We start from the raw sequence: 56,129 nt of genomic DNA, 5'->3' as shown, positions 1-56,129 counted from the left end.
GTTGCCCTTGGTCTTCTTCTCATCAATATCGATGAGCGCCAGGTGGTCCACGGTACCCTGGTTAACCAGCGAGTACGCGTAAGCCAGTCCGACGTCCCCAGCCCCGATCAGTACAACCTTGTTGCCAACACTCTTCTGCATAGCCCACACTCCAATATGATGTGCTTTCTGGCTTCGGCTGGGCTTGGCGATCCTTATTGTGCCGGCACCTCGGCCGCGCCAGGGTTGATTGATGTTCGCCTTTCATTATGCCCGCTTTTGTTCAGAAACGGGCAGATTCGGGCATGAAATGTGCGGAAGTACACACCGGGCAGTACGCGCGGTTTCGTTTGCGGCGCAGGGCTGGCGGGGTTGGAGCGCGGTGCTGGCGGGGTTGGAGCGCGGGGCTGGCGGGTGAGCCCCGGAGCGCGTAGAGCACATGGGGATGTGCACGTTTATCAGCTGGCGTTAATATCCCAGGTCGCGCGCCGGCCGCCAGGCGTACGTGACCTGGGATATTAAGGCTGGCCGGTAAGGCTAGCGTTTTCGGGGTGGAGGGTTGTCCTGGAATGGTTGTAGCCTGTAGTTGCCGGAATCTCACCGGGTGGGATGATCCGTGACACACGTGCGCGCCTTGTCCCGGTTCACGTGTTTTTTAGACGAAGCGCCGGGCCAGCTATCCTCTTCCGAGTCCCAGATTATCTGGCACATGACCAGAAAAGCGCAAGAGAAGCTTTGATGAGTGCCCTTGACACGGATCCCTGACTCACAAACCTGATACGCCAGGCCACGCTCGAAGCCAGAAATTTCGCGACCTGACATATACAAGACGCGCTACAAATATTCACGCTAAAGACACCATCAACACCGTCAGCTCCTCCGGCAACACACAATGTGGTAATTACGGATCCGGACAGATACGCAAAATCGCATATTTATCAGCTGTCGCTAATATCTCAGGTCACAGGCGCGTGGCGGGATGGACGCGACCTGAGATGTTAAGGCTGGGTGATAATTATTCACCTCTCAACCTCACACCAACCAAGAAGCGACAATCTAAACTTCACAACACCCACCGGAAGGGAGAATCCGTGGCGCGCTCGCGCGCCTCCTTCCGGTTCACGTGTTTTTGTGTAGGGGCGTGGGCAGAAAAGGACCGGCGCAAAAGCGCCGGGCAGACTATTGTCATCCGGCTTGGCAGCGTTGCACTTAAAGGTGCGGGTGAATATTTGGTGCACTTTCTTGATCGACACCCTTGGCTGACATCTTTAATACGCCAGGTCGCGGATACTCCGGAGATAATCACCACCTCGCGCATACAAGATGCGCACTAAATATTCATGAAACCTCACGCGACTCCGTCGACCATACCGACTGTGACGAGCGCGCGTATTCACAAAGTATATGCGAGCGAGAGGGTCAATTATGCTTCGTTTGTATCACTATCACGCTTGGATTGTATCGTTTAGAGTGATACATTTGAAGCAGAACTGCACCGGCCAACACTACACGTGAGAGGAGTTTGGTTCGAAGTGAATTCCACGGAGGCTCTTGAAACGTTAGAGCTAGCAGCGGCGCACCAATGGGGAATCATTTCCACTGCTCAAGCCGAGCAGGAGGGAATTTCTCGTTTACAGATAAGCAGACTCAGTAAGCGTGGGATTCTCCAACGAGCTCGGCACGGTATCTACTACCTACCGTCGATACGCAATGATCAAGCCACAGAAGTTAAAGCTGCGTGGATTGCGTTAGAGCCGGGGACTTTTGTTGACGACAGATGGGATTTAAACGAGACCATTGCAGTTTCGCACGAGTCGGCTGCACGTCTGCATAATATTGGAACGCTGATTCCAGCAAAACACTATTTTTCCGCCTCTCACAGGAAACAAACCACGCAACCCGACATTACGGTTTACTCCAACCACACATTACTGCCGGAAGAAATCGTAAATATGGATGGCCTGCCAGTGACTTCTATCGAAAGAACTATTTCAGACCTGGCAGCAACACATATTGAAAGAAACTACCTCGCCGATTTAGTCGCCGATGGGCTACGCAGAGAAGGCGTCAGCTTTGAGTCTGTCGCCCGGGCACTCAAACCCCACGCCCACGCCTACGGCTGCACAACTAGCGAAGAACTAGTCCAAGAACTCCAGGCAGAAGCAGTGCCATTAGAAGAACAACTCGACCAGATGCTGTCTGCCCTGCATTTTGCCGAAAACCTAGTGCGCAATCCCTCCCGTAGTTCAGAACACCAAAAAGTAGCCTCGGGCAAGGTCTTCGAGTTTAATGATGCTTTCGAGCGCGCTGTTTCACGCCACGTTGCTTTGGCGATGGAAGAAATCGGCAAGAAATTTCGCCAAAGTGTCGAAAAAAATATTTCCCTTCAAGAATGGCGCGTAGAACTCACTAAAGCTGTCGAGTATTCGCTTGAGCAGAAACACACGGACGAAACTAGGTAACCAACATGGCAGAGACCCCCAAGAAATCGAATGCAAGACGCAGAATCAACTCGCTAAACTCCCTCATCCGAAATGCAGCACGCCAAAACAGCAGGTCCGCCGACTCCGTCCGCTACCAGATAGTCTTCGAGGCTTTTCTTCGCCGCGTATTCCATAACGCGTCTACACCTTGGGTACTCACTGGAGGTGCTTCGTTATTACTACGCAACAGCCAGGGACGATTCACCATCGACTTAGACCTAGCGCGCGCCCAACAATGGAACTCTTTACAAAGCCTTGAAAAAGAGCTCGAGCATATTTGCCAAATCGACGATGGCGACGGTTTCAGTTTTGAAATCCGGAGGTTAGCACTGCTCCGAGATGAAGACGTCGAAGGATATATAGGCCCGAGTGTTGATGTCCAGATAATTGTTCGAATAGGGGCGCAGGAGTTTGCGAACTTCAAGATCGATATCACCACTCAGCGACATACTCAGGCTCCAATTGAACAAATAAAAGTTGCACCGCTGCTCAACTCCGTTGGGAAAACTATCATCTACGCGGACGATTTCTACATTTATTCCCCGCCAATTGGTAGCCAGTTAGCGGATAAAATCTGCGCCATGTATGAAGTCCACGGGAGTCAAAATAGACCCAGCACCCGCTATCACGATTTGATGGACATCGTGACAATGACCAGTACCCAAACCATTGATGGTCGCGTATTTATTAACGCTTTGCATCACGAATCCTCTAGGCGTGGTGTCGAACTTCCGGAGAAACTGGTATCCCCTAGTAAAGATTGGGATGCTCGCTATTATTCGCAAGCAACCAAACAGGCCCCATTCCCCAAAGAACTACATTCCTTGGAGGCATCTCTGGACTACGCCGGGCGGTGTATTAACCCCGCCCTTCGAGGACAAATCCAAGATGAAACGTGGAATCCAGAGAAGCAGTCTTGGCAATAAAGCCTTACTCAGGCAGGCCGCACGCGATGCCCGTCGAGTGGTGCGGGCAGTACCCATTAGGGACCTTGTGCAGATACTGCTGGTGCTCGTCCTCCGCGAGGTAATAGGTGCCCGCCGGCGTGTCGGCCAGGGGGCGAACTTCGGTGGTCACGCTGCCGAAGCCTTCGTCGGAAAGCTGGGTGGCATAGTGGTCGACAATTTCCTGCACCCGGCGCGCGTCGGCGGGGGTTGCGGTGTAGAAGGCGGAACGGTATTGCGTGCCGACGTCGTTACCCTGCCGGAAGCCCTGGGTCGGATCATGGGCCTCCAGCGCGATCTGCACAATCCTATCCAGGCTGATTACCGCGGGATCGAAGACGACTTCGACTACCTCCGTATGGTTCGTCCGCCCGGTGCATACCTCGCGGTACGTGGGGTTTTGCGTAACTCCCCCGGCGTAACCGACGGACGTGGACTCCACGCCGTCAGTCTCCCAATACATCTTTTCCGCGCCCCAGAAACAGCCAATCCCCACCCACAGGACAGACTGATTCTCCTTCCACGGCCCGGTAATCGGCGTACCTAACACGGCGTGCGGCTGCGGTTCCGGGAGCACCGGGTGACGGCCACCCTTGAGCGCTTCGCTTTCTGCTACGAGTTCAGGCTTCGGGCCAAATAGCCAGGCCATGGAAATCTCCTTTTCGTTGGGGGTGTGTACTGCTTTTAACGGTCAGGGTCGGCGAAAAATTCCGCGCCGACCGACCGCAACAAAACGACCGTCCCACTATCCGGTTTATTGAGTTAACTTATATTAACTTGCTATTTGATAGCGCTATTAAGCAGGTGTTTTGCAAATTTCTGCAACGTTAACCCTTGCAGAAATTGAAAAGCTACCTACCATGGGTGCCACGAATTAAACACTAAAGAAAGGACCTACAGCATGGCTGTTTACACCCTTCCAGAACTCGACTACGCATACGACGCACTCGAGCCACACATCTCCGCAGAGATCATGGAGATCCACCACACCAAGCACCACCAGACTTACGTCGACGGCGCTAACGCAACCCTCGAGGCACTCGAGAAGGCACGCGAAGAGGGCACCGACCAGAACCAGATTCGCGCACTCTCCAAGAACCTGGCATTCAACCTTGGTGGCCACACCAACCACTCCATCTTCTGGAAGAACCTTTCCCCAAACGGTGGCGGCGAACCAACCGGCGAACTTGCAGAAGCTATTAACCGCGACTTCGGCTCCTTCGAAAAGTTCAAGGACCACTTCTCCAACGCAGCACTGTCCCTGCAGGGCTCCGGTTGGGCAGTTCTCGGCTACGACCACGTCGCAGGCCGCCTCGTCATCGAGCAGATGACCGACCAGGCAGGCAACACCTCCATCAACCTGACCCCAATCCTCATGCTGGACATGTGGGAGCACGCTTTCTACCTCCAGTACAAGAACGTCAAGGCTGACTACGTCAAGGCAGTCTGGAACGTCTTCAACTGGGACGACGTCGCAGAGCGTTACGCAGCAGCAGCTAAGTAAAACGTTTTAGCGCTTCGACGCTTGGCGCTTAGCGCTTGATGCGCTTGGCGTGCGGCCGGCATCACTACGGTGATGCCGGCTTTCTGCATTTTCGGGGCCGGCGAACTGCGGCTTGAGCGCAAGGGAGCATCGGGGATGTGCATATTTATGAGCTGCACTTAATATCCCAGGTCGGCGGTTCGTTACCGGGAGTGCGCGACCTGGGCTGTTAAGGCTCGCTGATAATTATTCACCTCGCAACCTCACGCCAACCGCGAATCCGCGCTCCATATTTCAGGTGACCCACCGGATGGGGCAATCCGCGGCGCGCTTGCGCGCTACGTTCTGGCTCGCGCGCATCCTTGACTGACAAACCTGATACGCCAGGTCGCGCTCGAAGACCGAACTTTCACGACCTGGCGTATACAAGATGCGCACCAAATATTCACGCTAAAAACACCACCAGCACCACAGGCAACACACAATGGAGCAACCACGGATACGAACCCATGCGTACATCCGCATACTTACAAGCTGGCCTTAATAACCCAGGTCGCGCGCGCCACCCCACCGAAGCGTGACCTGGGATATTAAGTCTGGCTCATAAGGCCAGCTATTCCAGGCCCGCCAGGCCTTCCCAGTCCTGCAAAAACTCCAAAAACTGCGCCACCGCCGGCCCGACAGCCGGCCCCACCGCGCAACCCGCGCAACCCGCGCAACCCGAAACAGCGCCACCACCCGAACCATCCCCGCGCCAAGCAACGCCAAGTTCCCTGTACGCGGCAGGTTCGATGGGCCGGAGTTCGATGCCTAGGATCTGCAGGTTTGGGTCGCCAAGCGGTAGCAACGCGACGCCCAGGCCGGCAGCGACGAGTCCGGCGACTGTCGTGAGTTCCATCGATTCGAAGACCACGTCGGGGCGGAAACCGGCGGCCGCGGTGAGCGTGTCGAGGAGCGTGCGCGTCCCGTAGCCGGGCAGCATGCCGATCCACCGGGCGTCGGCAACGTCTTCCAAAGCGATCGGCCCGGAGCCTTCACCGGCCGGCACGGCGACGGCCAAACGCTGGCGCGCCAGTTGCTGCCACTGCATGTCGGGGTCCGGGCGTGGGCCTACGAGCGCCAGGTCAGAGGCGTCGGAGCGCACGCGGTCGAGGAGGTAGCTGGCCGCGCCTTGGTGGAGTTCGAAGTGGACGTCGGGGTGTTGGCGCCGGTATTCGCGCAGGATGTCCGGCACCATCCACGTGCCCAGCGAGTGCATGAAGTCCAGCCGGATAGTGCCGCGTTCGGGGTCCATGAGCCGGCGGACTTCGGCGCGCCCACCTTCGAGCGCGTCCAGTGCGGCGCGTGCGCGCACCACGAAGGCCCGCCCCCGGGTGTTGAGGACGAGCGAGCGCCCGGCGCGGTCGAAGAGGGTGGCTCCGGCGTACGTCTCAACGCGTGCTAATCGACGGCTCAGTGTCGGTTGGCCGATTCCTAGGGAGGAGGCGACGTCGATAAGCGGGTCCTGGCTGGTGGCCACGGCGAGGAAGCTACGCAGATCATCTATACCCATACCGCATACTTTAGGCCTATTATTCACATTTGACGCATATGAGAAGGTTGAGTCATGGCAATTTCACGTGGTACTCCCGGCTATACCAAAGCTGTTCTTGCGATGTTGTGTGCTGGCCTGGCCACTTTCAACGCCCTGTATTCCACGCAGGCGATTCTGCCGACCTTTGTCGCGGAGCTGGGCATGGACGTCTCGCATGCTTCGTTGCTCGTGTCCGCGGCGACGGGCGCGCTGGCTGTGTGCATCGTGCCGGCATCGATCCTGTCGGAACGATTTGGGCGCGGCACCGTGCTCATCACGAGCGCACTCGCGGCGACGGCCCTTGGCCTGGTCATCCCGCTGTTTACGGAACCGTGGCTGTTGATTGCGCTGCGTGGCCTGCAGGGCGTGCTCATCGCGGGCGTGCCGGCGGTGGCGATGACCTGGATTGCCGAGGAAATCCGCCCCCAGGACGTCGGGCATGCGATGGGTATCTATATTGCCGGGAACACGGTCGGGGGTTTGAGTGGGCGTATCATCCCGTCCGCGCTTCTGGAGGTGGTGAACTGGCAGGCCGCCATGTTCATTTCCGCGGGCGTGGCGCTGACCATGGCCGTCGCGCTGAGTGTCCTGCTGCCCCGCCAACAGAACTTCCGCCCGAAGCAGCTGCGCCTGGGCCGGGAGGTCCGCGCCATGGTCGGCCACTGGGCGAACCCGGGCCTGGCGTTGCTGTTCGCGTCCGCGTTCGTGGGCATGGGGTGCTTCGTGTCCATGTATAACTTGATTGGTTTCCGGTTGGTGGAAAAGTTCGGGATTTCCGAGGCCGCCGTGGGCGCTATCTTCTTTATGTATTTGGCGGGGACGTGGACGTCGGCACGCGCGGGCGCGATGGCCACGCGGTGGGGGCGCGGCCACGTCATGGGGATTGCCGCCGTGCTCTTCACGCTGGGTTTGCCGCTGATTGCGGCGCCGAACCTGTGGGTGGCCATCGTGGGGCTGTTTGTTTTCACGGCCTCATTCTTCGCGGTGCACTCCGTGGCGTCCGGATGGGTCGGCGTGACCGCTACCCGCGACCGCGCCGAGGCCTCGAGCATGTACTTGTTCTGCTATTACATGGGTTCTTCGATCATCGGCTGGCTGTCCGGCCTGATCTTCGCGCACTTCGGCTGGGTCGCCGTCATTGGTTGGTTGTGCGTTGGCGGGTGCGCGCTCATCGCGATTGCGCTGGCCAGCACGATGTACCGCCGCAGGGCTGTGCTAATCGACGACGCGCCGAACACCCGGGGCACCAGCGCTTAACCATGCACGCACGGCGCTGGTGGCGCGGCAGTCGTCTTCATTGTAGTCCAGCAGGCGCGCCCGGGCAGCCTCCGGGTCGCCGGGGTCAATCCCGCGGGCTTCGCGGTATGCGCTCACGGACTCTTCGCCCGCGAAACCGGACTCGCGCCAGTGAAACCCGGCGTGCGGGGCCACCACCTTCAGGCCCACGCCACCGGTCCCGATGAGCGAGGCCTTCACCGCCACGAACACGTCAATCCACTCGTCCGAGGCGATGAATTCCTCCACCTCCTCGAGGGTCGGCGCGCGCACACCCGCATACACCTGCCCGCCGAAGCGCCGCGCACTGCTGCGCAGCCAGTGGTTCTCCCCGCCCGCGGCGTAGCAATAAATGCCCACGGTCTGGCCGGCGGCCCGCGCACTTTCGACGGCGGCGCGCAACCACCCCCACATGCGCGCAAAGTTTTCACCTTCGGCCACCCCACCGAGCCCATCCCAGGTGGCGAAACCGTGGTAGGCGTGCCCGTCCCACAGTCCCCACAAGTAGGCGCCGTGATCCAGGTACGCCTCGACGTCGAGGTCGATTTCCACGTCGCGGCGCGGCACCGCCTGCACGCGGGCACGCGCCAGCACGTCCACGCCGTCGCGGTACGCCTGCGCCAGGGCGGACGCCTCCCCCAACTCCGCCGCCGCGAGTCCGGCAACCGTGCCTAAGCCCAATTCGCGGAACTGGCGAGCCTTATCGCCACGGAAGAGCAGCGAAATATCGTCACGCGCGCGCAGCTCCGGTTCGCACAGGTGCCAGAAGCGGCAGCCGTCGCATTCGCGCACGCGCAGCGGCCCCTCCGGGATCGGTTCGCGCATCGCCGTGACCGTGGCCTGCTCAAACCGGGCCAACTCCACCACGAACGTCCGCGTCCGATCCTGCCCGATAATCCCGGCCAGCCCACTATCCAGCCCGGCGGCGCGCAGCCCCCACGCCGCCAGCACGGCCTCATTGTGTTCGTGCGCGTACGCCTTGACCTTGTACTTTTCTTCCAGCGGCCGCCCGAGCCCCAGCCGTGCCGTCGCAATGACCTGCGCGCTCCCGCGCTCGGCACGCCGCCCAATCCGGTGGTTACTGATTACCACCGGCATATACGCCTCCCCCACGCGCACCAGCACCGGTACCTCCACGGACCAGGCCACGCCCTCAAACACGCCACTAAACGCCGCGCCCGTAATCAGGTGCGCCCCCGACGCCAGCGCGTCCAGGGTGGCCATTTCGCGCAACCACCGCGCACTTTCCTTGCTTATCGACGGCTCCTCCGGCGGGACGTCGTGACGTCGAAAAGCAACCCTGTCCCCGCGGGCAGCCCGCACCGGGAGCAGCTCCCACACCGCCTGCTCCGCCGACGCCATCCGCGCACGCCGCGCCAACGATTCCGGACCCGGCCCAATCTCCGGGTACGCGCGGCGCTGCGCCACCGCCCACTGGCAGCCGGATAAATCGCGAACCCCCATCGGCTGGGAAGCCGCCAACGCAATGCGCTGCGGGTCCGGTGCCACAAGTTCGGGGTTCGTCACAATTCCACTAGCTTAAAGGACTTTCCGGGTAATGTTGAAGTCTGTTAGAACAACCACCACAGACTAGGCTTAATACACATGGGACTTCTGGATAAAGCACTGAAAAAACGCGCACGCTACAAAGCAGAAATTAAGGCCGCCGAAAAGCGTGCCGCCGGCGAAGTAAAATCCGCCGCCAAAGCGGACCACCGTCGCGCGAAACTGCTCGCAAAACAGGAACGCGAATTACTTAAAGCAGAACGCAAAGGCCTGAAAGCTAAGCGCAAGCACGAAAAGCAGATGGCGGAGAAGAAACTCGCCCAGCTTAAAGCCGGCAAGTTCAACAAAGACAACGTGAAGCGGTGGACCGGCGCAGCCCGCCTCCTGGCTCCACTGGCAATTCCTGCCATCTATCGACTGGTTACCTCCGGTAAAGAAAAACTCAACGAACAGCGCGCACAAAAGTTTGGAATTACCCCCGACCAAATGGCCCAGTTTTCCGGCCACGGCGCACCATTAAAAGCCCGTATTGAAGGAATTCGTCGCAGCCTGAAGCGCGACGGCATCGCCCCTGGCCTGCGCCGGGACGTAGAGGACCGCCTCGACGAATTGTCCGCCGCCGTGGATAATGCCGAATACATGACCGATGAGCAGCGACGCCGCGCACATTCTTCGATTGAGCGTGATATCGACCAAGTCACTAATCAATTGCAGGAATCCATCCAGCGCTAAATCCCCTTTAAGCCCCGGTTATATTCTCCCGCAGAATATAACCGGGATTTTTATTCAATACATTTGCGCGCAATTATGTCATCGCAATTCATTTTCCGCTAAACTGCGCATTAAGCACTCAAATTTAAAAACTATACGAAAAGAGAAGGCTTATGGCGCGCAAAGAAATCACGCAATACTTTGACGATTTAGACGGAGCACCGCTTAACGACGACCAAGTGCACATCGTCCGGTTCTCCCTCGAAGGCACCAATTACGTCCTCGACCTCTCCGCGGAGAATGCCACGAAACTGCACGAGGCACTCCAGCCCTTTATCGACGTCGCCCGCAAGGAAACCGCCACCACCCGGCGCGCTACCGCACCACGCCGTAACAACCGCGCCAAGGAGATCCGCAAGTGGGCGCAGGACAACGGCTACGACGTCGCCGACCGCGGCAAGATCCCAACCGAGGTCATCGACGCCTACGACGCCGCGCATAAGTAAAACGGCGCACAACAGTAAAGGCCGCCGGAACGCACCAACGTTCCGGCGGCCTTTTCGCGCCCTTTTTAAATGACGCCCTGTTCGCGGGCGGCCGCGACGGCCGAGGTGCGGGAGCGCACACCCAGCTTGTCGTAGATGTGCACCAGGTGGGACTTCACGGTGGCCTCGGAGAGCATGAGGGTTTCGCCGATTTCGCGGTTCGAATTGCCGTCCGCCACCAGGCCCAAGACCTCGAGTTCGCGTGGGGTCAGGGAGGAGCGTGGGGTGCGGACGCGCGTCATCAACCGGTCCGCGACCACAGGCGACAGCGCGGAGTCACCCTCCGCCGCGGAGCGCACGGCCGCGAGCAGTTCTGCCGGTGGGGCATCCTTGAGCAGGTAGCCGACGGCACCGGATTCGATGGCGCCCAGGATGTCGGCGTCGGTGTCGTAGTTGGTGACCACCAGGATTTTCGGCGGGGTGGTCATCTGCTCCTTGATGGCCGCTGTGGCTTGCGCGCCGGTGGTCAGCTTGGTGCCTTCGACACCTGGGCCGAAGCGGAGGTCCATGAGGATAACATCAATGCCGCCGGCAAGCGCTGCGGAGATAGCGGCCTCGGCGGTTGCAACTTCGCCGATGACTTCGATGTCGTCTTCACCATCGAGGATTGCACGTAAGCCCATGCGGACGATCTCGTGGTCGTCGGCGAGCAGTACACGAATCTTTCGTCGGCCCATAGTGCAGGTCCTTCCTCATTGAGCGCCCAACTGCAGGCGCAGGTTAGTCTCCACAGATTGTACTCATATCCTCCACACTTTTCGCTACCCCTGGCCACCCCCGTCGCGGCGTACTGCAACACTGAGGGCCGTCCCCCTGCCCGGTGTGGATTCGATAGTCAGGGCGCTTCCAATCTCTTCGGCGCGGCGTCGTAAAGCAGAAAGTCCCACGTGGCCTAGTCCGGCTGGGCGCGCCTCGACGGCCGCGGGGTCGAAGCCGTCGCCGTTATCCACCACGTCCAGGCGGATCTCATCTTCCTCGTAGCTCAAGGTGATGCGTGCCTTCGATGCGTTCGCGTGCTTCATCACGTTGCCCACCGCGCCCTGCGCGATCCGCAGGAGGGCGGCCTCCACCTTCATGGGCAGCGGGTACGGCTCACCGACGACGTCCACGTCAATGACCGTCTGCGCACTCGCCCCATAACTGCGCGCCGCCCGGTTCAGCGCATCCTCCAGGGAATGCTCGCTTAACGACGCCGGCTGGAGCGCCGCAATCATGGCGCGGGCTTCCGCAAGATTGTCTGACGCCGTGGAACGTGCCTGCTCCAGCCGCTGTTCGATACGCTCCCGGTCGCCGGCGTCCATGTCCGCCTGGGCCAGATCCCGGGAGGCAACGTGCAACAGCATCTGGATAGACGACAGACCCTGGGCGACGGTGTCGTGAATCTCGTGGGCCAAGCGCTGCCGCTCCGCCGCCATACCCGCTGTACGCTGCGACTCCGCCAGCTCCGCCTGGGTGTTCAGCAACTCCTCGATGAGTTCCTGGCGGTCCTCACTGACCAGCCACAGGGTCCGGTAAGCGCTGTACACAATCACAATGATGAGGGCAGAAAAGCTCGGCCCCAATACGCCACCCGGCGTCAGGCCACCCGGGATTTGCACCCCAATCGTCAGTGCCGTCGCCGCAATCACCGCGACGACACCCCGCCAACCGTTGAGAACCCGCAGGTAAATGAAGCACAGCGGCATAATCAGGTACAAGGCCGCGCCCGTGATAGCCATGAGCATGATCCATACCGCCGTCAGGCTGACCAACCACGCCCACTGGCCCGGGATTGGCCACTTCTGCCAATTCCTATTCCCGTAGAAGAAGACGAACGCGTACAACCCACACAAGATCAGGTTGCTTAACGCCAGCTCCCACCCCATCGTCAGCGACTCCGACGCCGCCACAATCAAGAACACGCAGTTAATAATGAGCACGCTGTTCTGCAGGCTGGCCGTCGACATATTGACCCGCGCCGACACCTTCCGGCGCTGCTGCCCTAAAGTCGTTTTCATGCACACGAGCCTACCCAAGCGCACCCTCCTCGCCGGCCTCGCAGCCGCAACCCTTGCAGGGTGTGCGGCGCCCGAGCCTGCGCCCGCCCCCGCCCCGGCACCAGCGCCCACCACACACGCAGCCCCCGCCGTGCCGCTGACCGAAACGCCCGCCCACGACCGCACCGCCGCCGAGCCCTGCCCCTACCTGGACACCCAGTGGGTCGCAGACACCAATGGCCAGCGCGTCACCGGCAGTAACGTGGACACCCGCTTCGAGGTCCCCGCCTGCGTCTTCTGGTCCTACCCGGAGGAACCGCAGCTGGAAGTTATCGTGCGCCGTCTGGGCAGCGTCGCTGACGCGGGGGCGGTCGTCGACCACTTCGTGCCCGTCGCGGAATCAGAGCGTGCCGAACTCCCCGGCGGGTGGACCGGCGGGCGCATGGGCGCCACCGGGACCGGGGCGGCGTATGCGGTTGCACGGGAGGGGGACGCCGTGGTTGTGCGGACGAATCAGGAACAGTCCTTCAAGGCCGAGCAGGTTGCAGAAGAGGTCATCCGCACCGTCTTCGGCTGAGCCGCTAGCCGGTTAGTTCACCGCCACATCCGTGTACGGCATCTGCGTGGACACCCACGGGTAGACCACTTCCATGAGCAGGAAAAATATCGCCACCAGGGCCGCCAGCACGATCAGTATTTTCACCAGCGTCGGGCCGGGGAGGTGACGCCACAGCCAGCTATACATTCTTACCTCCTAGAACGGTGGGCACGACGCCGGGCTCTTTGGGTAGGGATTCGGTAAGCATGCCGTGCACGATCATGCGTTCCGCGTTGGAGAATTGCGGGTGGCACGTGGTCAGGGTGATCAGCGCCTCCAGGCCCTCGGGTGCCGCTTCGGTGTGGGGCAGGGGGTCGATGACGGCGACGTCGCTAGGCGTGGTGATGTAGCGTCCCTGCACATGCGCGTAGTCGCCGCCGGTGATGCGGACCTGCTGGTCGGGGCTGAAGCAGGACAGGTCCCCGCTGCCGGGGGTGGGCAGGACGCGGTAGATTTCCCACGTGGTTTGCGTCTCGACGACCAACGCATCGCACGTCTTCAGCGCGCCTAAGTCATTAAACGGCGCGCCCTTGCCCACGCGGTGCCCGGCGAGCGCAAAGTTCCCGGCCTGGCCGGCACCTTGGGTTTCGGGGTAATGCCCTGGCCCGGCGAGCAGCTGTTCCTCATTCGTGCCCTCGACGATGGCGAAGTGAAAGTCCGAACCGAAGTGCGGGATGTAGAGGCGGGCGAACGCGTTGCCCAGCTCCGGGGTGCCTTGGCCGCGCCGGTTTTCCCAGGTGTCCTCGAGTTGGGCGTTGGCCACTTCTTGTTTGCGGCCGGCTTCGAGGTTGGTCCAGAAGGATTCGTAGAACGCAAACAGGAGAACCAGCACGCCGACGGTCACGAAAATTTCACCGACGACCTGCGTGAAGGTTACTCGCGGGGCGTCCTTGCGCTCGCGCGTTGATGTCTGCGGCACCGGGCACCACCTTTTCTTGAATACTGGGAACACACACTACCATCGGGATGAACGTGTGACACCGACCGTGGAGGCCTCCCGTGCTTGATCTCTTCGCCTACCCCGTGTCTGCAGTGATGAAGCTGTGGCACCTCCTCCTGCACAACGTGTTGGGCCTGTCGCAGGATACGGCGTGGGTGCTTGCACTGTTCGGGCTGGTGGTCACGATCCGCTCTTTCATCGCCCCACTGTTTTGGATCCAGTTCAAGTCGGGCCGGATTTCCATGCTCATGCGCCCGGAGCACAAAGCCCTGGAGGAGCGCGATAAGCACGCGACGACCCCGGAGGAGCTCGCCGCGGTCGCGGACGCGAAGAAGGAGCTCAAGGAACGCTATAACCACAAACCCCTGGCCGGCTGTCTGACGGTATTCGTGCAGTTCCCCGCCTTTTTGGGGTTGTACCGGGTGGTCCTGTCGATGGCGCGCCCCGAGGAGGGTTTTGGCGCCGACTACCACCCACCCATCGGCGTCCTCGACCACGCGGACATCACGAGCTTCCTGTCTTCCACGTTTGCCGGCATCCCCCTTGCCGCTTATCGACGCATGCCCGACTCCGACCTCGCCGCCCTCGGCACAAACACCGCGGACGTCACCGCGCTCACCCAGGTCCTCCTCCTACTTGTAATCCTGGCGACCACCTTCAATATGGCGTTGTCCACGTGGCGCAACCGCCAGTCCCTGGACTGGGATTCCCGGGTGGGCCGCGGGCTCTTCTACTTCCTCGTCGCCATGTCCATAGCCACGCCCTTCATGTTGGCGTCGGCGGGTTGGAACGGTCCCGTCCCCATTGCGGTGCTCTTGTACTGGTTCGCCAACAACTTGTGGACGTTCGGCCAAACCGCCGTCCTCCACCTCCTGCTCAACATCAGGTACCCGCTCAGCGACGAATACCGCGCCCACAGCGCGCAACGTCGCGCCGCATTCAAGGACTCGGTGCGTGAGCGCCGGGCGCATAAGTGGTGGGTGCGTAGGCGTCGTTTAGCCTCGTTCAAGGCGTCGAACCGGGAAGCGCTCGCCCGCGACAAGGCCGAGCGCGCCACCGCGAAGCGGGAAGAGAAGGCGGCGGCCGCGCAACGAAAGAAAGCCCGGGCGAAGGCCCAGGCTCAGTTGCGTGAACAGCAGAAAAATCAGATGGAGTAGTCCGCCGGCGGGGCGGACAGCAGTTGGCGTGCCAAATCCTTCGCCGTCACCAGCGGCTCGGTAGTGCGCGTCAGCCGAGAGCCCGCGATGCCGCCGTCGAGGAAGATGAGCAGCTGGTTCGCCTGCGTCGCACTGGGGTAGCCGTTCTTCTGGTTCAGCAGTTCGGTGAGCGTGGAGTGGCACCACTTCCGGTGCGTCATCACGGCCGCGAGGATAGCTTCTTCGCTCTCGGTTTCGGGGCGCGGGTATTCGCTGGCGGCGTTCTGGAAGTGCGAACCGCGGAAGGAATCTTTTTCCAGTTCGTCGCGGCACATGTCGAAGAAGACCAGAATCTTCGCCTCCGGGTCTGTCAGTTCCTCGGTGCGGCGGTGCCATTCCTCGCGCCACTGCTCGTCCAAGTTCTCCAGGTAGGCGACGACGAGCGCGTCCTTCGACCCGAACAGCGAGTACAGGGACGCCTTTGCGACGTCCGCCTCACGCAAGATGCGGTCAATGCCGATCACGCGGATGCCTTCGCTGGTGAAGAGTTTGGTTGCGGATTCGAGGAGGCGGTGGCGCGGGCTCGGGCGGGTGGCGCGGCGACTACCGCTCGCCTTTTTCGTCGTGGACTTCTTTGCCGGCTTCTGAGCCACCATGCCTCCAGTTCCTTGTGGGGGTAAGGGTGCTGGCAATACACCCGTTTTGCAACTACCCCTAATACTAGACAACCCGGTTCAGTTCGCGAAAACTGGACCGGGTTGTCTAGATGAAGGCGGGTTATTTCTTCACTGCGTTCACGATGGACAGCAGGATAACTGCGCCCAAGAGGCAGGTGATGAAACTAAAGATCCAACCACCGCCAGCGACGTCAACGCCAAAGAGGCCAAGTAGCCAGCCACCGATGAGGCCACCGACGACGCCGACAATAATGTTCAGGCCGACGCCCATGGAGGCATCCTTGCCCTTAATCTTCGAAGCGATCCAGCCTGCAAGGCCACCGATAATGATCCAACCAATGAAGCTGAGTCCGAGCATGTTTTTCCTCCTAGTTTTAGTAACGGGTCAACATATTAGATATCTCATATATGCTGTGGTCCCCATTGTAGGCGTGCATAAAAATACCCACCACTTATATGATGAAATGTCATCAAAAAGTGGTGGGTTTGAGACCAATATTAACTAGGTCACACCTTTAGATGTGGTCGGGACGAACGACCATCATCGGGCACGGTGCCGCCTGAAGCAGTGCGCGCGATGTGGAACCAAGGAGCATGCCCTTGAAACCGCCACGGCCGTGAGAGCCGACGACCAGAAGCTGCGCGCCTTCGGCAACATCGGTCAGGGCGCGGACTGGACGGTCACGGGTAATAACCTTCTTGACCTCCACGTTGGGGTACTTCTCTACCAACGGTGCCAGTCGCTCGTCGAGAAGCGCCTTCTGCTCCTGCTCGACTTCCTCCCACTGGGCCTGCGCTGCGGCGAGACCGGCAAGCGATGCCTGGACCTGCATATCCATCCAGGTGTGCACGGCCACCAGCTCAGCGCCACGAGCGTTCGCCTCGGCGAAGGCGTACTCGGTGGCCTTCTGGAAAACCTCAGAGCCGTCAACACCGATAACTACCGGGCCGTACTTGGTGTTCTCGTTGACCGGGTTATCTTCACGGACAACAACGACCGGGCAGTAAGCGTGGGAAACAACTGCGGCAGAAACCGAACCAAGAACCATGCCGGACAGCCCGCCGAGACCACGCGAACCCATGACCACCATGGTTGCTTCCTTAGACATTTCCAGAAGCATGTCGATCGGGGAGCCCTCAGCGATGGTGTGGCCAATCTTGATGTCCGGAGCGACCTCGAGGGCAATCGTGCGCGCATCCTCAATCTTTTCCAGGGTTTCGGACTGGAGTTCGTCGAAAAGCTCCTGCGGCGGGACCATGCCCTCTGCATACAGGTACTGCGGCATAACGTAGCTGGACGCCAGGCGCAGCGGGACACCACGCTTGTTGGCGGTGTTTGCTGCCCACTTCACAGCGGTACGCGAAGCATCCGAACCATCAACAGCTACAACAATATTGCCTTCGTATGACATATGTTGGCCTTTCTACAGATTGTTGTTCCAAGCACCTACCAGTGTACCCGCCGAATCCGCCAAAAGATAGAGAAATACCCCCACGCCACAGCCTTTTCTGGCATGTCGCGAGGGGGAAATTATGCAGTGCGCTGGTTTACTGCGCGTTCGTGGCGGCGTCTACGATGGTGGAAGCGGCGTCAGCGTTCGCTGGGAACAACACTGCGTAGAACACCTTCGCAATATTGGCAATGATCTCACCGATCCCGGTGGAGAAGAACTGAATCACTGGTTCCAGAAGGGCATTAAAATCCATGGTTGATAGCGTAGCGCCGAACCCGGGAAAACGGAAGCGTCGGCGCAAACTCCCGCCACCCCTGCCCATCCGCGACGGCCTCAACCCGTCCCGCGTCCGCTTCCCCGCCGGCGCGGAGCCCATGACCGCGCTCGCGTTTGTACAGCACTTGGTGGGATCGCAGCATCACCGTCACCTGCTTGACGACGACCACGCCATCGCCACACGCTTCGCCGAAGAATTGGTCGTGAACTCCGCCGGCGAACCCTACCGCCCCGGGGACGTGCTCCGCGGGAACGAGGACGTGTGGTTCTACCGCGTCCCCGCCCCCGAGGTTACGGTTCCTTATCCCATTGCGACGGTGTACGAGGACGACGCCATCCTGGTGGTCAACAAGCCCCCATTTCTTGCTACGATGCCCCGCGGACGCCACATCACAGAAACCGCGACGGTACGTTTACGCCGCTCGACCGGCATTTCTGAACTCGTACCAGCCCACCGCCTCGACCGCCAAACCTCGGGACTTTTGTTATTCACCAAGACCCCGGACGTGCGCGGGGCATACCAAAAGCTCTTCGCCGAGCGGCAGGTGTTCAAGGAGTACACGGCAATCGCCGATTACGATCCGCTGGTTGTTCCCGCTCGCTGGGAGTGCCGGATAGAGAAAGAACCTGGCGAAATCCAGGGCCGCATCGTCGAGGGTGAACCGAATGCTGTGACCGACCTCGTCTCGGTAACCCCAGTCTCAGACGGGGAGCAAGCGAGACTCGAAGCCTTGCACGGGCCCTTGGCGCCGCAAGCTAGGTATCGCTTGCGCCCACTGACCGGAAAGACGCACCAGTTACGCCTGAACATGATGGCAATCGGGCATCCCATCTTGGGCGATATGGCGTATCCGGAGGTCATGCCCGAGGATGCTGAAGATTGGGCGGTGCCCATGCACCTTACTTCTACCGGTCTGCGATTCGTCGATCCCTTGAACGGCGAGGACCGGCAGTTTAGCGTGCCGGCGTGGCTGGACGCGTAGTGGAGGCGCAGTGGACGCCTACCCCCATACCTATTTATTCAATTGAGTGTTAGATTTGTAGGTATGGGTATTAAACATGTACTTCTCACTGCTGCAGTCATTCCAGCCCTAAGCCTGGCAGCCTGCAGCCAATCCGACACAACCGCGTCCACGGAAGCATCCGGCGACAAGCAGACCATCACGAACTGCGGCTTCACCATGGAACTGGAAGGCCCCGCGCAACGCGCCGTCACGCTGCGCCAAGGCGCCACCGAGACACTGCTAGAAATGGGACTCGAAGACCAGATGGTTGGTACCTCTGATCTGCGAACCCCCGTCCTCGAACACAACCAAGCCGCATTCGATTCCATCCCGGTCCTCGCCGATGGCGTGCCAACCATCGAACAGGTCATGGGCGCCGACGCTGACGCCGCGATCTCGGACCGCGCTAGCTACTTCACCGGCCAATACGCGGGCACGCGCGAGGAGCTCGCAGAAAAGGGCATCGTCACGTTCGTCTCGAACACTGACTGCAACAAGGGCAAGCCCGCTTTCGACATGTTGGAGCAGGACTACAAGGAGCTAGGCCAGATCTTCGGAAAGCCAGAGGCCGCAGACAAGCTGATCGAGAAGCAACGCGCAGTTATCGCCGAGAACAAGGACAAGATCGACGGCCTCGAGCCGGTTACGATGGCAACCATCTACTCCATCTACGAAGGTGAGATTTACTCCGACGGCAACATGTCCACCTTCCAGGCAGTCACGGACCAGCTGGGACAAAAGAACGTGTTCGCCGATGTCGAAGACCAACGATTCTCGCCGGGTTGGGAAAAATTCGCATCACTTGACCCCGACTGGATTGTCCTCGGCGACCTCTCCACACGCGGCGGCCCGGGCGACTCCCCTGAAAGCAAGATTGAGATGCTGGAGAATAACCCCGCCACCCGCAACATGAAGGCCGTCCGGGAAGGAAACTACATCGTCGTTCCTGGCGCTGCCCTCGACCCAAGCGCTCGCTCCGTCGAAGTGCTGCCACTCGTCGCCGATGCCCTAAAGGAGGCCCACAAATGATCAGCCGTGAACTAGCGACCGACTGGCTACAGCGGTGGGACGACCAGCAAACCAAATACATTCCCAACCGCCGCGAACGGTTTGAGGTCATCGCTGATCTGATTGAGGTGTGCATCGATAAGCTCAACCCAGTGATTGTGGATCTGGGTGTGGGTCCCGGTTCATTGACCCGGCACCTACAGGAGCGAATCCCTGACGCGACAATTATCGGGCTGGACAAAGACCCAGTACTGCTGGAAATGTCGCGGGCCATGGACTACGACGTCCGGAACGTAGACCTGAATGCGCCAGACTGGTGGGAGCAAGCGGGCATTGACGCCACGCCCGATGCTTTCGTATCGACGACCGCACTGCACTGGTTGGACGCTGAGGGGTTCGCACAGGTGGTGGGCCGATGCCGCGAGGTCCTGGCTTCCGGCGGTGTGTTTATCGATGGAGACCACTTCTACCACCGACCTGCCGCCGAGGCACGCGCTGAGGGTGCAGAGCGAGCCATCACTCTCGACGGCATTGGGATCGCACTCGAAGAGAAAGCAGCCGAGCGTGCCGGCGTTTCCGGCAACCAGAGTTGGGAAGCGTGGTGGGAAGAGCTTGCTGCGGTTCCCGAGTTCGCGGAACTTCTGCAGCAGCGTGAGGCCGTGTACGGCGACCGGCAACCGGCGAAACCACCAACGATAAGCCAGTTCCATGAAATGGCAGCCGATTTCAGGTCTTCTGGTTGTTGTTGGCAGCACGGCGCCGATCACATCTTGTATGCGGTGAAATAGACTGCCAAACGAAAAAGGGTCCCCGTCCGGTAAGGACGGGGACCCAACGCATTCCGTCAGATCGAAGACTTAGAGCATGAGACTAGGCGGTCTCTCTGCAACTGTAGTGGACGCGATAAAAGGGTGGTTACACCACGTGACGTGATGTAACCACCCTTTTTCTTGTATGTAATTTTTAGTGTTGGCGGCGACCTACTCTCCCACACGCTCCCGCATGCAGTACCATCAGCGATTAACAGGCTTAGCTACCGGGTTCGAAAAGGGACCGGGCGTACCCCTGCCACAATAACCACCAACACACTCAATAAACACAACCCCGAAAGGGACCATGCCCACAACACCACGTGTTGTGTCAAACACTGCACAGTGGACGCAAACACCCAACAAATCTTTGGGCTCGTTACAAACTTACTTGTGTGTTACGTTCGGCCAATTAGTACCAGTCACCTCCAACACTTACATGCCTTCCAGCCCTGGCCTATCAACCCCATCATCTCTAGGGAACCTCAAAAGAAACCTCATCTCGAAACAGGCTTCCCGCTTAGATGCTTTCAGCGGTTATCCCTCCCGTACGTAGCCAACCAGCCCTGCTCCTGGCGGAACAACTGGCACACCAGAGGTACGTCCAACCCGGTCCTCTCGTACTAGGGTCAGCCTTCCACAAGTTTCTACGCGCGCGGCGGATAGAGACCGAACTGTCTCACGACGTTCTAAACCCAGCTCGCGTGCCGCTTTAATGGGCGAACAGCCCAACCCTTGGGACCTACTCCAGCCCCAGGATGCGACGAGCCGACATCGAGGTGCCAAACCATCCCGTCGATATGGACTCTTGGGGAAGATCAGCCTGTTATCCCCGGGGTACCTTTTATCCGTTGAGCGACACCACATCCACAAGTAGGTGCCGGATCACTAGTCCCGACTTTCGTCCCTGCTCGAGCCGTCACTCTCACAGTCAAGCTCCCTTATACACTTACACTCAACACCTGATTACCAACCAAGCTGAGGGAACCTTTGGGCGCCTCCGTTACCATTTAGGAGGCAACCGCCCCAGTTAAACTACCCACCAGGCACTGTCCCCAACCCAGATCATGGGCCAAGGTTAGATGCCCAGTCCGATCAGAGTGGTATTTCACCAACGACTCCACAACACCTAGCGATGCTGCATCAACGTCTCCCACCTATCCTACACAAACCGAACCAAACACCAATACCAAGCTATAGTGAAGGTCCCGGGGTCTTTTCGTCCTGCCGCGCGTAACGAGCATCTTTACTCGTACTGCAATTTCACCGGGCCTGTGGTTGAGACAGCAGGGAAGTCGTTACGCCATTCGTGCAGGTCGGAACTTACCCGACAAGGAATTTCGCTACCTTAGGATGGTTATAGTTACCACCGCCGTTTACTGGGGCTTAAATTCTCCGCTTCGACCACAAAGTGATCTAACAGGTCCTCTTAACCTTCCAGCACCGGGCAGGCGTCAGTCCGTATACATCAACTTAACCGTCTTCGCACGGACCTGTGTTTTTAGTAAACAGTCGCTTCCCTCTATCCTCTGCGACCACCACCAGCAAAAACAGTGCAAGACCATTCCACCAGCAGTGGTCCCCCTTCTCCCGAAGTTACGGGGGCATTTTGCCGAATTCCTTAACCACAGTTCACCCGAACGCCTTAGTATTCTCTACCTGACCACCTGTGTCGGTTTAGGGTACGGGCCGATAATGCACTCGCTAGAGGCTTTTCTCGACAGTACAGGATCATCACCATCAACCAAAAAATGGTCTACGCATCACGCCTCACCCACAATACAGGACGGATTTACCTACCCTGCGGGCCACACGCTTACACCCCACACCAACCGGGGGCGTGACTACCTCACTGCGTCACCCCATCACTTGACTACTACCAACTCAGGTCCCAACCACACACCACCAACACACACAAAGTATGCGCTGACAGCATGTGGGAGGTTAGTATCATCAGCCTCGTCACTGGGCGCACATTATCGGGTACGGGAATATCAACCCGTTAACCATCGACTACGCCTGTCGGCCTCGCCTTAGGCCCCGACTCACCCTGGGAAGACGAACTTGACCCAGGAACCCTTAGTCATCCGGCGAACATGATTCTCACATGTTAATCGTTACTCATGCCTGCATTCTCACTCGCACACAGTCCACCACTCCTTACAGTATGGCTTCACCCCATGCACGACGCTCCCCTACCCATAATCAAAAAATTATGCCGCGGTTTCGGCGGTATGCTTCAGCCCCACTACATTGTCGGCGCAGAACCACTCGACCAGTGAGCTATTACGCACTCTTTCAAGGATGGCTGCTTCTAAGCCAACCTCCTGGCTGTCTTCGCGATCCCACATCCTTTTCCACTTAGCACACCCTTAGGGGCCTTAACCAACGATCTGGGCTGTTTCCCTCTCGACTCGACGGAGCTTATCCCCCGCAGTCTCACTGCCACACAACACTTCACCGGCATTCGGAGTTTGGCTGACATTGCTAAGATGATAGTCCCGCTCAACCAACCAGTAGCTCTACCTCCGGCAAGCTAACATGTGACGCTGCACCTAAATGCATTTCGGGGAGAACCAGCTATCACGGAGTTTGATTAGCCTTTCACCCCTACCCACAACTCATCCCCTCAGTTTTCAACCTAAGTGGGTTCGCGCCTCCACAACCTCTTACAATTGCTTCACACTGGCCATGGGTAGATCACTCCGCTTCGGGTCCAGGACATGCCACTACACAACACCCTTAATTAGGATTCGCTTTCGCTACGACTACCCCACAACGGGTTAACCTCGCGACATGCCGCTGACTCGCAGGCTCATTCTTCAAAAGGCACGCCATCACCCACATACGGGGCTCTGACGGATTGTAAGCACACGGTTTCAGGTACTATTTCACTCCCCTCCCGGGGTACTTTTCACCATTCCCTCACGGTACTATCCGCTATCGGTCACACTGAGTATTCAGGCTTACCGGGTGGTCCCGGCAGATTCACAGCAGACTCCACGAACCCGCTGCTACTCGGGAACACAATCACCACACCACACAACACATTCATGTACAGGACTCTCACCTACTACGGTCGGCCATCCCAAACCAGTTCCACTTGCGTCATATGACATGCGGGTGGGTCTGGCAGAACCCACAACAATTATCTCCCACAACCCCCTACACGCAACCCCTGCCAGGTATCACACGCATAAAGTTTAGCCATCATCCGCTATCGCTCGCCACTACACACGGAATCATATATTATTTTCTTCTCCTGTAGGTACTGAGATGTTTCACTTCCCTACGTAACCCCCACAACCACTATGAATTCATGGAAGGGTGACCACCAATAACAGTAGCCGGGTTTCCCCATTCGGACATCCTCGGATCAACGCTCCATTGACAACTCCCCGAGGCTTAACGCAGCCTTGCACGTCCTTCATCGGCTCAGCATACCAAGGCATCCACCGTGTGCCCTTACAACAAACACACAAGAACACCACCACAACCATCAAAAGACTGTGGTTAGTATCTAGTTACAATTCAACTTGCCACAAAAAATAAAGATGCTCGCGTCCACTATACAGTTCTCACACAACACCACCACACACCAAAAACAACACAACCAACAGTGTGTCATCCCAGCCTATGATGCACATGTTTCACACAACCACAAAGGGTTGCATGAGACACCCAACAGCATGCCAACGTTTATTCCTGCCACCATATGGTTACACGCACCACAAGAGGGGGTGTGATCCACCAGTAAAACAATTAATAAAAAATACTCCATAGAAAGGAGGTGATCCAGCCGCACCTTCCGGTACGGCTACCTTGTTACGACTTCGTCCCAATCGCCGATCCCACCTTCGACCACTCCCCCCAGAAAACTGGTTGGGCCATGGGCTTCGGGTGTTACCAACTTTCATGACGTGACGGGCGGTGTGTACAAGGCCCGGGAACGTATTCACCGCAGCGTTGCTGATCTGCGATTACTAGCGACTCCGACTTCATGGGGTCGAGTTGCAGACCCCAATCCGAACTAAGGCCGGCTTTCAGCGATTAGCATCTCCTCACGAAGTAGCACACGCGTTGTACCGACCATTGTAGCATGTGTGAAGCCCTGGACATAAGGGGCATGATGATTTGACGTCATCCCCACCTTCCTCCGAGTTAACCCCGGCAGTCTCTCATGAGTCCCCACCACAACGTGCTGGCAACATAAGACAAGGGTTGCGCTCGTTACGGGACTTAACCCAACATCTCACGACACGAGCTGACGACAACCATGCACCACCTGTACACCAACCACAAAGGGAAAGACCATCTCTGGCCCGGTCTGGTGTATGTCAAACCCAGGTAAGGTTCTTCGCGTTGCATCGAATTAATCCACATGCTCCGCCGCTTGTGCGGGCCCCCGTCAATTCCTTTGAGTTTTAGCCTTGCGGCCGTACTCCCCAGGCGGGGCGCTTAATGCGTTAGCTACGGCACAAAACCCGTGGAAGGGTCTCACACCTAGCGCCCACCGTTTACGGCATGGACTACCAGGGTATCTAATCCTGTTCGCTACCCATGCTTTCGCTCCTCAGTGTCAGTAACTGCCCAGAGACCTGCCTTCGCCATCGGTGTTCCTCCTGATATCTGCGCATTCCACCGCTACACCAGGAATTCCAGTCTCCCCTACAGTACTCAAGTTATGCCCGTATCGCCTGCACGCCCGGAGTTAAGCCCCGGAATTTCACAGACGACGCGACAAACCACCTACGAGCTCTTTACGCCCAGTAAATCCGGACAACGCTCGCACCCTACGTATTACCGCGGCTGCTGGCACGTAGTTAGCCGGTGCTTCTTCTCTAGGTACCGTCACAAAAGCTTCGTCCCTAGCGAAAGAGGTTTACAACCCGAAGGCCGTCATCCCTCACGCGGCGTCGCTGCATCAGGCTTGCGCCCATTGTGCAATATTCCCCACTGCTGCCTCCCGTAGGAGTCTGGGCCGTATCTCAGTCCCAATGTGGCCGTCCACCCTCTCAGGCCGGCTACCCGTCGACGCCTTGGTAGGCCATTACCCCACCAACAAGCTGATAGGCCGCGAGCTCATCCCGTACCGCAAAAGCTTTCCACCACCGACACTAAACGATGGTCCTATCCGGTATTAGACCCAGTTTCCCAGGCTTATCCCAAAGTACAGGGCAGATCACCCACGTGTTACTCACCCGTTCGCCACTCGAGTACCACTGCAAGCAGTGGCCTTTCCGTTCGACTTGCATGTGTTAAGCACGCCGCCAGCGTTCGTCCTGAGCCAGGATCAAACTCTCCACAAAAGAAAAAATTCAATCAGAAAAAATCCTCAAGCAAGAAAGCCTGAAAAACCTGACAAACAAAAACTAGCAAAACAACCACACCAATCTTATCCACACACGGGGGTGCATGAACAAGAAACCAATGTGGTCAAACATAGTTAGGCACACCATGATCATATTTAACGAGCCACAGGTGTTAACCCACACCACACACTCGACCAGTCACACCCCAACACCACCAGTCATACGAACCAGTACGTGTCAGGCGCAATGTAACCAGTAACAAAAATAATAAAAGTACATTGGCACACTATTGAGTTCTCACACAACCATGACACAACAACGTATTACCGCTTTCGCGCTAATAACCTTGAAGGCCATAAGATTTGATTTCGTCAGCTGCTTGTTTTCCTCTCGCCACTCCTCACTGCTCTGCAGTGTGGGGCGCTGTCGGTCGCGCTGACTTCTATTAAGTTACACACGGGTTACAGAAAGTGCAAATCCGGGTTTTATACCGCTTTCAAAAACTAGCCCTGAACTGCGTAAAGACCGCGACTTTCGGCGACTCGTGAAACGAGTTCAAGGAGCTCTTCTTGGGTCATGTTTACGCGCGTTGCTTCGTCGATAAGCGGGGCAAGTGCCGCGGGCAATTCCTCCTTGCGTGATGCGACCAGTGCTGTGATGGCGTCGGGGGCCACAATCGCCGGTTGGCCGCGACGCGCAATGAGAATGCCGCGGGCGATGAGTTCGTTGAGGCCTCGTCGGGCCGTCGCGGGGTTGATGCCGTGAAATGAGGACAGCCATATAGAGGAAGGGACCGCGGACCCGGGGGTGTACTCGCCGTCGAGGATGCCGTCCTCAAGGAGGCGAGCGACTTGACGGAACAAGGGCGTTTGCGTCTGCATGGGCAACCTTCGGTGGTTGGTTACTTGGTTAATTCACTAATGAACCTATCATTGTTTACGCATACGCTCGACGCAGCACCCCTATTTAAGGCATGCTGGGAGGAGCAAACTTTTTTAGATAGTCAATGAAGGAACTTAGGAGCCATGATTGAACGCACGATTGTCTATGTCGACACCTCTTATCTACTCGCTAGCTTTTACAACTCGTGGGAAACCGGTGCCCGCGCACAATTAGAGATCGACCTTCCGGAGGTAGTGTCCCAGCTCGGGCGCATGATTGAAGAGCACCTCGGCCAACCGATTCACCGCCAATATTGGTACGACGGCATCCCCGATTCCGGCCCCCACCGCTACCAGCGAGCACTGCGCACGTGTAACGGTGTGCAACTGCGGGCCGGGCAGCTCATTGAGTGGGGGGAGCGGCGCACGCAGAAGGCCGTCGATACGCGTCTTGTTGCCGACATGGTCGTCGCAGGTGTCAACCAGCAGTTCTCCGACATGGTCCTAGTCTCCGGCGACGCCGACATGATCCCCGGCGTCAACGAAGCCTGCAACCACGGCGCCCGCGTGCACCTCTACGGCTTCGGCTGGGACTCCATGTCCTCAGCACTGCGCCACGCCTGCGACAGCACCACCATCCTCGACCCGCGCGAAGACTTCGCCGACGCCATGCAGCTCGAAGTCCTCGAGGGCCCACTGCCACCAGTCATCCCGGCGCGCCCGTTCGGCGAAACCGAGGAGCCCGAGGAAGGCGGCCTCACCCCAATTCCAGAGGAAAAGACGCAGGCAGCCCCCGCTGCAGGAAGCACGCTTTCCGACGCTTCCCAGCCCGAAACGCCCACAACCGAAGAAATCGCCGCCACCGCCGACCCTGCCGCTGGCGATGCGGCCGACGCAGGAGACTGCCCGCTCCCACGCCCCGGCGCCGGTTTCCCCACCACCCAAGGCGGGACGATCACGCCCGGCGGCGAACAGCACAATCCGCAGGAAGCGTTCGCCAGCCCAGCCGAGGTGGCTCGCGGTACACAGGCGGTGCACAATCAGGCGACGTCGATGGTCGACCGCCAACTCGAAGAAGAACGCCAAGCCGCGCAGACTGGCGGCGACAAACTTCCTACGCCGCAGCACGACGCGGCACCTGCCGACGCCGGGGATGCCGAGGGCCAGGATGCAGACACATCCACGCCAGAGGGCCCACGCCCTGCACCGAAACCTTCGATGATGGCGCCCAAGCGCAAACTCCGCTCCCGCTACGTGCCACTACCGAACGAAGTGTGGGCTTCCGCTGGCTTCCAGACGCCTTTCGACGTCGGCCAGCAATACGCGGCCTGGTGGTACGACAACGCCGCCTCCGCCGACCAACGCGACCAAGCCCACCTCCTCTCCGGCGGTGGCCTCCCGCCCGAGGTGGATCGCCCACTTCTCCAGTTCGCGTGCGAGACACTGCACGAATACACCTTAAGCGAATCCCAGCGCGTTAACCTGCGCGACGGCTTCCACGCCGGTATTCGAAGCGTACTCATCACGGTTCGCCGCAGCGAACAGTAACCCGCACGAAGACGACAGCGCGCCCCGGAAAATTTCCCGGGGCGCGCTGTGTTGTGTGGACTACTTGGTGTCTTCGACCTCGGGGTAGATCGGCGCGTCATCCTTGCCGGAGTCCCCGGACTCCACGGCCTTGGGCGCGTCGCCCTGCATCTGGGCACGAATCTCTGCCAGGCGTGCGGCACCCTTAATGTCGCGGCCCGACGCTGCGATCTCATCCATGCGGCTACCCACGGAGTTCTGGGTCAGTTCCTGCGCGCCAAGTGCGTTGGCGTAGCGGCGCTCAATTTTCTCGCGTACGCCGTCGAGAGTCGGGACGGAATCGTCCTGCTGTGCGGTGAGCGCACCCATAGCCTCGTTGGTCTTTTCCTGCATCTTCGCCTGGTCAACCTGGTTACGCAGCTGATCAATCTGGGCGAGCTGCTCCTTGAGGCGGGCCTCGGACTCACGCTGCTGCGCCTTCGCCTGCTCAGTCGCGGCGGCGGCCTGCTGGTGCATCGTGTTCGCTTCCTCGAGCTGCTGCTCCACGGCAACGAGCTGGGTAGCAAAGACCTCCGCGGTGTTATTGAACTCGTCGGCCTTCGCCTGGTCGCCCTCGCCCGCGGCCTTGTCAGCCAAGGTGATGGCCTGGCGAGCCTGGGTCTGCAGAAATTCCTGGTCCTTGCGCAGACGATCAATCTTCATCTCCAGCTGACGCTGGTGGCCGATGATGTTTGCGGCGTGCTCGGTAATTTCCTGGTGCTGCGCCTTCGCGGCGTTAATTGCCTGCTCAATCTGGACCTTTGGGTCCGCGTTTTCGTCGATCTTCTGATCGAACGAAGCCATGAGGTACTTCCAGCCCTTGGAAAATGGGTTAGCCATACAAGAATCCTTAAACGTTTTTGAGTAAATGTTTGTAGGCACCATTCTACTGGCGCTCCCAGGAACGTGCAGGGAGAATGTGCTGGCACAGCCTGATACAGGCTGATACGACAAAGCGCCCGGCGCCACCACGCGGTGGCGACGGGCGCAAACGCTGCTGAAGCTTTAGCTTTCAGACTGCGCGTTCTGCTCTGCGACCTGGCGGCGAACTTCATCCATGTCCAGGCCCTTGACCTGCTTGACCAGGTCTTCCAGGGCTGCTGGCGGCAGGGCGCCAGCGTCGCGGTAGACCATGATGCCGTCGCGGAATGCCATGAGCGTTGGGATCGCCTGGATTTCCAGGGCCGCGGCGAGCGCCTGGTTGGCCTCGGTGTCGAGCTTGGCGAAGGTGACGTCGTCATGCTTCTCGGACTCGGCCTCATAGGTAGGCGCGAATGCGCGGCATGGGCCGCACCAAGATGCCCATGCGTCGACGAGCACGATGCCCTCGGCGCTGACGGTCTCCTGGAAGGTGTCCTCAGTGATATCTACGGTTGCCATGTGTGCTCCTTAAATTTTGTTGGGGGCTTTCGGTCTACCATAACGGTAGTGGCGTCCGCATTATTCCAACGCTGCAAAACCCCTTGACAAATACCCCCCAGGGGTATATTTTCGGGGTCATGGATACACCGCAGCTCCTCCCCCAAGCACGCATCGACCTCGGAGTGACGGGCATGACCTGCACGTCCTGCTCCGCGCGCGTCGAACGCAAGCTCAACAAGCTGGACGGTGTTAATGCGACAGTGAACTTCGCCACCGAAACCGCCGACGTCACCTACGACCCCAGCCAGGTGTCGCCGGAAGACCTCGTCGCGGTCATCGAAAAGACCGGTTACGGGGCGTTCACGCTTGACAGCACCTCTGAAGAAGGGACCGGTGACGAACCCGCCACCGACAAAACCTCGGCGGCCCGCGACGCTCACGCCGAAGACCTCAAGAAACGCCTCATCATTTCCGCCGTGCTGGCCGTCCCAGTGTTCCTGCTTTCCATGTTCCCGGCCCTCCAGTTCACGTACTGGCAGTGGCTCGCATTCGCTCTGACGGGGCCCATCTACTTCTACGGCGGGCTACCGTTCCACCGCGCGACCATAAAAAACCTGCGCCAGTTCAGCTTCACCATGGACACCCTGATTTCCTTAGGCACCACGGCAGCGTTCGCGTGGAGCATCTGGGCGCTCTTCTTTGGTAACGCCGGTGAACCGGGCATGGTCATGCACATGTCGCTGACCGCACACGCCGAATCCGGCATGGATGAAATCTACCTGGAATCCGTGGCCGTCGTCATCACGTTCCTGCTGCTCGGGCGCTGGTTCGAAACCCGCGCGAAAGGCCAGTCTTCGCAGGCACTGCGCACCCTGCTGGACATGGGTGCCAAGGACGCCGCTGTTGTGAAGGACGGCGCTGTGGTGCGGGTGGACGTCGATAAGCTCACGGTCGGAGACATCCTGTTGGTGCGCCCGGGTGAAAAAATCCCCGCCGACGGCACGGTCGTGGACGGCACCTCCGCCGTTGACGAATCCATGCTCACCGGGGAATCCGTGCCTGTCGAGGTCACGGAAGGGTCGGCGGTGACTGGCGCCACGCTGAACACGTCGGGACGTTTGCTCGTCGAGGTCACGCGCGTGGGCGAAGACTCCACGCTCGCCGCGCTCGGGCGCCTGGTCACCGACGCGCAAGCAAAGAAAGCGCCCGTGCAACGGCTTGTGGACAAGATCTCGCAGATTTTCGTCCCCGCAGTCATCGCGATTTCCGTGGTCACGCTCGTGTGGCACCTGGCCGCCGGCTCCGGACGTGCCGACGCATTCGCCGCCGCGGTCGCCGTCCTGATCATCGCATGCCCGTGCGCGCTCGGCCTCGCAACACCGATGGCGCTCCTCGTGGGCACCGGCCGCGGCGCGCAGATGGGGCTGATCATCAAGGGCCCGGAAATCCTTGAACAGACGCAGAAAGCTGACACCGTCGTCCTGGACAAGACCGGCACCGTCACCACCGGCAACATGCAGCTTATCGACGCCACCTCCGGTGAACTCCTCGCGCGTGCTGCCGCAGTCGAGGCCGGTTCCGAGCACCCGATTGCCGAAGCCATCGTCGCCGGCGCCGCAGCGCGTGGGCTCACGGTCCCAGATGCGACCGATTTCGAATCCACCGCCGGCAACGGTGTGCGCGCCCGCGTCGACGGCGTGGTGGTTTCCGTGGTCCGGCCGACCGAATCCGCCGTCCCGCCTGCAGCGTGGGCGGAGGTACTGGCAGCGCAGGAAGCGGGCAGGACGCCGGTTGCAGTGCTCTACGACGACGTCTTCGCTGGCCTGGTGGTCGTTGCCGACACGCCCAAGGAAAGCTCCGCCGAAGCAGTCGCTGCCTTGCGCGGCCTCGGCCTGGAGCCCGTACTCCTGACCGGCGACAACGAAGGCGCCGCCAAGGCGGTAGCCGCCGCCGTGGGGATCGATCACGTCATCGCGGGCGTCATGCCGGACGAAAAAGTAGACCACGTTGCCCGCCTGCAAGAAGCCGGAAAGAACGTGGCGATGGTCGGCGACGGCGTCAACGACGCGGCCGCGCTAGCCACCGCGGACCTTGGCCTGGCAATGGGCGCAGGTTCGGACGTCGCCATCGAAGCCTCCGACATCACAATCATGAACAACGAACTGCGCTCCGCAGCCGACGCCATCCGCCTCTCCCGGCGCACACTGGGAACCATCCGCGGCAACCTGTTCTGGGCGTTCATCTACAACGTCGCGCTCATCCCAGTCGCCGCCCTTGGGTTACTGAACCCCATGTTCGCGGGCGTGGCCATGTCGTTCTCGTCCGTGTTCGTAGTTCTGAACTCGCTGCGCCTTCGCGGGTTCACGTCCGCGTTCGCGGGGTAGGCGGCGGTGAATAATTATCGCGCACACTTAACTTGCCAGGTCGCGGATGCGGTTAAATTTTTCGCGACCTGGCTTATTAAGGATGACCGATAAATATGCACGGCTCGGGCAAGCCAGCAGGCTCACAGGCCTAGAAATACGGCAACCCGCTCACCCAACACTGGGTCAGCGGGTTCTTCTGTGTCTGCCTGGTTACGCTGCGAACAGGTTGTGCAGCATTCCGCGCCAGCCGTGGCGCTCTTCTTCGACGAAGTCGTTGAGGTCACGCGGGACGGTGAGTACGGTGAGTTCCGGAGTGCGCTCGGCAGCCACGGATTCAGATAGATGTGCAGTATATGGGTCAAAAGTGCGGTCCATGGCGTTCTCCTTAGCTAGGTCCTCGATTGCTGGTAGCACCTATAGTAACGCTTTGACCAGGGGTTTTCACCGTTGGTAAGGATTACTTAACAAAGTTTGCACTCAGTTAGGCGCTACTTATCAGCCGAAGGTTTAGGGCCGGAGGACGTCGATAAGCAAGGATTTTAACCGCGCGCCATATCCACGAAGCGGGAGTAATGCAGCTGGTGGGCGACGGAAACCGTGTCGATGGGGCCGCCGCGGTGCTTCGCCAGGATGATGTCGGCCTCGCCGGCGCGCTCGTCGTCCTTGTCCTGAGAGTCGGGGCGGTAGAGGAGCATGACCATGTCGGCGTCCTGTTCGAGGGAGCCGGACTCGCGGAGGTCGGAAAGCTGGGGGCGCTTGTCCGTACGGGACTCCGGGCCACGGTTCAGCTGCGAAATCGCCACGAGCGGGACGTCCAGCTCCTTAGCCAGGAGCTTCAGCGAACGGGAGAACTCGGAAACCTCTTGCTGGCGGGACTCCACCTTCTTGCCCGAACTCATCAGCTGCAGGTAGTCCACGACGATGAGCGAAAGATCATGCTTCTGCTTCAGCTTGCGGGCCTTAGACCGGATATCCATCATGGTCATCGAGGCGGAGTCGTCGATGTAGAGGGGCGCGTCCGCGATCTCACCGGCGCGGCTGGCCAACTTCTCCCAGGCCACGTCGTCCATGCGGCCGGAACGCATGTCTGAGAGTTTGATCTCCGTCTCCGCGGAAAGCAGGCGCATCACAATCTCCGACTTCGACATTTCTAGCGAAAAGATCGCCGACGTCTTGCCGTGCTTAATCGAACACGAACGCGCAAAGTCCAAGGCCAACGTGGACTTACCCACACCAGGACGAGCCGCCACAATAATCATCTGGCCGCCGTGCAGGCCGTTGGTCAGGTTATCCAGGTCGATGAAACCAGTCGGCACGCCCTGCGCCAGGCCGCCCTGCGCTGTGATGAGGTCAATTTCATCGATCGTGGGCTGCAACAGATCGGCCAGGACTTCGTAATCCTCGCTGGCCTGCTCGTTGCCCACCGCGAACACTTCCTGCTGGGCCATGTCCACAACCGTGTCGACTTCCGCGCCGTCGGCACCTTCGTAGCCGAGCTGGACGACGCGCGTGCCGGCGTCGACAAGCTTGCGCAAGATCGCCTTTTCCTGCACGATTTCCGCGTAGTAGCGGGCATTCGCTGCCGTCGGTACGGCGGACATGAGCGTGTGCAGGTACGGGGCACCGCCCACGCGCTCCAGCTCGTTGTTGCGGTCGAGGCGTCCGCTGATGATCAGCGGGTCAATCTCCTTGGATTCGGAGAACAGGTCGATGATTGTGCGGTAAATCAGCTCATGCGCCGGGTGGTAGAAATCGTCCGGGCGTAGGATCTCCACGATGTCCAGCAGGACGTTGGAGCTGAGCATGACCGCGCCCAAAACGCCACGCTCGGCTTCCGAGTCGTGCGGCGGCTGACGGAACCCGCCGGAATTCTCCCCACCATCGCGGCGGCCCCGGCCGCGGCGATTCGAGTAGTCGCTGCGCCCGCCGTATTCGCGGGCTGGCTGGGCCGGCCCGAAATCTTCCGGGTAGTCGGGTTCTTCGGGCGGGGGAACGGAATCGTCGTCAAAGCTGGCTACGACCGGTTCTTCCTGGTCAGAGCCTTGGTTGTTCATCGCTTCAGACATGGGCACCCCTTAGTTTTACGCTAAGCCCTCATTGTGCCACAGGCCCCGGACACCTTCGAACACGCAGCTAGTTCAGCGGTTCACCACGGGCAATCCGGATCGCATCAATCGCGCGCACCACGCCCAGGTGCGAGAACGCCTGTGGGAAGTTGCCGGCTAGGCGCCCGTCGACGGGGTCATACTCCTCCGCGAGCAGCCCCAAGTCCGTGGAGACGCTGATCAGGCGCTCGTAGAGGGCCTCCGCGTCGTCTAAACGGCCGCTCGCCGCGTACTGCTCGACAAGCCAGAACGCACAGATCAGGAAGGGGTATTCATGCCCTTCCAGACCGTCGAAGCCGGCCTCGGTGCGGTAGCGGTAGACGAACCCATGCTTATCGACGAGATCGTCCTCAATCTTCTCCACCGTTTTCAGCATCACCGGGTGGTCGGCTGGCACAAAACCTGTCATCGGGATCTGGAGAAGCGACGCGTCCACCTCGGAGCCGTCATAGGTTTGGACGAACCCTCCATATTCCCCGATTCCGCGGGTGAGGATTTCGTCGCGAAGCATCTCCCGGCGCTCGCGCCACAGTTCAACATCGCCCTCGAGCCCATAATCCTCGCAGGCTCGAATCGCCTGGTCGAGGGCAGCCCACATCATGACGCGGCCGTGGGTGAAGTAGTGGAGTTCGCCGCGCATTTCCCAAATGCCGTGGTCGCGGCGGTCCCAGTTCTTGAGGACGTAGTCGATGAGCTTGCGCTGCATCTTCCACGATTTCTTCGACTCCTTAATACCGGCCTCGCGCAGCTTGCCCAATGCGAGCATGACCTCGCCGGCGACGTCGGCCTGGTACTGCTCCGCCGCCCCGTTGCCCACACGGACCGGGGCGGAGTTTTCGTAGCCGGGAAGGTGGTCGATGACGCGCTCGGGAAGTTCCATCTCCCCGTCGATGCCGTACATAATCTGCAGGTCCTCGGGGAGATCCTGGAGAGTTTTGCGCAGCCACTTGCGCCACCTCTTCGCCGCCGAAATGTAGCCATGGCGCACGAGCACCTCGATGGAGAACGCGGAATCCCGCAGCCACGTGTACCGGTAATCCCAGTTGCGGCCGCCGCCGAAGAGCTCGGGCAGCGACGCCGTGGGCGCTGCCACCATGCCACCGGTTTCGGCGTGAATCAAACCTTCGAGGACCAGGAGCGAGATGCCTTCCTTCTCATCGGCACCCTGCGGGCCCCAGATCCGGTCGGCGGCCTCGATGGCGCTGACCGGGTCCGCCTGGTCCTCCGGCTCGTCTGATTCCGGGAAGGTCGCGGAGATAGTCCATTGCAACTCCTCGCCCGCCTGCAGGCTGATAGTGGTTGCGAAGTTGCCCGTGACGTAAAGAGTGCGGTCATGTTCAGGGTAGATAGGCCACAGGCCGTAGTCGGCGGTGGGCCGGAAATCGTTGTCCACCGTGACAGAGCCGCGGAGGCACTGGACCTGGCGGACCACGTCAACCGCAAAACCGGGCGGGGTCATCACATCGGTCACGAGCGCCGCCCCAGTTTCCGATTCCCACAACGTCTCCAGCGTCAAAGTACCCGTGCGGTAACGACGCTGCGTGGGCTCCGCGCCCCGAATCGAGATCTGCCAGCGGCCGTGCGCCGGGGTACCTAAAATCGCCGCAAAAATCGCCGGTGAATCGAATCGGGGCAGGCACAACCAGTCCATCGACCCGTCGCGACTGACCAAAGCAGCGCTGCGACGATTGGACAGGAACGCATAATCTTCAATCGGGGTGCTCACGCCCAACCACCGTACCCTGTTCTTGCTTATCGACGCCCTCCGGTCCACAACGGGGAAGTTATCCACATTTTCAGGTAAACCGCAGGGTGTTAGGGGTAAGTTCTTGACTGCGATTGTGGAGAACCCTGTGGATAACTGTGGATAACCGTGGTGGGCTTTGTATTTGCGCAGGTGGGGAGGGTTTTAGAATGGTTGTTCTTTTGCTTATTTCCGCTACCAGCACGTTTGACTTCACGATTCCGCAGTGTTAGTTCACTGAAAAGTCTGGGAACTGCATGAATGCGTTTACGGTTTGTTGGTTTCTTGACGGGGAGTTATCCACAGGTTTCGTGAGTTATCCACACACCTGTGGTTAGTCGGGACTGCAAGGGGGTAAGCGGGGTATACCTTTTTGAGTTCTGGTCCGATTTTATTGGCTTGGCATTTCGTAACCAGTTTGTCCCAACGTTTTTCCCAGGAGATTCCAATGAAGCGTTTTGTTGCCGGCGTCCTTGCTGTCGCCACCGCATGCTCCCTGTCCACCGGTGTTGCTAACGCGAAGACATCGTCTGATGTGAACGATGTGGAGCTTGGTGCTTACATCCTCGAAAAGGGCGTTCAAGATCTTGCTAACCCAGGAGCTGGTATTACCTCATCTCTTAAGGATTTGGCGCGCTCAGACTACAAGGACGAAGACGCAAAGGCATTGCTTTCCTCTTACCGCAATGACGCACTGAACGGCTACAAGCTCGGCACCACTTTCGACATCCTGCTCGGCACCGGTATTGCTGCAACTGTTCTCGCAGCAATCGCCGCAGCCATCCAGAGTGGCGCTGTCAAGCTGCCTTTCTAATAGCAGTCGTCAAATGATTTTAGGGCTCGTCTTTTCTTAAAGCGCGGGCCCTTAAACATATCGCTATTCACCTAACTCAACATATTTGCATTTCTCAAGGAGATTCCAATGAAGCGTTTTATTGCCGGCGTCCTCGCCGTTGCTACCGCATGCTCCCTGTCCACCGGTGTTGCCAACGCGAAGACTTCGTCGGAAATTGACGAACCTTACATGCAAAGCTACCTCATAGCTAAGAGAATCTCCGAGTGGTTAGAACCTGGGAGCGGGTTTACTTCGTCTACTCGAGAACATGGCATGAGCCAGGAAATTACCACCGAAGATCTCAAGGCAATGGGATCGTCCTATAAAAATGACGTAGCTAATAACTATCGAATTGGTACTACTCAGGACATCTTGATAGGCACCGGCATTGCTGCAACCGTTCTCGCAGCGATCGCCGCAGCTATCCAGAGTGGCGCAGTCAAGCTGCCTTTCTAATCTAGAAGCAGCGTAAACACATCAAGGTCCCGGTCTCACCACGAGGCCGGGACCTTCGCTTTTGTCTGGGCACGCTAAGCCCACCCGCACGTGTTCGATGCATGGGTCGTCGCAAAGCGGACACCCAGCCACGCCACACTCACCCGCTGCACAGACACGAACACCCCCGCTTCCGGTTCACGTTCCGGAATTGTGCGGGGGTGTTCGTGTGCTGTTGTCGTTGGGGCTCCGCGTCTGCGGGCCCGCCGTCACGCGTCAAAAGTTACGCTGCGACGACCTCAAAGTTCACGTTTGCTGGCACGTTCTCGTGCAGCTTGACGTCGACGTTGTACTTACCAGTCGACTTGATCAGACCGCGTGGGACCACGATGATGCGCTTGTCCAGGGTTGGGCCACCTGCAGCTTCGATCGCTTCTGCGATGTCGCCTGCGGTAACCGAGCCGAACAGCTTGCCGGAGTCAGCGGTGCGGACCTTGACCTGGACGTTGTCCAGGCCCTGGAGCTGCAGCTTGACTTCCTGTGCGTGGTCGAGGTCGCGGATTTCGCGAACCTCTTGTGCGCGGCGGATGCCTTCGATTTGCTTCTCTGCGCCGCGGGTGGCAACGATGGCCAGGCCGCGTGGAAGCAGGTAGTTACGTCCGTAACCGTCACGAACCTCGACAATGTCGCCTGCGACTCCGAGGTTGTCAACGGCAGCGGTGAGGATCAGCTTCATGATCCCTAACCTTTCTGTAGTTGGATGTTTCTGTTGCGTTTAGAACGGGGGCTCATCGTCTGCCATGCCACTACCGGCAGGTGGTGCAGAGTTCCACGGATCGTTGTCCGGGGCCTGCTGGCCGCCTTGGTTGTTGGCGTCGCCGCCTCCAAAACCGCCGCCGAAGCCGCCACCGAATCCGCCTTGTTGCTGGCCGCCCTGGTTGCCGGAGTTTCCTCCGCCCCAGTTGCTGCCGCCCTGGTTGCCGCCACCTTGGTTGGAGTTTCCACCCCAGTTACCTTGGTTGCCGCCACCTTGGTTGCCACTGTTACCGCTCCAGTTTCCGCCACCTTCACGGGGGTTGCGGTTAATTTGGGCGGTTGCGAATTTCAGGGAGGGGCCTACTTCTTCTACTTCGATTTCGTAGACGGTTCGGTTGTCCCCTTCACGGGTTTGGTAGGAGCGTTGGCGCAGCCGGCCGTAGACGATAACGCGCATGCCCTTGGAAAGGGTTTCGGCTACGTTTTCGGCGTGCTGGCGCCACAGGTTGCACGTTAGGAAGAGAGCTTCACCATCTTCGTATTGGCCGGCATCGCGGTTGAAGCGGCGTGGCGTGGAAGCGATCCGAAAGTTCGCTACGGCGTGCCCTTGTGGGGTGAACCGCAGTTCGGGGTCGTTGACTACGTTGCCAACGACCGTGATGTTCGTGTCTCCAATTGCCATGGTGTTTCTCCTTGATTCCTCACGAGCGTGACGATGGTCCTAGTGCTTACTAGTATCCACGTTCTTACTTGTCAGTGCGCAGAACCTTGGTGCGTAGGACAGTGTCGTTGAGGTTAACCAGACGGTCGAATTCGAGGACCGTTGCAGACTCGCACTCGAGGTCTACAACGATGTAGACGCCTTCTTCGTGCTTGTCGATGGGGTACGCCAGGCGGCGCTTGCCCCACACGTCAACCTTCTCTACATTGCCGCCTTCTTTGCGGACAACGTCGAGGTACTTCTCTAGGGACGGGGCTGCGGTGCGTGGATCCTGAACGGAGTTCAGGATGATCATGATTTCGTAATGACGCACGGGCCTCATCACCTCCTATGGTCTTGTTAGTGGATTTCGGCCACACCCATCGGTAGGTGTGGCAGGAGGATGCTGCAATTATTGCAACCTGTTCAGGCTACCGTATCGGGGCTGAAAACGGAAGTTATAGCCAAGGTGACGGGCACAATTGTGAGCAAAATCAGAGCCAGGATTCCCAGCACCCACACCCATGTCCGTTTCGGGCTGTACATGAAGAGCGCGAACGCCCCGCCGACGCAGCAGAATCCGAGGGCCACGCTGGCCATGGTGATAATCATTGCGGTACTCATGATGTGCTTATCGACGCCTCCCGGTTCCACACCTGTCCAATAATAAGTAGCGCGATGGCCACGATAAACCCGCCACGCACGATGAGCAGCAGGTTGAAAAGTTCTGGTGGCAGCCCGTTGCCGGCTTCCGCACCGATAAAGATCATGGTTGCTGGCCATACCAGCATGTCCACGACCATCCAGGAGAGAAGCAGCCGCCACCTGGGTAGCGCGAGCACGGCCGGGACCACCAGCCACAGCGAATACTGGGGTGACCACACCTTATTCACCAGGATGAAGCCGGCAACGATGAGGAACAGGAGTTCCGGGACCGTGGGCACGGCCCCCGCCTTCATCCCTAGTACGAAGACTCCCAGGCAGATGGCCGCGAAGGCAACGAAGGAGATCGTGTTGATGGTCTCTGGCTGGAGTTGCAGGCCGGTTGTGCGGGCCAGGATTTCGTAGATCGTGGTCCATTCCGCGCCGCGGTCTTCGTTGAGGCGTAGGAATTCCCGCCACGCGTCGGGGTACAGGTACGCGATGGGTGCGTTGACGGCCACCCAGGTGACCACGGTCGTCGCTAGTGACCAGAGGAATGCGGGGAAGCGGTGGCGTCGTAAAGCAACTATGAGCAGGGCGCCCAGTAAGTACAGCGGCCACAGTTTGAGGGCTGTGCCGACGCCGATCCACACGCCGGCCCAGCCGGGGCGTCCGCGGCGCCAGGCAACCATCGCGAGGACAAGCGCCAGGATCGAGGGGATGTCCCAGTTTGTGAAGGCATGCACAATGATCAGCGGCGATGCCGCAACGAGGACCGTGTCCCAGACCCGATTCCCCGCAAGTTCGGCGACGTAGCGGATCGTGATAACCCACATCGCCGAAAGCACAAGCGCCGTGAGCGTGAAGTACCACGACGCCTCCGCGACGGTCAGCCCGAGCGCCTCGATGAGCGGGTACGTCCACCGGGTCAGCGCGCCCATCGCCCCCTGGAAAAGGCCGGAGAGCACCGGGTATTCCATGTACCTGGTGAGGTCACCTTCTTTCCACGAGTACGCGTAGGGGTTGCCCGGCATGTTGAGCCCGCGCCCGTTGTACAGCGGCAGGATGTCGTTGTAGCAGGCGGACATGTACTGGCGGTTGCCGGACCAGTTCAGCCCGACCGTTCCATCCTCCCCGACGGCGCCTTGCAGGCAATTCGCCTTGGTCATGTAGCCGAATGAGAGGAAGGTCAGGGCAATGAAGATGAGCGTGCGCAGTGGCGTCCACCAAGGTTGGCGACCCACTATTGCGAAGCGGCCCATCGGTCCACCCAGCGCGCCCATCATGGGCCCCGCGGCCGGTTCCGTGCGCCCGGGCTGGACCCGCACGGTGGGGTCCTGCCACGCGGTCTCGGTGGTATTACTCATCGGCGCAGCGTAGCTCCTAGAACGGGAGTAACTCGCCCGGGATTGTCAGGCCTGGGACAAGCTCAAGGTCCTCGGCAGGCGCGGGCGCCGGTGCCGGTGCAGGAGCTGGGGCAGGTGCTGGCCCTGCCTGTTCAGGAGCAGACGACGTGCCAGTGCTTTGCGACGGCGCCGTGTACGCCGGGTAGGCCGGCGCCATCGAACCGCCACCCCAGGTGCCGGTTCCCCAGGTCACTGGGTTGGCGTCCGGGAATGCCTTGATTTCCTTGCCCTGGTGGGCTTCGTCCATGAACTGCTTCCAGATGTCGGTCGGGAGGCCGGCGCCGTACATCTGGCCACCCCATGCGGTGAGCAATGGGGAGTTATCCTCCGTGCCCACCCAGACGGCGGTTGCCAGTTGCGGGGTGGACCCGACCATCCAGGCGTCTTGGTTGTAGCCGGTATCTCCCAACTGTGTGGTACCAGTCTTGGATGCCGATGGGCGCCCGCCCGCGAGGACCTTTCCGCCGGACCATGCGGCGATAGGTTCCATGGCGTTGATGGTGTTCTGTGCGACCGTCTTATTCACACGGCGCTCACCCTGGGAGTGGTCCGCTTCGTAGAGGACCTCTCCGGTGGCGGTTTCCACACGTTCCACGAAGTGCGGCTGGTGCCAGACGCCATCGTTCGTCAGGGTCGCCAGCGCGATCGCCATGTCGAGTGGGCGGGACTGGTACTGGCCCAAAACGATGCCTTCGTATGGCTGCTCGCCATGCTCAGTCAAGGTCTCCGGAACACCCGGCAGCGTGCGCGCCATGCCCAGCGCGTGCGCCATGTCGGCAGTGTCCTGGGTGGTGTTGTCCAGGTCATTCTGCAGGCGGATGAAGGAGGTGTTCAGCGATTGCTTCAACGCTTCCGCGATGCTCTGGTAACCGCCACCGGAACCACTGACGTTGGTCACCTGGATACCGCCCGGCAGCATGACCGGGTCGGAGGAGTACTGGGCGGTCAGCGGGATACCCTGCTGGAGTGCAGCGGCCAGGCCGAAGATCTTGAACGTGGAGCCCGTCTGCAGGGCTGCGTTTGCAAAATCCCAGCCCGTTGCGTCTTCGCCGCCGTAGTAGGCGCGCACAGCACCCGTGCCCGGTTCCACGGAGACGGCGGCGGTGCGCACGTTGTCACGCTCGCCCTGCATTTGCGTGTGCACAGCGTTGACCACGGCTTCCTGCGCCTGCGGGTCAATGGTCGTGGTGATCTGCAGGCCACGGGTAGTCACGTCCACCTCGGTGATGCCGATGGTTTCCAGTTCCTTCATGACCTGGTTCTTGATCATGCCGTTAGTGCCGGAGGCCTCGGTGTATGCGGAGTAGCTGGCCGGGTCTTGAGTCTCTGGATAGACGGCGTTAGCGCGGTCTTCCGCAGAGAGGACGCCCATGTCCACCATGCCGTCCATCACGTAGTTCCAGCGTTGCTCGGCTTCCTCGCGGTTGACCCACGGGTCCAGCTGGCTAGGGCGCTGAATGGACGCAGCCAACACCGCGCCCTGCTCAGTGGTGAGTTCGCTGGCAGGAATGCCAAAGTAGGCGTCGGCAGCGGCCTCGATACCGTAGGCGTTACGGCCAAAGTACACGGTATTGAGGTAGGCCTCGAGAATTTCTTCCTTTTCCCACTGGTTGGTCATCTTGGCCGAAAGCACCAGTTCGCGCAGCTTGCGCTGGATGGAATGCTCATTGCCCACGAGCACATTCTTCACATACTGCTGCGTAATCGTGGAGCCACCGCCGGCAGAAGCGTCGCCGGTGAGCTGGCCGATAGCCGCGCGGGCGAAGCCCGTGATGGAAAAGCCCGGGTTGGTCCAGAATTCACGGTCCTCAGCAGCCAGAACAGCGTTCTGCACGCCTTCTGGAATCTGCTCCAAAGGAACCTGACGACGGTTCCCGTCCGGCGGGACGATACGCGCCAGTTCCGTCTGCGAATCCGAAGCATAGATTTGGGAAACCTGCTTCGTGGTCAATTCCTCCGGCTCCGGCACATCCGCCACGATGTACGCCACCAGGAATCCACCCAAGGGCAAGACAACGCACAGGAGCAGCGCAATAATTGCCGTCCAAGCTGCCACCGGGTGCTTGAAGCGCGACGATACCTGCGCGAACTTGTTCGCAGGCTTCGCATCCTTCTTGGCCCCCTTCTTCGGGGCAGATTTCTTGGACGCGGACGCGGCAGGCTTTTTCTTATTTTCCGACACTACGTGACCTCATCACTTACCAGTACTGTATGTAGACAGGTTACTTGCTTGGGCCGACACGCTACTAACCGTCGTTCGAACATTCCGGTTCTGCCGTGGCCACGAACTCTTTAAGCAGGTGATTCCAGCGGCACGCCGGGCACACTTCCACCAGGTGAACCCGAATCGGGCCACGCTCGGAAACGAGGCGTGCAATCTCATCAACACTGCGCGCGGTACCCGTCTTGTTGCCCAACGATTCGCCATGAATCCACAACACGTGACGCAATTGATCCGATCCGCACACCGGGCACGGCACCGGCGCAGGCTTGCCGTGAAAGCGCGCGGCCTCGACGAGGATGCCGTCGGCATCTTTAATATCTTCGTCAGCGACGCGCCCCTGCTTCCACGAACGCAGCAGGGTACGGCGTTCCCACTCGTGGTTGACTTCGCCACCGAAACTAATGCGCCTCTTCACGGTGAACAATGGTAGCCTTACAGGTGATTTTGCGGTCGATATGAAAAATGTGGTTGTGGGGCCGGATGGCGTCGATAAGCAGCCAAGAGCAGCCGTAATACTTTTATTAGATAGGATGGCAAATATGTCACAGGAAAGTTCTTTCACCGCCGCCGAAATGGCCGAACAAATTCGTCCGGCACTGACCAAGCTCTACGTCATGTACTTCCGCATGGCCGAACAATCTGAGCTCACCGGCCCGCAACTCTCCATGCTCACCCGCCTGCGCGAAAACGGCGAATCGCGCATCAGCCAACTCGCCCGCGAAGAAGGCATCCGCATGCCCACCGCCTCCAACGCACTGCACCTCCTGGAGAATCGTGGCTACGTCGAACGCCTCCGCGACTCCGAAGACCGCCGCGGCGTCCGCGTCCGGCTTACCGACGAAGGCAACTCCGCACTCAACCGTGTTGGACAAGAACGCACCGAGTACCTGACCACCATGCTCGACAGCCTGCCCGACGAACTCCTCCAGAAGGCTCCCGCAGCCATCGAGATGATTAACGCCCTCGCAGAAACATTCGGCAACCAGGCTGCTCACGAAGAGAACTAACACATGGCGGACGCGCCAACCCGAATACTGGTCGCCTGGCAACCCGGCAACCCACTCCACGACGGCCTCGCCATGGCCTCCTGGATCGCCCGCACCACGGACGTGCGCATCCGCGTCCCCACCACCGTCGTACGCGGCTGGATCCCCGCCTCCCTGCGCAAATACAGCGAAACCTACCGGGCCTGGCACGAAGAACAGGCCCGCTCCTGCGCCGACGCAGCTGCATCAGCGCTCACCGAAGCCGGTATCGACCGCGCCAACTGGGATGAGACGTACTCCGTATTCCTCGACGGGACCTCCCAAAACGTCTTGCTCGGAGACGCCGCCTCCGACTTCAACGCCCACCTCCTGATCATCGGCAGCGGTGCAAGCGCCCCCGCCGGGCACTTCCAAGCCGGCACCACCGCAGACGCCCTCCTCCACTACTCCCCTACGGCCCTCGGCCTCGTGGGACGCGACGCCCAACTCTCCACCAAAGGCGTACGCCGCATCAACTACCCCTTCCTCGACGACTCCAGCGAAGGAGCCCCCGCCCTGCGCTACGCCGCCGACCTAGCCCACCGCTGGGGTGCGAGCCTGCGCATCATCGCACTATCCCCCAACGCCGACCTCACCGGCGCCCCCACGCCAGGCCTCGAACTGGAACAACGCCTCGCCGCCGACTGGCACGAACAGGCCTACGACCTCCTCGACCAAGCGCGCGCCCGCGTCCACGCCGACCTCCCCGACCTGGAGGTCAGCACCACAGTCGGCGAAGGCACCGGGTGGGCGCATGCGGTCGACAGTATCCGGTGGAAAAAATACGACCTCCTCTGCCTCGGCTCCCACCCGCGCGGGCCGCTGGAGCGCGTCTTCATCTCCTCCACCACGAACGAATTCCTGCAACACGCACCCGTCCCGGCAATCGTGTACCCGCTGCGGCCGGAATAAGCCGCCCACGCGGGCACACCCGAATCCCACATTGCCGCGGGTGAAGGCACCGTTTCGGGCACCGCCCCACCCCCGCGGGCTATGGTTAATACCGTGAGTCACAAAGACGACCGTTACGAGGGCCCCGACTGGTGGAAAACCTACCAGGACGAAGTTGACCACCCCGAAAACGACCTCCACGACGACGCCGACTTCTCCAACAAACCAGCCCCCATCCCCCACACCGTCGACGACCTCGCCGACGCCATGGACCCCGCCGAACAGGCTCGCCGCAACCGGCATTCCACAAAAGAGGCGCTGTGGTGGCTGGCAGCGACAATTGTGCTGTCGTTCATCGTGTCCTTCGCCGCGCTCGCCGCGTTCCGCGCAGCCGGCGGCCCCTACTGCGAGGCCGGGGAAACCGAGTGGCTATGCTCCCGGTCGGCGGAAATCTGGTGGGCGCTCATCAGCTGCGTCGTCCCGATCGCAGGCCTTGTCGGCTGCTCCATCATCATGGTCCGCAAACTGAAGGCCTACCTGCGCTGGCGCCCGTGGATGGGGATTTTCTGGGTGCTGGTCCCGCACGCCATGTTGTGGATGACCACGGTCGGCCAGATTGCCATCGTCGGGCATGAAAATTTAGGCCGGTAGCACGCCGCTTCACGACGCCTACCAGCCCACCCGCGCTCTTACTGACCTTCGCGCGAATCCAGAACTACGTCAAACTCCAGCAACGAAGACTGCGACGCAGCCGGCTTACGCTGCTGGCCGTCCTTGCCAGTGTGGCCGTGGGACTTAGCAAACGATTCGCCGTTGACCCAGCCGTCGTAGCTTTCCTGATCCTTCCACCACGTGATCACGAAGTAGCGGTCATCCCCCTTGACAGGGCGCAGGAGTTGGAAACCTTCGAAACCGGGCTGGTCGTCGATGGAGTGCAGGCGTGCGCCGAAGCGCTCCTCGAGGTGCTTGCCGGCTTCTCCGTTCGGAACGGTCAGGGCGTTAATTTTTACGATGCTCATGACTCCACCATAGCCTCAACAACGGCCTTACAGGAAGGGTCGCCGCAGTGGTGGAGTTCTGGCTTCTGCCAACAATCCGGGCAGATGAGAACCTGCTTGCGGCACTCGGGTTCGTTGGCGCAATTGTGGAAATCATTCGTGCCCGCACCACAGTGGACGCAGTGGCCCAGCTGCTTGACGTCACCACCGGAAAACTCCATGTGCATGCGCTTATCAAAGACGTACAAGGAACCATCCCACAGGCCCTCGTTGCCAAACTTTTCGCCGTAGCGGACGATGCCGCCATCAATCTGGTAGACCTCTTCGAAGCCGCGGTTCTTCATCAGGGCGGAGAGGATTTCACACCGGATGCCGCCCGTGCAGTAGCTGACCACCGGCTTGTCCTTCATCCAGTCATACTTGCCGGATTCCAGCTCGTCGATGAAGTCGTGAGTGGTGGTCACGTCCGGGACCACGGCGTTGCGGAACTTGCCGATCTGAGCTTCCATGGCGTTGCGCCCGTCGAAGAAGACGACGTCGTCACGCTCCTCAACCAGCTTGTTGACCTCCTCCGGCTTGAGGTGCACGCCGCCCCCGACGACGCCATTTTCATCAACCTTGAGCTCGTCCGCAGCGCCGAACGCCACAATCTCGTCGCGCACCTTCACCGACAGCCGCGGGAAATCATCCGCCCCACCCTCAGACCACTTGAAACTGATGTCCTTGAAGCCGGGGTACTCGCGCGTCTTCTTGATGTAGCGCTTGCAGTCATCCATCTCCCCGCCGACCGTGCCGTTGATGCCGTGCTCCGAAATCAGGATCCGGCCTTTCAGGCCCAGCGATTCGCACAGGTCACGCTGCCACAGCATGATGGCCTTCGGGTCGGCGATGGGGGTGAATTTGTAATATAGGAGAATCTTGCCCACACTCATGGGCTTTACTTTAGCGTGCCCGCTACCGCTTCTGATACAGCGCCTTACGCTGGAACTTCGGCTCCGACGTCACCAGCACACCCAAGTTGCGGAAAATGCCCTCGTCCACGCTGCCCAACAGCGTAGTCGTGTGCACGTCGCAGCCCTTCAGGTTCGACAGCTGCTCCAAAGCCCGGCGCGCATTCTCCGACCGCGACGCCGACACCGACAACGCGATGAGCACCTCATCGGTGTGCAGCCGCGGGTTCCGCGAACCGAGGTGCTGGGTCTTCAACGTCTGGATTGGTTCGATGGATTCGGCATCGAGGAGGAGGACGTCGTCGTCAAGCCCAGCCAGGTGCTTGAGCGCATTGAGCAACATCGCCGACGAGCAGCCGAGCAGCGCCGACGTCTTACCCGTAATAATCGTGCCGTCCTGCAGCTGGATCGCGGCACCCGGCGCGCCGGTGCGCTCCTCCACCTCGAGGGCGGGCGCCACCATCGCGCGGTCAGCTGTCGACGTACCCGCCTTCGCCATAATCAGCGCAATCCGCTCCGAGACGACCGGGTCGAGCTCCTCGCGATGCTCCTCCGCGAGCGCCTTGTAGTAGCGGCGGATGATTTCCTGCTTCGCGGCGTGTCGGCAGGCGTCGTCGTCTGTGATGCAATAGCCCGCCATGTTCACGCCCATGTCCGTCGGCGACTGGTACGGCGACTGCCCCGAAATCGTCTCCAACGTGGACTTCAGCAGCGGAAACACCTCGACGTCCCGGTTGTAGCTGGTCGCCTGCTTGCCATACGCCTGCAGGTGGAACGGGTCGATGATGTTGATGTCATCCAAGTCCGCCGTCGCGGCCTCATACGCCAAATTCACCGGATGCTCCAGCGGCAAATTCCAGATGGGGAACGTCTCAAACTTCGCATAACCGCTGCGCAAACCCTGCTGCGCGTCGTGGTAAATCTGCGACAAACACGTAGCCAACTTGCCCGAACCCGGGCCCGGCGCGGTCACCACGATGACGTCGCGCGTCGTCGGAATCGACTCATTGAGCCCAAACCCATCCTGGCTGATGATCCGCGCAGTCTCCGAAGGATAACCCGGAATCACCCGATGCTTCACGACGTTCAACCCCAACTTCTCCAGCCGGCTAATAAAAAGCGCCGCCTGCGAGTTATCGTCCTCCAGCTGCGTCATCACCACATTGTCCACCAGGAAACCCCGCTCCCGGAACACGTCCACCAAACGCAGAACGTCCTCCTCGTAAGGAATACCCAGGTCAGCGCGCACCTTCTGGCGCGTCAAATCCTTCGCATTCAGGCAGACCACGATCTCCACATCATCGACGATGTTCTGCAGCATCGCGATCTTATTATCCGGCGTGAAACCCGGAAGGACGCGGGAGGCATGGAGATCGTCGAAAAGCTTACCGCCCATCTCCAGATACAACTTGCCGGTGGGTGCTGAAATATTAGGGGCCTGCGGAACCCCCTGCGCTAATTCGATACGACGTTGGTTAATGTGCTCTGACTGCAGATCAATATATTTCTGCGGGTCAAACCCCATGCGCATAACGCACCCTTTCGATAGAACGGATGTAACTACAAGATTTTAGCGCCTACAGACGCCGGACCGAAACAGCGTGGTGGGGCGTGGGCATTGGCTTGACGCGGGCGTGGCTTGGCGCGTTACCACGCTGAAAAATAGCCTGTAATTACCCTCCGTGATACGAAAAAGACATTATGGCCTTCCAGCCAAAAACTGACCTGGGAATATTCGGCGCGCGATTCAGCAAAATGTCTTTTTCATATCACCGCGCCCCGAAAACAACCCGGCACGGTCAGTACATGGATATCCATTAATTAGTTCAGTCACCTACCCGTCAACGACCGGAAGGGACAGTCAGTGCGCGCGTAGCGCGCCCGTTCGCGCTCTCCAGGCTCATATTCCACACCGGGGCCACCGAAAACGAACCAAGGAATAGCCCTCCGTGATACGAAAAAGACATTCTGGCCTCCCGGCGGAAAACTGACCTGGGCAGATTCGGGACTCGACTTAGCAAAATGTCTTTTTCATATCACCGCGCCCCGCGGGCCCACAGCTCAACCTAAACTAGTGGCATGGATATAGGGGGAAAATACTTCGGGGACTCTGACATCGTGATTTTGCGTCAGCTTTCATCAGCCCAGCGCCAGGTCGCGTACCGCTTGGCCCAGAAAGGTGCCTTAATCAAGGTTTGGGCAGGTGCGTATTCCACTCGGCCTCTGGATCTGTACGACTTCGCGCTCGCGCAGCTCGTGGGGATTTCACAGACTACCTCCGCGGTAATTGCTGGTAGGAGCGCTGCATACGCGCTACGATTACCGTCGTTAAAGTATCGAGCAATACCGCAACCGGAACTATATGTGGCGGGCCCGGGTCCCAGCCCAATACCAATTATCCGCCACCGCCCGCTCCCCACGACTGGCGTGATCGAAACGAACACGAAATTCGGCACCGTGCGGGTGACCACACCCGGGCGAACGGCGCTCGACTTGGCGCGGTTTCACTCGTTGGCAGAAGGCGTGGCGGCGTTAGACGTGGCTATTCGGGCACACCAAGCCGACGATGTGCCCGCAGAACTGGTGACACTCCACAACAGCAAAGGCATTCAAAACGCGCGCACTGCCGCCGAACTGGCCAAAGGGCTTTCGGAAAGCCCTCCGGAATCGTTTTTCCTCACTGCCCTGTGGGAGGCGGGGGCTCCGCCGCCGTACCAGCAGGCGGACGTGTTCGGGCCCGACGGCACGTTCGCCGGGCGCCCTGATTTCTTGTGGCCGGAGGCGAGCTTTTCGGTGGAGTTCCACGGCGCCGGCAAACACCTGGGCGTATACGATTCCACGCCGGAGGGGACGATGACCCGCGAGGCTTTACGCCACCGCCGGTTGGATAACGCCGGCCTTACCCAACGTCACATTGAACAAAAGCATCTCGACGACGGCAGCGCCATCCGGGCGACCGTCAGTTTCTATCAGAAGGCGTTAAAGAAGTTTGGCCCGTTACCCTCGCAGCGGTGGAGGGCGAACGGGCCGCGTGCCTGGTAGGCGTTAAATGTGGATGCCGAACTGCGCCAGCAGAGCTGGGATGTTCAGCTGCGAGAGCGCGAATCCGCCCGCGCCGATGGCGGCGATCACGGCAACGATTGCGTCGATGATGCCGACGGTTTTCATCTCGGAGCTGCCGTCTTCGAGCTCAGAGCTGCCGTCGCCAAGCCCGGGCGCACGGTTGATGGTGCCGTTGAGGCTGATGAGGCCGTCGTCGAGAGTTTGACCAGCCTGGACTGCGCCGTTGAGGGAGCGGGCGAAGTCGGCGGTGGCGGTGGTTTTCACGTTGGTGAAGCTGAACGCTTCGCCGCGTTTGATTGGCTTGTCCAGGTCGAAGGTGAGGAGGACGCGGTTGTCGCCCTGGATTCTGTTGAACTCGTAGTCGCCGATGAGCTGCGCGGAGGTACCGTTGACGCGAATGTGCAGGTCGCTGTACTCCAGTTCGGTGTCCCAGCCGAAGATGGTTTGGCCTGTCTTGAGTTCGATTTCGCCGTCGAGGTCGATGCGGCCGTTGCCGGCGTCGTCGATGTAGCTGTCGCGCAGGTCGATGGGCAGCAAGAAGTTGGGGCCCGTGTAGATAGCGCCGTCCGTGGCCGACTTATGGGTCATGCTGTGCAGGAAGCTTTCCTTCACATTCCAGGTGACGGTGTTGGGGGTCTGCGCGGTGGCCGTCGGGGCAACAAGTCCGCTGACAGCCAGCGTAGCGACGAGCGCTGCGGTTGAGGTACGAAGCATAGAAATTTTCCTTTCTTATTTTATTCTTACCAACGCCTCAACCGAGTCTAACGAAAAGTGGCCCGCCACCCTCCGAGCGCTGGAGGGTGAACGGGCCACGTGGCGGTATTCCTAGATGCGGATACCTGCCTGCGCGAGAAGCGCGGGGATATTAACGTGCGACAGCGCGAACGCGCCGCCACCGAGGACGGCTGCGATAATCGCGATGATGCTGGCAATCAAGCCACCCTTGCTGGAGCCAAAGTGATCTTCGATGCTGTCCGGCGTGGTGGAGTGGTCCTGGTCAGGCTTCGTGTCGGTGAACTTCAGCGACAGGCCTGCCTTACTGCCTTCGACGACTGTGCCGTTCTTGTAGCGCAGCAGCGAGCTTTCCAGACCGGGGCCGGCCGTGGTGACGGAGTCCACGGACGTGAATTCCTGGCCTGGCGTGATCGGTTTCGCGAGGTCGAAGGTGAGGATGGTGACGTCGTCGCCGGTACCACTGAGTTCCTTGCTCGTGTCCGAGGCGGAAGCGCCGGCCATCGTGTAGTCGCCGATGAGGGTCGCAGACGTGCCCTGGACCTGGATTTTCAGGTCGGAGTACGTGAGGTCGAGCCCGTATCCGCCGCCGCGTGCGAAGCCTTTATAGGCGGTGAGGTGCGCGGAACCGTCGAGGTTGATGGTTCCGTTGCCGGAGGCGTCGATATGCGATTCGGCGGAGTTCACCGGAAAGACGAGCGTGCCGTCCTTGACGGCCGCACCGCCCTGGCCGCGGAAAGTGCCGCCTGCGATGGGACTCTTCAGATGCTTGATGAAGGATTGCTTGATCAACCAGGAGAATTCGCCGGTGACGTAGGGGCCCGCCTCGGTGGCACCTGCGGGAGCGACGGCGCCGAAAGCGAGTGCCGGGACGAGCGCGGTGACGAGTAAACGGTTCATGAAAATGTCCTTCTCTTATTTAGTGCTTATCGACGCTTGCAACTCCGCAAATACCGCAGAGTTGAAAGCAAAGGCCTTCTTCGCTTCCTCCACGAGCACCTGCTGCGAAGCGTGATCCAAGGGAAGAGCGTCCAGGCTCTTGCGGTAGTTGGTGCGGTACGGCGGGATTTTGCCGATGGCCGCGAAGTCGTAGAACAGGAGGTGGTCCATGCTGATGCCGTACAGGCCGTGGAGGCGCTTACGAATCACTTGGCCACCAGAAATGTCACCCAGGTACCGCACGTAGTGGTGCGCGATGAGGCGCAAGGCGTCACCCTGTTCCGCGAGTCCGCGCAGGCGGGCGACGTAACGCGCCGTGGCGGGCAACATTGTTACGTGGCTTTCCCACTCCGCGCCGAGCATGTTTTCTAGGTCGGAGCGCAGGGCTGGGACGCGTTCCAGGTTGGGGTCGTAAATCGTGGCAACCGCCGGACTGTCTGCGACGGCACGCATCGCGTCTTCGAGGGCCTCGTACACAAACCCGAGCTGACCGGTCAGGAGATGGGCTGCACGGGTGTTCAGGTGGCCGTCGAGAAGCTGAGCCATGAAGTCGGATTCCTCAGCATCTTGGTGGGCGGCCATGGTGCCTTCGCGCAGGAGCTGCGACAGAGGCGTCGTGGGCCGTTCGACGATAGGCGCGGACACGGTGTCTCCTTTCAGACGCGGCAAAGCATAAAGGTTAGCCTTGCCTGGGTAAATAATACCGTAGGCGAGGCTAACCTTATTCGCAATACCCTTGAGGAAAGTTCAACCGAAAGGTTTACCTACCCTATACCTTTGATTAACGGCGCAGGTTCTTAAACATCGACTGTAGGCCATCGACCAGGCCAGAGGCTCGAGCAATCACCCCAAGCACGCCAGCCATCCCGAGTAAACTGCCGATGCCGAGCACCCAGTTCCAACCCGTAGCCATTGCGCTGGAACCGTCAGTCTGGCTGGATTGGTCGGGCTTACCGGTGTCACCGCCACCACCGGGGGCGCCAGGCTTACCGGCTTGTCCCGAATCGCCTGGCGCGTTCGGCATCGACCCGCAGTCACTCTTTGTCTTTAGTGTGATGGTGAGATCATCCATTTCCGCCCCAGTTGCGTACATCCCCAGAAACGCGATGTCTGCGCCTTGAACGATGCCGTTCATAGAATCCGTGCCAGACTGCTGGACGTATTCCACACCGGTAGTCTTCAGCGTGACGGTATCGCCACTGACAGACACTGTCGTCCCACCCTTGGCAATGTAGCCTTGACCAGACCGCAAGTTTTCTGGCTTCCGGTCATCCGGGGTGTACTCGGTCATGCCCTTGCCTGGGACGTAGTAGCCCTCGTAACTGATACCCACCTGGCTTGAGTTGCCTGCGGACGTGAGATAGGGCGAGCCGATATACGTCGCTAAAGCTCCGTGGTGACCCATGAAATCCACCGCGCCAGCGCTGGTCCGAATATCAGCGGACTGGATATTTCCTGTTCCGTCGAGCACCAGTTTCGAGGCACTCGGATTTACCTGGAACTGGAAGTAAAAATCAGAACCCTTTTTATTGACGCCGTGCTGGGTCACGTTGCCAGTAGTATCCCACTTGCCATTGGCAATCGGCCCGGCAATGTAGTTACGGAAGGACTGCTTAACGCCCCAGTCCAAGGTCCCGGATTCCACGGTGTACGTGCAGGTCTGCGCTGTGGCTGTCGCAGCAAAGGGGACGGTAAGGGTTGCAGCTGCTACGGCGCAGGCACTCATGAGCGCACACTTTTTCATTGATCTCTCCTAGAGCTTTAGTGCTTATCGACGAGTCTTAGAAACGCCCACCCAGGAACTGACGAATCTGATTGACCAGACCCTGTGCAATTCCGTTTTGGTTCAGAACGTGTGCGATTGCCCCCAGCAGGCCCAGTAGACCTAGGGAACCCAAGATGCCCGCTACGACCTTGAACCCGACGCTATCGGAAGACTTAGGCGCAGGTTCCGTAGTTGGCTTCGGGGTTTCCGTGAGCTTCGGGGTCTCGGTTGGCTTCGCGGTTTCCGAAGGCTTGGCAGTCTCGGTCGGCTTCTCGGCCTCCGTCGGCTTCGTAGGCTTCTCCGACTCAACTGGAACGCAAGTCTTCTTAGTCTTCAGGGTGACGTTGACGTCATCCATTTCTGCCGTCGCATCGTACATGCCCAGGAAGACGACGTCGACGCCCTCAATGATGCCCTTCCAGGGATCAGTGCCTGGCTTGGGCTGGTACTTCACACCGCTGGCTTTGAGGGTGACGTGATCACCGTCCACTGTTGCGGCTGCAATACCACCAGCCATGTGATCAGAGCCTTCAAGCAGATTCTCAGGAATCCGGTCTTCTGGCTTGTACTCTGCCATTCCTTTGCCCTTAACGTAGTAGCCACGGTAATTGATGCCAATCTTCGCGTCGGTGCCGGTGGTCGTCAGGTAGGGCGAACCAATGTGGCTAGCCAATGCGCCCTTGTGACCTTCGAAATCAACCGCAGCGTCTTGGGTACGAATGTCAGCGGCTGTAACATTGCCCGATTCGTCGAAAGTGATGGTTGACTTTGCTGGGTCTACTTGGAATTGGAAGAAGAAATCTTTACCTTTTTTATTTTCACCGTGTTCGGTGACCGCACCGGTTGTAGTCCACTGTCCATTAGCAATACCGCCGGAAATGTAGCGGCGGAATGACTGCTTCACGCCCCAGTCCAGAGTTCCGGACTCAACGGTGATGGAGCACTTTTCAGCCGGCTTAGCGGCCTCATCCGAAAATGCAGGTTGTGCGAAAGGAACAACGAGGGTGGCTGCTGCCACAGCGAATGTCGTGGGGATTGCGTACTTACGCATGATGTTCTCCTAGAAAGTTGTGATGAAGCGTACGTAGAAGCGCATACGCCGACTCGTCGACGTGGCGCCTCGTTGGATGGACGGTCACAGCGCCGTCCGCGCGACCAACATGGATCGGCCACCCGTAGATGTCCGTCAATGTCTGGTCGGTGAAAACTTCTTCGACGGTCCCCGCTGCTGCGACGGTGCGGTCTGCGAGGCAGACGATGTTGTCGCAGTACGCGGCCGCCGCCCCCAGGTCGTGAACAACCACGATCACGGTGACGCCAGCTTCGTGCGCGAGGGTGCGCACCAGGCTGAGCACGCGTTCCTGGTGTTTGATGTCGAGGGCCGCGGTGGGTTCGTCGAGAAGAACAACGGGAGTGTTTTGTGCAAGCACGCGGGCTAGCGCCACGCGGGCGCGTTCGCCGCCGGACAGCGTGACGATGTCACGTGCCTCGAGGTGCAGGCAGTCGACGGCTGCGAGCGCTGCGTCGATGATCTGCGGGTCGTGCGCCTCAGCAGGAGTTCCCTTCCAGGGCCGGCGGCCCATCGCCACGATGTCGCGGACGAAGAATTGGAAGGACACGCCCACGTCTTGGAGCATGACCGCGCGCGCCTGCGAAAGGGCACGCGGGGTGGAGGTACTGGGGTTGTGCCCAGCCACCGTGATGCTGCCACGGGCCACCGGAAGATCACCGGCAATGGCTGCGAGCAGTGTGGACTTACCAGCGCCGTTGGGCCCGATGAGCCCTGTCACAACACCAGGCTGTGCCACAAAATTGACGTTTTCCAGCAGGGTCTTATCCCCGATGTTTATGGTGACGTCGTGGACTACGACGCCCCCGCCGGAGGGGACGTCGTGAAGCATGTGAGTCATCGGTGCAGCCCCTTTCGCATCATACGGCGCAGCAACACGAAGAAGGTGGGGCCGCCGACGAGCGCTGTGAACACGCCGATCGGCAGGTCCGCGAAGGGGATAAGCGTGCGCGCGGCGATGTCGGAAAGCCCGATCAGGATCGCGCCCGCCAGGGCCGACAGCGGGATGAGCAGCGAATTCTCCGGGCCGATGACAGTACGCAACACGTGCGGCACGATCAGGCCCACGAACCCGATGAGGCCCGCGAAGGCGACGGCACCGGCGGTCAGGAAGGCGGCCACGATGATCGCGATGACGCGCAGGCGGGCGACGTCGATGCCCGTGTGGCCCGCCGCGCGCTCCCCCAACGCCAGCACGTCGAGCGCGCCACCGAGGCGCAGGGCGATGAGCATGCCGATAATCGTGATCGGCACAACCACCCACACGTGTTTCCACTGCGCGCCATTGAGCGAACCCATCTGCCAAAAAATGATCTGCTCGCGGGAGGTCGTCGGCGCCAGGTAGACGGTGAACGAAATGATCGCGCCGCACACCGCATTCACGGCGATGCCGGTCAGGATCAGGTTAATTACGGCCACCCGCCCGCCGCTGCGCGACAACTGGTAGATCACGCCCGCGACCAGGAGCGCGGCCGCGAAGGCGAAGACCGGAACCGTGAAGGTACCCAGCCAGGAAATCTGGAACACGATCGCCGCCGCGGCGCCCACGCCCGCGCCCGAGGTCACGCCGATCACCGACGGTTCAGCGAGCGGGTTCGCAAATACCGCCTGCATAATCGTGCCGGCGATGCCCAGGCACGCGCCGACGAGGAAACCGAGCAGAATACGCGGCAGGCGAATGTCCCACACCACGTTCGCGGACAGGTGTTCCTGGCCGGGCCCACCGCCGATGATGGCGGCAAGGTCGCCGAACGGCACGTAGTACTGGCCCAGCACAATCGACAGGATGGCCGTCACCACCAGCAGGAGTGCGAGCACAAGGACGGTTGCTAATCGACGCCTCCTGCGCCTCCCAAAAACGCTGCGGGCTTCGGCAGCCGGGGCTTCTTTAAGACTGGGGGTCATAAAGCGCCTGCGCTGTCCGGAGAAGAACCTGGCCGGTGGTCGGCCCGAACGCCAACGATTGACCATCCGGGATCGCGATGA

Annotated in this window: 55 protein-coding genes and 3 rRNA genes (2 of these 58 cut by a window edge); 19 read left to right on the top strand and 39 right to left on the bottom strand. The window is 59.9% G+C overall.

Features of this window, described 5'->3' with window-relative positions; genetic code table 11:
• Positions 1–141: the 5' portion of an L-lactate dehydrogenase gene (locus tag ATK06_RS04120; RefSeq protein WP_048381154.1), read on the bottom strand. Its footprint begins 804 nt before the window's first position; only the first 141 of its 945 coding nucleotides appear in the window; it begins with the start codon at positions 139–141; the stop codon falls past the left edge of the window.
• Positions 142–1,511: 1,370 nt separating this feature from the next.
• Between ATK06_RS04120 and ATK06_RS04115 the strand changes: the two genes are divergently transcribed.
• Together ATK06_RS04115 and ATK06_RS04110 are read left to right on the top strand one after the other, a co-directional pair.
• Positions 1,512–2,441: a type IV toxin-antitoxin system AbiEi family antitoxin domain-containing protein gene (locus ATK06_RS04115; RefSeq protein ID WP_053072868.1), complete on the top strand. Its 930-nt coding sequence runs from the start codon at positions 1,512–1,514 to the stop codon at positions 2,439–2,441.
• 5 nt (positions 2,442–2,446) lie between these two features.
• Positions 2,447–3,388, top strand: a complete 942-nt coding sequence (locus tag ATK06_RS04110; protein ID WP_098388884.1) for a nucleotidyl transferase AbiEii/AbiGii toxin family protein — start codon at positions 2,447–2,449, stop codon at positions 3,386–3,388.
• Positions 3,389–3,392: 4 nt separating this feature from the next.
• Here ATK06_RS04110 and msrA read toward each other — a convergent pair whose 3' ends face one another.
• Complete coding sequence (gene msrA, locus ATK06_RS04105) at positions 3,393–4,055, bottom strand: peptide-methionine (S)-S-oxide reductase MsrA (protein WP_048381150.1); 663 nt, start codon at positions 4,053–4,055, stop codon at positions 3,393–3,395.
• A gap of 252 nt (positions 4,056–4,307) precedes the next feature.
• Between msrA and ATK06_RS04100 the strand changes: the two genes are divergently transcribed.
• Positions 4,308–4,910, top strand: a complete 603-nt coding sequence (locus tag ATK06_RS04100) for a superoxide dismutase (protein WP_048381148.1) — start codon at positions 4,308–4,310, stop codon at positions 4,908–4,910.
• Positions 4,911–5,502: 592 nt separating this feature from the next.
• On the opposite strand, the gene ATK06_RS04095 is transcribed toward ATK06_RS04100, so the two are convergent.
• Complete coding sequence (locus ATK06_RS04095; RefSeq protein WP_098388883.1) at positions 5,503–6,441, bottom strand: LysR family transcriptional regulator; 939 nt, start codon at positions 6,439–6,441, stop codon at positions 5,503–5,505.
• A 54-nt stretch (positions 6,442–6,495) separates the two neighbouring features.
• Here ATK06_RS04095 and ATK06_RS04090 point away from each other — a divergent pair, with 54 nt between their 5' ends.
• Positions 6,496–7,719, top strand: a complete 1,224-nt coding sequence (locus ATK06_RS04090; RefSeq protein ID WP_098388882.1) for an MFS transporter — start codon at positions 6,496–6,498, stop codon at positions 7,717–7,719.
• Here ATK06_RS04090 and ATK06_RS04085 read toward each other — a convergent pair.
• On the bottom strand, positions 7,678–9,264 hold the full coding sequence (locus tag ATK06_RS04085) for a TM0106 family RecB-like putative nuclease (protein ID WP_231913561.1): 1,587 nt from the start codon (positions 9,262–9,264) through the stop codon (positions 7,678–7,680). The genes ATK06_RS04090 and ATK06_RS04085 overlap by 42 nt on opposite strands.
• Before the next feature lie 78 nt (positions 9,265–9,342).
• On the opposite strand from ATK06_RS04085, the gene ATK06_RS04080 reads away from it, so the two are divergent.
• Positions 9,343–9,975: a DUF6474 family protein gene (locus ATK06_RS04080; RefSeq protein ID WP_048381147.1), complete on the top strand. Its 633-nt coding sequence runs from the start codon at positions 9,343–9,345 to the stop codon at positions 9,973–9,975.
• A gap of 152 nt (positions 9,976–10,127) precedes the next feature.
• Entirely contained in the window at positions 10,128–10,460 is a 333-nt protein-coding gene (locus ATK06_RS04075) for a histone-like nucleoid-structuring protein Lsr2 (RefSeq protein ID WP_048381145.1), read from the top strand.
• Positions 10,461–10,525: 65 nt separating this feature from the next.
• On the opposite strand, the gene ATK06_RS04070 is transcribed toward ATK06_RS04075, so the two are convergent.
• Positions 10,526–11,176, bottom strand: a complete 651-nt coding sequence (locus ATK06_RS04070) for a LuxR C-terminal-related transcriptional regulator (RefSeq protein WP_048381144.1) — start codon at positions 11,174–11,176, stop codon at positions 10,526–10,528.
• A gap of 84 nt (positions 11,177–11,260) precedes the next feature.
• Positions 11,261–12,496 (bottom strand): sensor histidine kinase, encoded by a 1,236-nt coding sequence (locus tag ATK06_RS04065; RefSeq protein ID WP_048381142.1) that lies wholly within the window; start codon positions 12,494–12,496, stop codon positions 11,261–11,263.
• On the opposite strand from ATK06_RS04065, the gene ATK06_RS04060 reads away from it, so the two are divergent.
• The gene (locus tag ATK06_RS04060) at positions 12,495–13,052 is read left to right on the top strand and encodes a DUF2020 domain-containing protein (RefSeq protein WP_048381140.1); all 558 of its coding nucleotides are present in this window, start codon (positions 12,495–12,497) and stop codon (positions 13,050–13,052) included. The two genes, ATK06_RS04065 and ATK06_RS04060, sit on opposite strands and share 2 nt — an antisense overlap.
• 12 nt (positions 13,053–13,064) lie before the next feature.
• On the opposite strand, the gene ATK06_RS11205 is transcribed toward ATK06_RS04060, so the two are convergent.
• Together ATK06_RS11205 and ATK06_RS04050 are read right to left on the bottom strand one after the other, a co-directional pair.
• Positions 13,065–13,220, bottom strand: a complete 156-nt coding sequence (locus ATK06_RS11205; protein WP_048381138.1) for a hypothetical protein — start codon at positions 13,218–13,220, stop codon at positions 13,065–13,067.
• The gene (locus tag ATK06_RS04050; protein WP_048381136.1) at positions 13,213–13,992 is read right to left on the bottom strand and encodes a class E sortase; all 780 of its coding nucleotides are present in this window, start codon (positions 13,990–13,992) and stop codon (positions 13,213–13,215) included. The genes ATK06_RS11205 and ATK06_RS04050 overlap by 8 nt, the downstream gene beginning before the upstream one ends.
• An 80-nt stretch (positions 13,993–14,072) precedes the next feature.
• Between ATK06_RS04050 and yidC the strand changes: the two genes are divergently transcribed.
• A complete protein-coding gene (yidC, locus tag ATK06_RS04045) occupies positions 14,073–15,170 on the top strand; it encodes a membrane protein insertase YidC (protein WP_048381134.1) in 1,098 nt (365 codons plus the stop codon).
• Here the strand turns inward: yidC and ATK06_RS04040 are convergent.
• The 4 genes from ATK06_RS04040 to ATK06_RS11200 all read right to left on the bottom strand — a co-directional run bounded on the left by ATK06_RS04040 (position 15,158) and on the right by ATK06_RS11200 (position 17,533).
• The gene (locus ATK06_RS04040) at positions 15,158–15,805 is read right to left on the bottom strand and encodes a TetR/AcrR family transcriptional regulator (protein WP_098388881.1); all 648 of its coding nucleotides are present in this window, start codon (positions 15,803–15,805) and stop codon (positions 15,158–15,160) included. The genes yidC and ATK06_RS04040 overlap by 13 nt on opposite strands.
• Before the next feature lie 121 nt (positions 15,806–15,926).
• Positions 15,927–16,184, bottom strand: coding sequence for a GlsB/YeaQ/YmgE family stress response membrane protein (locus ATK06_RS04035; RefSeq protein ID WP_048381132.1), 258 nt, complete (start codon positions 16,182–16,184; stop codon positions 15,927–15,929).
• 157 nt (positions 16,185–16,341) lie between these two features.
• Entirely contained in the window at positions 16,342–17,238 is an 897-nt protein-coding gene (locus ATK06_RS04030; protein ID WP_048381130.1) for a universal stress protein, read from the bottom strand.
• A 136-nt stretch (positions 17,239–17,374) separates the two neighbouring features.
• A complete protein-coding gene (locus tag ATK06_RS11200; RefSeq protein ID WP_169916240.1) occupies positions 17,375–17,533 on the bottom strand; it encodes a hypothetical protein in 159 nt (52 codons plus the stop codon).
• Here ATK06_RS11200 and ATK06_RS04025 point away from each other — a divergent pair.
• The 3 genes from ATK06_RS04025 to ATK06_RS04015 all read left to right on the top strand — a co-directional run bounded on the left by ATK06_RS04025 (position 17,532) and on the right by ATK06_RS04015 (position 20,356).
• The gene (locus tag ATK06_RS04025; protein ID WP_098388880.1) at positions 17,532–18,539 is read left to right on the top strand and encodes a pseudouridine synthase; all 1,008 of its coding nucleotides are present in this window, start codon (positions 17,532–17,534) and stop codon (positions 18,537–18,539) included. The genes ATK06_RS11200 and ATK06_RS04025 overlap by 2 nt on opposite strands.
• Before the next feature lie 63 nt (positions 18,540–18,602).
• Positions 18,603–19,589 (top strand): ABC transporter substrate-binding protein, encoded by a 987-nt coding sequence (locus ATK06_RS04020; RefSeq protein ID WP_048381128.1) that lies wholly within the window; start codon positions 18,603–18,605, stop codon positions 19,587–19,589.
• The gene (locus ATK06_RS04015) at positions 19,586–20,356 is read left to right on the top strand and encodes a class I SAM-dependent methyltransferase (protein ID WP_048381126.1); all 771 of its coding nucleotides are present in this window, start codon (positions 19,586–19,588) and stop codon (positions 20,354–20,356) included. Before ATK06_RS04020 ends, ATK06_RS04015 begins: the two co-directional genes overlap by 4 nt.
• A 179-nt stretch (positions 20,357–20,535) precedes the next feature.
• Here the strand turns inward: ATK06_RS04015 and rrf are convergent.
• From rrf to ATK06_RS03995, 4 genes are all read right to left on the bottom strand, one after another.
• Positions 20,536–20,653: ribosomal RNA gene (gene rrf / locus ATK06_RS04010) — 5S ribosomal RNA — on the bottom strand.
• Positions 20,654–20,768: 115 nt separating this feature from the next.
• Positions 20,769–23,857, bottom strand: a 23S ribosomal RNA gene (locus ATK06_RS04005).
• A 303-nt stretch (positions 23,858–24,160) separates the two neighbouring features.
• Positions 24,161–25,686 (bottom strand): 16S ribosomal RNA (locus tag ATK06_RS04000).
• The 16S, 23S and 5S rRNA genes sit together here, the layout of an rRNA operon.
• A 506-nt stretch (positions 25,687–26,192) precedes the next feature.
• Positions 26,193–26,570 carry a GntR family transcriptional regulator gene (locus ATK06_RS03995; RefSeq protein WP_048381790.1) on the bottom strand — a complete coding sequence of 126 codons (378 nt, stop codon included), beginning with the start codon at positions 26,568–26,570 and terminating at the stop codon, positions 26,193–26,195.
• 144 nt (positions 26,571–26,714) lie between these two features.
• Here ATK06_RS03995 and ATK06_RS03990 point away from each other — a divergent pair, with 144 nt between their 5' ends.
• The gene (locus ATK06_RS03990; RefSeq protein WP_048381791.1) at positions 26,715–28,118 is read left to right on the top strand and encodes an NYN domain-containing protein; all 1,404 of its coding nucleotides are present in this window, start codon (positions 26,715–26,717) and stop codon (positions 28,116–28,118) included.
• A 60-nt stretch (positions 28,119–28,178) separates the two neighbouring features.
• Here ATK06_RS03990 and ATK06_RS03985 read toward each other — a convergent pair whose 3' ends face one another.
• Complete coding sequence (locus ATK06_RS03985; RefSeq protein ID WP_098388879.1) at positions 28,179–28,976, bottom strand: PspA/IM30 family protein; 798 nt, start codon at positions 28,974–28,976, stop codon at positions 28,179–28,181.
• A gap of 165 nt (positions 28,977–29,141) precedes the next feature.
• Positions 29,142–29,516: a thioredoxin gene (gene trxA / locus ATK06_RS03980; RefSeq protein ID WP_048381793.1), complete on the bottom strand. Its 375-nt coding sequence runs from the start codon at positions 29,514–29,516 to the stop codon at positions 29,142–29,144.
• A 119-nt stretch (positions 29,517–29,635) separates the two neighbouring features.
• On the opposite strand from trxA, the gene ATK06_RS03975 reads away from it, so the two are divergent.
• Entirely contained in the window at positions 29,636–31,882 is a 2,247-nt protein-coding gene (locus ATK06_RS03975) for a heavy metal translocating P-type ATPase (protein ID WP_098388878.1), read from the top strand.
• A gap of 192 nt (positions 31,883–32,074) precedes the next feature.
• Here ATK06_RS03975 and ATK06_RS11195 read toward each other — a convergent pair whose 3' ends face one another.
• The 3 genes from ATK06_RS11195 to ATK06_RS03965 form a co-directional block, all read right to left on the bottom strand.
• Positions 32,075–32,239, bottom strand: coding sequence for a hypothetical protein (locus ATK06_RS11195; protein ID WP_161796019.1), 165 nt, complete (start codon positions 32,237–32,239; stop codon positions 32,075–32,077).
• A 164-nt stretch (positions 32,240–32,403) separates the two neighbouring features.
• Positions 32,404–33,930: a replicative DNA helicase gene (gene dnaB / locus ATK06_RS03970; protein WP_231913562.1), complete on the bottom strand. Its 1,527-nt coding sequence runs from the start codon at positions 33,928–33,930 to the stop codon at positions 32,404–32,406.
• A 67-nt stretch (positions 33,931–33,997) separates the two neighbouring features.
• On the bottom strand, positions 33,998–35,743 hold the full coding sequence (locus ATK06_RS03965) for a glycoside hydrolase family 15 protein (protein WP_282957062.1): 1,746 nt from the start codon (positions 35,741–35,743) through the stop codon (positions 33,998–34,000).
• Between the two features lie 418 nt (positions 35,744–36,161).
• On the opposite strand from ATK06_RS03965, the gene ATK06_RS03960 reads away from it, so the two are divergent.
• Positions 36,162–36,527: a hypothetical protein gene (locus ATK06_RS03960; protein ID WP_053072913.1), complete on the top strand. Its 366-nt coding sequence runs from the start codon at positions 36,162–36,164 to the stop codon at positions 36,525–36,527.
• Positions 36,528–36,635: 108 nt separating this feature from the next.
• Entirely contained in the window at positions 36,636–37,004 is a 369-nt protein-coding gene (locus ATK06_RS03955) for a hypothetical protein (protein WP_048381794.1), read from the top strand.
• A gap of 262 nt (positions 37,005–37,266) precedes the next feature.
• Here the strand turns inward: ATK06_RS03955 and rplI are convergent, their stop codons facing one another.
• The 7 genes from rplI to ATK06_RS03920 all read right to left on the bottom strand — a co-directional run bounded on the left by rplI (position 37,267) and on the right by ATK06_RS03920 (position 43,126).
• On the bottom strand, positions 37,267–37,719 hold the full coding sequence (gene rplI / locus ATK06_RS03950; protein ID WP_048381795.1) for a 50S ribosomal protein L9: 453 nt from the start codon (positions 37,717–37,719) through the stop codon (positions 37,267–37,269).
• 39 nt (positions 37,720–37,758) lie between these two features.
• Positions 37,759–38,421, bottom strand: coding sequence for a single-stranded DNA-binding protein (locus ATK06_RS03945; protein ID WP_098388876.1), 663 nt, complete (start codon positions 38,419–38,421; stop codon positions 37,759–37,761).
• 64 nt (positions 38,422–38,485) lie between these two features.
• Complete coding sequence (rpsF, locus tag ATK06_RS03940; RefSeq protein ID WP_083986213.1) at positions 38,486–38,782, bottom strand: 30S ribosomal protein S6; 297 nt, start codon at positions 38,780–38,782, stop codon at positions 38,486–38,488.
• Between the two features lie 83 nt (positions 38,783–38,865).
• Positions 38,866–39,063 carry a hypothetical protein gene (locus ATK06_RS03935; RefSeq protein ID WP_048381798.1) on the bottom strand — a complete coding sequence of 66 codons (198 nt, stop codon included), beginning with the start codon at positions 39,061–39,063 and terminating at the stop codon, positions 38,866–38,868.
• A complete protein-coding gene (locus ATK06_RS03930) occupies positions 39,060–40,448 on the bottom strand; it encodes a glycosyltransferase family 87 protein (protein ID WP_048381800.1) in 1,389 nt (462 codons plus the stop codon). The genes ATK06_RS03935 and ATK06_RS03930 overlap by 4 nt, the downstream gene beginning before the upstream one ends.
• Before the next feature lie 16 nt (positions 40,449–40,464).
• A complete protein-coding gene (locus ATK06_RS03925; RefSeq protein ID WP_098388875.1) occupies positions 40,465–42,669 on the bottom strand; it encodes a transglycosylase domain-containing protein in 2,205 nt (734 codons plus the stop codon).
• Positions 42,670–42,733: 64 nt separating this feature from the next.
• Positions 42,734–43,126, bottom strand: a complete 393-nt coding sequence (locus ATK06_RS03920; protein WP_053072934.1) for a DUF5318 family protein — start codon at positions 43,124–43,126, stop codon at positions 42,734–42,736.
• A gap of 124 nt (positions 43,127–43,250) precedes the next feature.
• Here ATK06_RS03920 and ATK06_RS03915 point away from each other — a divergent pair, with 124 nt between their 5' ends.
• The 3 genes from ATK06_RS03915 (at position 43,251) to ATK06_RS03905 (ending at position 45,278) form a co-directional block, all read left to right on the top strand.
• A complete protein-coding gene (locus ATK06_RS03915; protein ID WP_048381802.1) occupies positions 43,251–43,718 on the top strand; it encodes a MarR family winged helix-turn-helix transcriptional regulator in 468 nt (155 codons plus the stop codon).
• 3 nt (positions 43,719–43,721) lie between these two features.
• Positions 43,722–44,648: a universal stress protein gene (locus ATK06_RS03910; protein ID WP_098388874.1), complete on the top strand. Its 927-nt coding sequence runs from the start codon at positions 43,722–43,724 to the stop codon at positions 44,646–44,648.
• A 93-nt stretch (positions 44,649–44,741) separates the two neighbouring features.
• Positions 44,742–45,278, top strand: a complete 537-nt coding sequence (locus tag ATK06_RS03905) for a DUF3618 domain-containing protein (protein ID WP_048382016.1) — start codon at positions 44,742–44,744, stop codon at positions 45,276–45,278.
• A gap of 38 nt (positions 45,279–45,316) precedes the next feature.
• Here ATK06_RS03905 and ATK06_RS03900 read toward each other — a convergent pair whose 3' ends face one another.
• From ATK06_RS03900 to ATK06_RS03890, 3 genes are read right to left on the bottom strand one after another with little or no spacing between them, the layout of a single operon-like run.
• Positions 45,317–45,646 carry an antibiotic biosynthesis monooxygenase family protein gene (locus ATK06_RS03900; protein WP_048381806.1) on the bottom strand — a complete coding sequence of 110 codons (330 nt, stop codon included), beginning with the start codon at positions 45,644–45,646 and terminating at the stop codon, positions 45,317–45,319.
• Positions 45,643–46,557 carry an oxygen-dependent tRNA uridine(34) hydroxylase TrhO gene (trhO, locus tag ATK06_RS03895; protein ID WP_048381808.1) on the bottom strand — a complete coding sequence of 305 codons (915 nt, stop codon included), beginning with the start codon at positions 46,555–46,557 and terminating at the stop codon, positions 45,643–45,645. The genes ATK06_RS03900 and trhO overlap by 4 nt, the downstream gene beginning before the upstream one ends.
• Before the next feature lie 22 nt (positions 46,558–46,579).
• Positions 46,580–48,106: a DUF1846 domain-containing protein gene (locus ATK06_RS03890; protein WP_048381810.1), complete on the bottom strand. Its 1,527-nt coding sequence runs from the start codon at positions 48,104–48,106 to the stop codon at positions 46,580–46,582.
• 548 nt (positions 48,107–48,654) lie between these two features.
• Here ATK06_RS03890 and ATK06_RS03885 point away from each other — a divergent pair.
• Entirely contained in the window at positions 48,655–49,617 is a 963-nt protein-coding gene (locus tag ATK06_RS03885) for a hypothetical protein (protein WP_098388873.1), read from the top strand.
• A 3-nt stretch (positions 49,618–49,620) separates the two neighbouring features.
• On the opposite strand, the gene ATK06_RS03880 is transcribed toward ATK06_RS03885, so the two are convergent.
• From ATK06_RS03880 to ATK06_RS03845, 8 genes are all read right to left on the bottom strand, one after another.
• Entirely contained in the window at positions 49,621–50,352 is a 732-nt protein-coding gene (locus ATK06_RS03880; protein WP_048381812.1) for an HtaA domain-containing protein, read from the bottom strand.
• Positions 50,353–50,463: 111 nt separating this feature from the next.
• Positions 50,464–51,270 carry an HtaA domain-containing protein gene (locus tag ATK06_RS03875; RefSeq protein ID WP_098388872.1) on the bottom strand — a complete coding sequence of 269 codons (807 nt, stop codon included), beginning with the start codon at positions 51,268–51,270 and terminating at the stop codon, positions 50,464–50,466.
• 15 nt (positions 51,271–51,285) lie between these two features.
• The gene (locus ATK06_RS03870; RefSeq protein ID WP_048381813.1) at positions 51,286–51,954 is read right to left on the bottom strand and encodes a biliverdin-producing heme oxygenase; all 669 of its coding nucleotides are present in this window, start codon (positions 51,952–51,954) and stop codon (positions 51,286–51,288) included.
• A 136-nt stretch (positions 51,955–52,090) separates the two neighbouring features.
• Positions 52,091–53,053 carry an HtaA domain-containing protein gene (locus ATK06_RS03865; protein ID WP_053072917.1) on the bottom strand — a complete coding sequence of 321 codons (963 nt, stop codon included), beginning with the start codon at positions 53,051–53,053 and terminating at the stop codon, positions 52,091–52,093.
• 37 nt (positions 53,054–53,090) lie between these two features.
• Positions 53,091–54,125, bottom strand: coding sequence for an HtaA domain-containing protein (locus ATK06_RS03860; RefSeq protein ID WP_048381815.1), 1,035 nt, complete (start codon positions 54,123–54,125; stop codon positions 53,091–53,093).
• Positions 54,118–54,984 carry a heme ABC transporter ATP-binding protein gene (locus tag ATK06_RS03855; protein ID WP_231913563.1) on the bottom strand — a complete coding sequence of 289 codons (867 nt, stop codon included), beginning with the start codon at positions 54,982–54,984 and terminating at the stop codon, positions 54,118–54,120. Before ATK06_RS03855 ends, ATK06_RS03860 begins: the two co-directional genes overlap by 8 nt.
• Positions 54,981–56,048 carry a FecCD family ABC transporter permease gene (locus ATK06_RS03850; protein ID WP_048381817.1) on the bottom strand — a complete coding sequence of 356 codons (1,068 nt, stop codon included), beginning with the start codon at positions 56,046–56,048 and terminating at the stop codon, positions 54,981–54,983. The genes ATK06_RS03855 and ATK06_RS03850 overlap by 4 nt, the downstream gene beginning before the upstream one ends.
• Positions 56,032–56,129: the 3' portion of a heme/hemin ABC transporter substrate-binding protein gene (locus ATK06_RS03845; RefSeq protein WP_098389386.1), read on the bottom strand. 973 nt of this gene lie beyond the right edge of the window; the window shows 98 of its 1,071 coding nt (coding positions 974–1,071); the start codon falls outside the window, past its right edge; the stop codon is at positions 56,032–56,034. The genes ATK06_RS03850 and ATK06_RS03845 overlap by 17 nt, the downstream gene beginning before the upstream one ends.

The sequence above is a fragment of the Corynebacterium renale genome (assembly GCF_002563965.1).
GTDB lineage: Bacteria > Actinomycetota > Actinomycetes > Mycobacteriales > Mycobacteriaceae > Corynebacterium > Corynebacterium renale.
Note: the sequence above shows the minus strand (reverse complement) of the source record. Positions and strands in the feature narration are given on the sequence as shown.

What these genes read in the sequence shown, in the direction of transcription:
- ATK06_RS03885 (WP_098388873.1), top strand. Translation starts at nt 48,655, where the DNA reads ATGGATATAGGGGGAAAATACTTCGGGGACTCTGACATCGTGATTTTG.
- ATK06_RS11195 (WP_161796019.1), bottom strand. Translation starts at nt 32,239, where the DNA reads ATGGACCGCACTTTTGACCCATATACTGCACATCTATCTGAATCCGTG.
- ATK06_RS03935 (WP_048381798.1), bottom strand. Translation starts at nt 39,063, where the DNA reads ATGAGTACCGCAATGATTATCACCATGGCCAGCGTGGCCCTCGGATTC.
- ATK06_RS04065 (WP_048381142.1), bottom strand. Translation starts at nt 12,496, where the DNA reads ATGAAAACGACTTTAGGGCAGCAGCGCCGGAAGGTGTCGGCGCGGGTC.
- ATK06_RS03850 (WP_048381817.1), bottom strand. Translation starts at nt 56,048, where the DNA reads ATGACCCCCAGTCTTAAAGAAGCCCCGGCTGCCGAAGCCCGCAGCGTT.
- ATK06_RS11205 (WP_048381138.1), bottom strand. Translation starts at nt 13,220, where the DNA reads ATGTATAGCTGGCTGTGGCGTCACCTCCCCGGCCCGACGCTGGTGAAA.
- ATK06_RS03865 (WP_053072917.1), bottom strand. Translation starts at nt 53,053, where the DNA reads ATGAAAAAGTGTGCGCTCATGAGTGCCTGCGCCGTAGCAGCTGCAACC.
- ATK06_RS03960 (WP_053072913.1), top strand. Translation starts at nt 36,162, where the DNA reads ATGAAGCGTTTTGTTGCCGGCGTCCTTGCTGTCGCCACCGCATGCTCC.
- ATK06_RS04060 (WP_048381140.1), top strand. Translation starts at nt 12,495, where the DNA reads ATGCACACGAGCCTACCCAAGCGCACCCTCCTCGCCGGCCTCGCAGCC.
- ATK06_RS03985 (WP_098388879.1), bottom strand. Translation starts at nt 28,976, where the DNA reads ATGGCTAACCCATTTTCCAAGGGCTGGAAGTACCTCATGGCTTCGTTC.
- ATK06_RS04020 (WP_048381128.1), top strand. Translation starts at nt 18,603, where the DNA reads ATGGGTATTAAACATGTACTTCTCACTGCTGCAGTCATTCCAGCCCTA.
- ATK06_RS04090 (WP_098388882.1), top strand. Translation starts at nt 6,496, where the DNA reads ATGGCAATTTCACGTGGTACTCCCGGCTATACCAAAGCTGTTCTTGCG.
- ATK06_RS03915 (WP_048381802.1), top strand. Translation starts at nt 43,251, where the DNA reads ATGTCACAGGAAAGTTCTTTCACCGCCGCCGAAATGGCCGAACAAATT.
- msrA (WP_048381150.1), bottom strand. Translation starts at nt 4,055, where the DNA reads ATGGCCTGGCTATTTGGCCCGAAGCCTGAACTCGTAGCAGAAAGCGAA.
- ATK06_RS03910 (WP_098388874.1), top strand. Translation starts at nt 43,722, where the DNA reads ATGGCGGACGCGCCAACCCGAATACTGGTCGCCTGGCAACCCGGCAAC.
- ATK06_RS04015 (WP_048381126.1), top strand. Translation starts at nt 19,586, where the DNA reads ATGATCAGCCGTGAACTAGCGACCGACTGGCTACAGCGGTGGGACGAC.
- ATK06_RS04030 (WP_048381130.1), bottom strand. Translation starts at nt 17,238, where the DNA reads ATGTCATACGAAGGCAATATTGTTGTAGCTGTTGATGGTTCGGATGCT.
- ATK06_RS03945 (WP_098388876.1), bottom strand. Translation starts at nt 38,421, where the DNA reads ATGGCAATTGGAGACACGAACATCACGGTCGTTGGCAACGTAGTCAAC.
- ATK06_RS03955 (WP_048381794.1), top strand. Translation starts at nt 36,636, where the DNA reads ATGAAGCGTTTTATTGCCGGCGTCCTCGCCGTTGCTACCGCATGCTCC.
- ATK06_RS04040 (WP_098388881.1), bottom strand. Translation starts at nt 15,805, where the DNA reads ATGGTGGCTCAGAAGCCGGCAAAGAAGTCCACGACGAAAAAGGCGAGC.
- trhO (WP_048381808.1), bottom strand. Translation starts at nt 46,557, where the DNA reads ATGAGTGTGGGCAAGATTCTCCTATATTACAAATTCACCCCCATCGCC.
- ATK06_RS04075 (WP_048381145.1), top strand. Translation starts at nt 10,128, where the DNA reads ATGGCGCGCAAAGAAATCACGCAATACTTTGACGATTTAGACGGAGCA.
- ATK06_RS04100 (WP_048381148.1), top strand. Translation starts at nt 4,308, where the DNA reads ATGGCTGTTTACACCCTTCCAGAACTCGACTACGCATACGACGCACTC.
- ATK06_RS04110 (WP_098388884.1), top strand. Translation starts at nt 2,447, where the DNA reads ATGGCAGAGACCCCCAAGAAATCGAATGCAAGACGCAGAATCAACTCG.
- ATK06_RS03995 (WP_048381790.1), bottom strand. Translation starts at nt 26,570, where the DNA reads ATGCAGACGCAAACGCCCTTGTTCCGTCAAGTCGCTCGCCTCCTTGAG.
- ATK06_RS03990 (WP_048381791.1), top strand. Translation starts at nt 26,715, where the DNA reads ATGATTGAACGCACGATTGTCTATGTCGACACCTCTTATCTACTCGCT.
- rpsF (WP_083986213.1), bottom strand. Translation starts at nt 38,782, where the DNA reads ATGAGGCCCGTGCGTCATTACGAAATCATGATCATCCTGAACTCCGTT.
- ATK06_RS03875 (WP_098388872.1), bottom strand. Translation starts at nt 51,270, where the DNA reads ATGAACCGTTTACTCGTCACCGCGCTCGTCCCGGCACTCGCTTTCGGC.
- ATK06_RS04070 (WP_048381144.1), bottom strand. Translation starts at nt 11,176, where the DNA reads ATGGGCCGACGAAAGATTCGTGTACTGCTCGCCGACGACCACGAGATC.
- ATK06_RS03900 (WP_048381806.1), bottom strand. Translation starts at nt 45,646, where the DNA reads ATGAGCATCGTAAAAATTAACGCCCTGACCGTTCCGAACGGAGAAGCC.
- ATK06_RS11200 (WP_169916240.1), bottom strand. Translation starts at nt 17,533, where the DNA reads ATGGATTTTAATGCCCTTCTGGAACCAGTGATTCAGTTCTTCTCCACC.
- ATK06_RS04080 (WP_048381147.1), top strand. Translation starts at nt 9,343, where the DNA reads ATGGGACTTCTGGATAAAGCACTGAAAAAACGCGCACGCTACAAAGCA.
- ATK06_RS04025 (WP_098388880.1), top strand. Translation starts at nt 17,532, where the DNA reads ATGGTTGATAGCGTAGCGCCGAACCCGGGAAAACGGAAGCGTCGGCGC.
- trxA (WP_048381793.1), bottom strand. Translation starts at nt 29,516, where the DNA reads ATGGCAACCGTAGATATCACTGAGGACACCTTCCAGGAGACCGTCAGC.
- ATK06_RS04095 (WP_098388883.1), bottom strand. Translation starts at nt 6,441, where the DNA reads ATGGGTATAGATGATCTGCGTAGCTTCCTCGCCGTGGCCACCAGCCAG.
- ATK06_RS04035 (WP_048381132.1), bottom strand. Translation starts at nt 16,184, where the DNA reads ATGCTCGGACTCAGCTTCATTGGTTGGATCATTATCGGTGGCCTTGCA.
- ATK06_RS03880 (WP_048381812.1), bottom strand. Translation starts at nt 50,352, where the DNA reads ATGCTTCGTACCTCAACCGCAGCGCTCGTCGCTACGCTGGCTGTCAGC.
- ATK06_RS03860 (WP_048381815.1), bottom strand. Translation starts at nt 54,125, where the DNA reads ATGCGTAAGTACGCAATCCCCACGACATTCGCTGTGGCAGCAGCCACC.
- ATK06_RS03930 (WP_048381800.1), bottom strand. Translation starts at nt 40,448, where the DNA reads ATGAGTAATACCACCGAGACCGCGTGGCAGGACCCCACCGTGCGGGTC.
- ATK06_RS03975 (WP_098388878.1), top strand. Translation starts at nt 29,636, where the DNA reads ATGGATACACCGCAGCTCCTCCCCCAAGCACGCATCGACCTCGGAGTG.
- ATK06_RS03890 (WP_048381810.1), bottom strand. Translation starts at nt 48,106, where the DNA reads ATGCGCATGGGGTTTGACCCGCAGAAATATATTGATCTGCAGTCAGAG.
- rplI (WP_048381795.1), bottom strand. Translation starts at nt 37,719, where the DNA reads ATGAAGCTGATCCTCACCGCTGCCGTTGACAACCTCGGAGTCGCAGGC.
- ATK06_RS03855 (WP_231913563.1), bottom strand. Translation starts at nt 54,984, where the DNA reads ATGACTCACATGCTTCACGACGTCCCCTCCGGCGGGGGCGTCGTAGTC.
- dnaB (WP_231913562.1), bottom strand. Translation starts at nt 33,930, where the DNA reads ATGTCTGAAGCGATGAACAACCAAGGCTCTGACCAGGAAGAACCGGTC.